The 53,228-nt window shown below is 67.9% G+C and carries 56 protein-coding genes and 1 other RNA gene (1 of these 57 running past the window's edge); 17 read left to right on the top strand and 40 right to left on the bottom strand.

Annotation, left to right across the window (positions count from 1 at the left end; all coding sequences use genetic code 11):
* The 4 genes from ftsA to AC1DQJ_RS19265 form a co-directional block, all read right to left on the bottom strand.
* A protein-coding gene (gene ftsA, locus AC1DQJ_RS19280; RefSeq protein WP_477606312.1) for a cell division protein FtsA crosses the window boundary here: on the bottom strand, nt 1-1,093 show its 5' portion. It extends 119 nt beyond the left edge of the window; only the first 1,093 of its 1,212 coding nucleotides appear in the window; its start codon is at nt 1,091-1,093; its stop codon lies off the left edge, out of view.
* Between the two features lie 139 nt (nt 1,094-1,232).
* Nucleotides 1,233-2,147 (bottom strand): cell division protein FtsQ/DivIB, encoded by a 915-nt coding sequence (locus tag AC1DQJ_RS19275; RefSeq protein WP_477606292.1) that lies wholly within the window; start codon nt 2,145-2,147, stop codon nt 1,233-1,235.
* Nucleotides 2,083-3,060, bottom strand: coding sequence for a D-alanine--D-alanine ligase (locus tag AC1DQJ_RS19270; protein WP_477606290.1), 978 nt, complete (start codon nt 3,058-3,060; stop codon nt 2,083-2,085). The genes AC1DQJ_RS19275 and AC1DQJ_RS19270 overlap by 65 nt, the downstream gene beginning before the upstream one ends.
* Complete coding sequence (locus AC1DQJ_RS19265; protein WP_477606288.1) at nt 3,057-4,433, bottom strand: M20/M25/M40 family metallo-hydrolase; 1,377 nt, start codon at nt 4,431-4,433, stop codon at nt 3,057-3,059. The genes AC1DQJ_RS19270 and AC1DQJ_RS19265 overlap by 4 nt, the downstream gene beginning before the upstream one ends.
* A 112-nt stretch (nt 4,434-4,545) precedes the next feature.
* On the opposite strand from AC1DQJ_RS19265, the gene AC1DQJ_RS19260 reads away from it, so the two are divergent.
* A complete protein-coding gene (locus tag AC1DQJ_RS19260) occupies nt 4,546-4,965 on the top strand; it encodes a PaaI family thioesterase (RefSeq protein WP_477606286.1) in 420 nt (139 codons plus the stop codon).
* Here the strand turns inward: AC1DQJ_RS19260 and AC1DQJ_RS19255 are convergent.
* Genes AC1DQJ_RS19255 through ftsW form a run of 5 tightly spaced genes read right to left on the bottom strand, consistent with a single transcriptional unit; the run spans nt 4,962 to nt 10,097 of the window.
* On the bottom strand, nt 4,962-5,534 hold the full coding sequence (locus AC1DQJ_RS19255) for a histidine phosphatase family protein (RefSeq protein ID WP_477606284.1): 573 nt from the start codon (nt 5,532-5,534) through the stop codon (nt 4,962-4,964). The genes AC1DQJ_RS19260 and AC1DQJ_RS19255 overlap by 4 nt on opposite strands.
* Nucleotides 5,501-6,400: a UDP-N-acetylmuramate dehydrogenase gene (murB, locus tag AC1DQJ_RS19250; protein ID WP_477606282.1), complete on the bottom strand. Its 900-nt coding sequence runs from the start codon at nt 6,398-6,400 to the stop codon at nt 5,501-5,503. The genes AC1DQJ_RS19255 and murB overlap by 34 nt, the downstream gene beginning before the upstream one ends.
* A complete protein-coding gene (gene murC / locus AC1DQJ_RS19245; protein ID WP_477606280.1) occupies nt 6,397-7,809 on the bottom strand; it encodes a UDP-N-acetylmuramate--L-alanine ligase in 1,413 nt (470 codons plus the stop codon). The genes murB and murC overlap by 4 nt, the downstream gene beginning before the upstream one ends.
* Nucleotides 7,806-8,903, bottom strand: a complete 1,098-nt coding sequence (gene murG, locus AC1DQJ_RS19240) for an undecaprenyldiphospho-muramoylpentapeptide beta-N-acetylglucosaminyltransferase (RefSeq protein WP_477606278.1) — start codon at nt 8,901-8,903, stop codon at nt 7,806-7,808. Before murG ends, murC begins: the two co-directional genes overlap by 4 nt.
* A 9-nt stretch (nt 8,904-8,912) precedes the next feature.
* A complete protein-coding gene (gene ftsW, locus AC1DQJ_RS19235; RefSeq protein WP_477606276.1) occupies nt 8,913-10,097 on the bottom strand; it encodes a putative lipid II flippase FtsW in 1,185 nt (394 codons plus the stop codon).
* A gap of 150 nt (nt 10,098-10,247) precedes the next feature.
* Between ftsW and AC1DQJ_RS19230 the strand changes: the two genes are divergently transcribed.
* Nucleotides 10,248-11,090: a class I SAM-dependent methyltransferase gene (locus AC1DQJ_RS19230; protein WP_477606274.1), complete on the top strand. Its 843-nt coding sequence runs from the start codon at nt 10,248-10,250 to the stop codon at nt 11,088-11,090.
* A gap of 7 nt (nt 11,091-11,097) precedes the next feature.
* On the opposite strand, the gene murD is transcribed toward AC1DQJ_RS19230, so the two are convergent.
* The 9 genes from murD to rnpB form a co-directional block, all read right to left on the bottom strand.
* Entirely contained in the window at nt 11,098-12,513 is a 1,416-nt protein-coding gene (gene murD / locus AC1DQJ_RS19225) for a UDP-N-acetylmuramoyl-L-alanine--D-glutamate ligase (protein WP_477606272.1), read from the bottom strand.
* Between the two features lie 19 nt (nt 12,514-12,532).
* Nucleotides 12,533-13,642 (bottom strand): phospho-N-acetylmuramoyl-pentapeptide-transferase, encoded by a 1,110-nt coding sequence (gene mraY / locus AC1DQJ_RS19220; protein WP_477606270.1) that lies wholly within the window; start codon nt 13,640-13,642, stop codon nt 12,533-12,535.
* Entirely contained in the window at nt 13,642-15,039 is a 1,398-nt protein-coding gene (locus AC1DQJ_RS19215; protein ID WP_477606268.1) for a UDP-N-acetylmuramoyl-tripeptide--D-alanyl-D-alanine ligase, read from the bottom strand. Before AC1DQJ_RS19215 ends, mraY begins: the two co-directional genes overlap by 1 nt.
* Nucleotides 15,032-16,486 (bottom strand): UDP-N-acetylmuramoyl-L-alanyl-D-glutamate--2,6-diaminopimelate ligase, encoded by a 1,455-nt coding sequence (locus AC1DQJ_RS19210; RefSeq protein WP_477606266.1) that lies wholly within the window; start codon nt 16,484-16,486, stop codon nt 15,032-15,034. Before AC1DQJ_RS19210 ends, AC1DQJ_RS19215 begins: the two co-directional genes overlap by 8 nt.
* On the bottom strand, nt 16,486-18,234 hold the full coding sequence (locus AC1DQJ_RS19205; RefSeq protein ID WP_477606264.1) for a peptidoglycan D,D-transpeptidase FtsI family protein: 1,749 nt from the start codon (nt 18,232-18,234) through the stop codon (nt 16,486-16,488). Before AC1DQJ_RS19205 ends, AC1DQJ_RS19210 begins: the two co-directional genes overlap by 1 nt.
* Nucleotides 18,231-18,554, bottom strand: coding sequence for a cell division protein FtsL (ftsL, locus tag AC1DQJ_RS19200; protein ID WP_477606262.1), 324 nt, complete (start codon nt 18,552-18,554; stop codon nt 18,231-18,233). Before ftsL ends, AC1DQJ_RS19205 begins: the two co-directional genes overlap by 4 nt.
* Nucleotides 18,551-19,480, bottom strand: coding sequence for a 16S rRNA (cytosine(1402)-N(4))-methyltransferase RsmH (gene rsmH, locus AC1DQJ_RS19195; RefSeq protein WP_477606260.1), 930 nt, complete (start codon nt 19,478-19,480; stop codon nt 18,551-18,553). The genes ftsL and rsmH overlap by 4 nt, the downstream gene beginning before the upstream one ends.
* A complete protein-coding gene (locus AC1DQJ_RS19190; protein WP_477606258.1) occupies nt 19,477-19,944 on the bottom strand; it encodes a division/cell wall cluster transcriptional repressor MraZ in 468 nt (155 codons plus the stop codon). Before AC1DQJ_RS19190 ends, rsmH begins: the two co-directional genes overlap by 4 nt.
* 286 nt (nt 19,945-20,230) lie before the next feature.
* An RNA gene (rnpB, locus tag AC1DQJ_RS19185) (RNase P RNA component class A) lies at nt 20,231-20,609 on the bottom strand.
* A 257-nt stretch (nt 20,610-20,866) separates the two neighbouring features.
* On the opposite strand from rnpB, the gene AC1DQJ_RS19180 reads away from it, so the two are divergent.
* Complete coding sequence (locus AC1DQJ_RS19180; protein WP_477606256.1) at nt 20,867-21,091, top strand: hypothetical protein; 225 nt, start codon at nt 20,867-20,869, stop codon at nt 21,089-21,091.
* A gap of 154 nt (nt 21,092-21,245) precedes the next feature.
* Here AC1DQJ_RS19180 and AC1DQJ_RS19175 read toward each other — a convergent pair whose 3' ends face one another.
* The 4 genes from AC1DQJ_RS19175 to AC1DQJ_RS19160 form a co-directional block, all read right to left on the bottom strand.
* Nucleotides 21,246-22,013, bottom strand: a complete 768-nt coding sequence (locus AC1DQJ_RS19175) for an SDR family oxidoreductase (RefSeq protein ID WP_477606254.1) — start codon at nt 22,011-22,013, stop codon at nt 21,246-21,248.
* 88 nt (nt 22,014-22,101) lie between these two features.
* Nucleotides 22,102-22,617: an N-acetyltransferase family protein gene (locus tag AC1DQJ_RS19170; RefSeq protein WP_477606252.1), complete on the bottom strand. Its 516-nt coding sequence runs from the start codon at nt 22,615-22,617 to the stop codon at nt 22,102-22,104.
* Nucleotides 22,614-23,339: a peptidoglycan recognition protein family protein gene (locus tag AC1DQJ_RS19165; protein ID WP_477606250.1), complete on the bottom strand. Its 726-nt coding sequence runs from the start codon at nt 23,337-23,339 to the stop codon at nt 22,614-22,616. Before AC1DQJ_RS19165 ends, AC1DQJ_RS19170 begins: the two co-directional genes overlap by 4 nt.
* Nucleotides 23,336-24,229, bottom strand: a complete 894-nt coding sequence (locus AC1DQJ_RS19160) for a DMT family transporter (RefSeq protein ID WP_477606248.1) — start codon at nt 24,227-24,229, stop codon at nt 23,336-23,338. The genes AC1DQJ_RS19165 and AC1DQJ_RS19160 overlap by 4 nt, the downstream gene beginning before the upstream one ends.
* 93 nt (nt 24,230-24,322) lie before the next feature.
* On the opposite strand from AC1DQJ_RS19160, the gene AC1DQJ_RS19155 reads away from it, so the two are divergent.
* A complete protein-coding gene (locus AC1DQJ_RS19155; protein WP_477606246.1) occupies nt 24,323-24,934 on the top strand; it encodes a glutathione S-transferase family protein in 612 nt (203 codons plus the stop codon).
* A gap of 113 nt (nt 24,935-25,047) precedes the next feature.
* Here the strand turns inward: AC1DQJ_RS19155 and AC1DQJ_RS19150 are convergent, their stop codons facing one another.
* The 4 genes from AC1DQJ_RS19150 to AC1DQJ_RS19135 form a co-directional block, all read right to left on the bottom strand.
* Nucleotides 25,048-25,641, bottom strand: a complete 594-nt coding sequence (locus AC1DQJ_RS19150; RefSeq protein ID WP_477606244.1) for a DUF3052 domain-containing protein — start codon at nt 25,639-25,641, stop codon at nt 25,048-25,050.
* Between the two features lie 33 nt (nt 25,642-25,674).
* Nucleotides 25,675-26,103, bottom strand: a complete 429-nt coding sequence (locus AC1DQJ_RS19145; protein WP_477606242.1) for a VOC family protein — start codon at nt 26,101-26,103, stop codon at nt 25,675-25,677.
* A gap of 162 nt (nt 26,104-26,265) precedes the next feature.
* Complete coding sequence (locus AC1DQJ_RS19140; protein ID WP_477606240.1) at nt 26,266-27,411, bottom strand: acyl-CoA dehydrogenase family protein; 1,146 nt, start codon at nt 27,409-27,411, stop codon at nt 26,266-26,268.
* Nucleotides 27,412-27,495: 84 nt separating this feature from the next.
* Nucleotides 27,496-28,698, bottom strand: a complete 1,203-nt coding sequence (locus tag AC1DQJ_RS19135; RefSeq protein ID WP_477606238.1) for an acyl-CoA dehydrogenase family protein — start codon at nt 28,696-28,698, stop codon at nt 27,496-27,498.
* Nucleotides 28,699-28,894: 196 nt separating this feature from the next.
* On the opposite strand from AC1DQJ_RS19135, the gene AC1DQJ_RS19130 reads away from it, so the two are divergent.
* Nucleotides 28,895-29,626, top strand: a complete 732-nt coding sequence (locus AC1DQJ_RS19130; protein ID WP_477606236.1) for an endonuclease/exonuclease/phosphatase family protein — start codon at nt 28,895-28,897, stop codon at nt 29,624-29,626.
* Here AC1DQJ_RS19130 and AC1DQJ_RS19125 read toward each other — a convergent pair.
* Both AC1DQJ_RS19125 and AC1DQJ_RS19120 read right to left on the bottom strand, forming a co-directional pair.
* Nucleotides 29,613-31,070, bottom strand: coding sequence for a phospholipase D-like domain-containing protein (locus tag AC1DQJ_RS19125; RefSeq protein ID WP_477606234.1), 1,458 nt, complete (start codon nt 31,068-31,070; stop codon nt 29,613-29,615). The genes AC1DQJ_RS19130 and AC1DQJ_RS19125 overlap by 14 nt on opposite strands.
* Nucleotides 31,071-31,215: 145 nt before the next feature.
* Nucleotides 31,216-31,533 (bottom strand): hypothetical protein, encoded by a 318-nt coding sequence (locus AC1DQJ_RS19120; protein WP_477606232.1) that lies wholly within the window; start codon nt 31,531-31,533, stop codon nt 31,216-31,218.
* A gap of 174 nt (nt 31,534-31,707) precedes the next feature.
* Between AC1DQJ_RS19120 and AC1DQJ_RS19115 the strand changes: the two genes are divergently transcribed.
* From AC1DQJ_RS19115 to AC1DQJ_RS19105, 3 genes are all read left to right on the top strand, one after another.
* A complete protein-coding gene (locus AC1DQJ_RS19115) occupies nt 31,708-32,130 on the top strand; it encodes a PaaI family thioesterase (protein WP_477606230.1) in 423 nt (140 codons plus the stop codon).
* The gene (locus AC1DQJ_RS19110) at nt 32,130-32,348 is read left to right on the top strand and encodes a DUF1289 domain-containing protein (protein ID WP_477606228.1); all 219 of its coding nucleotides are present in this window, start codon (nt 32,130-32,132) and stop codon (nt 32,346-32,348) included. Before AC1DQJ_RS19115 ends, AC1DQJ_RS19110 begins: the two co-directional genes overlap by 1 nt.
* A 132-nt stretch (nt 32,349-32,480) precedes the next feature.
* The gene (locus tag AC1DQJ_RS19105) at nt 32,481-32,981 is read left to right on the top strand and encodes a TIGR02281 family clan AA aspartic protease (protein ID WP_477606226.1); all 501 of its coding nucleotides are present in this window, start codon (nt 32,481-32,483) and stop codon (nt 32,979-32,981) included.
* Here AC1DQJ_RS19105 and dusA read toward each other — a convergent pair.
* The 3 genes from dusA to AC1DQJ_RS19090 all read right to left on the bottom strand — a co-directional run bounded on the left by dusA (nt 32,925) and on the right by AC1DQJ_RS19090 (nt 35,673).
* Nucleotides 32,925-33,968, bottom strand: coding sequence for a tRNA dihydrouridine(20/20a) synthase DusA (gene dusA / locus AC1DQJ_RS19100; protein WP_477606225.1), 1,044 nt, complete (start codon nt 33,966-33,968; stop codon nt 32,925-32,927). The two genes, AC1DQJ_RS19105 and dusA, sit on opposite strands and share 57 nt — an antisense overlap.
* Nucleotides 33,969-34,034: 66 nt before the next feature.
* Nucleotides 34,035-34,880 carry a hypothetical protein gene (locus tag AC1DQJ_RS19095; RefSeq protein WP_477606223.1) on the bottom strand — a complete coding sequence of 282 codons (846 nt, stop codon included), beginning with the start codon at nt 34,878-34,880 and terminating at the stop codon, nt 34,035-34,037.
* Nucleotides 34,881-34,893: 13 nt separating this feature from the next.
* Nucleotides 34,894-35,673, bottom strand: coding sequence for a DUF2092 domain-containing protein (locus tag AC1DQJ_RS19090; protein ID WP_477606221.1), 780 nt, complete (start codon nt 35,671-35,673; stop codon nt 34,894-34,896).
* A 267-nt stretch (nt 35,674-35,940) separates the two neighbouring features.
* On the opposite strand from AC1DQJ_RS19090, the gene AC1DQJ_RS19085 reads away from it, so the two are divergent.
* The gene (locus AC1DQJ_RS19085) at nt 35,941-37,152 is read left to right on the top strand and encodes an acyl-CoA dehydrogenase family protein (protein ID WP_477606219.1); all 1,212 of its coding nucleotides are present in this window, start codon (nt 35,941-35,943) and stop codon (nt 37,150-37,152) included.
* 60 nt (nt 37,153-37,212) lie between these two features.
* Nucleotides 37,213-38,556, top strand: a complete 1,344-nt coding sequence (locus AC1DQJ_RS19080; protein ID WP_477606217.1) for a PQQ-dependent sugar dehydrogenase — start codon at nt 37,213-37,215, stop codon at nt 38,554-38,556.
* On the opposite strand, the gene AC1DQJ_RS19075 is transcribed toward AC1DQJ_RS19080, so the two are convergent.
* Together AC1DQJ_RS19075 and AC1DQJ_RS19070 are read right to left on the bottom strand one after the other, a co-directional pair.
* Nucleotides 38,519-39,211 carry an SDR family NAD(P)-dependent oxidoreductase gene (locus tag AC1DQJ_RS19075; protein ID WP_477606215.1) on the bottom strand — a complete coding sequence of 231 codons (693 nt, stop codon included), beginning with the start codon at nt 39,209-39,211 and terminating at the stop codon, nt 38,519-38,521. The two genes, AC1DQJ_RS19080 and AC1DQJ_RS19075, sit on opposite strands and share 38 nt — an antisense overlap.
* A 16-nt stretch (nt 39,212-39,227) precedes the next feature.
* Entirely contained in the window at nt 39,228-40,400 is a 1,173-nt protein-coding gene (locus tag AC1DQJ_RS19070; protein WP_477606213.1) for an acetyl-CoA C-acetyltransferase, read from the bottom strand.
* A 99-nt stretch (nt 40,401-40,499) separates the two neighbouring features.
* Here AC1DQJ_RS19070 and AC1DQJ_RS19065 point away from each other — a divergent pair, with 99 nt between their 5' ends.
* Entirely contained in the window at nt 40,500-40,625 is a 126-nt protein-coding gene (locus AC1DQJ_RS19065) for a hypothetical protein (protein WP_477606211.1), read from the top strand.
* Nucleotides 40,626-40,662: 37 nt separating this feature from the next.
* On the opposite strand, the gene AC1DQJ_RS19060 is transcribed toward AC1DQJ_RS19065, so the two are convergent.
* The 5 genes from AC1DQJ_RS19060 to AC1DQJ_RS19040 all read right to left on the bottom strand — a co-directional run bounded on the left by AC1DQJ_RS19060 (nt 40,663) and on the right by AC1DQJ_RS19040 (nt 44,897).
* Nucleotides 40,663-41,280 carry a DJ-1/PfpI family protein gene (locus AC1DQJ_RS19060; RefSeq protein WP_477606210.1) on the bottom strand — a complete coding sequence of 206 codons (618 nt, stop codon included), beginning with the start codon at nt 41,278-41,280 and terminating at the stop codon, nt 40,663-40,665.
* A 70-nt stretch (nt 41,281-41,350) separates the two neighbouring features.
* Entirely contained in the window at nt 41,351-42,262 is a 912-nt protein-coding gene (locus AC1DQJ_RS19055; RefSeq protein WP_477606208.1) for a hypothetical protein, read from the bottom strand.
* Nucleotides 42,259-43,191, bottom strand: coding sequence for a glycosyltransferase family 2 protein (locus tag AC1DQJ_RS19050; RefSeq protein ID WP_477606206.1), 933 nt, complete (start codon nt 43,189-43,191; stop codon nt 42,259-42,261). The genes AC1DQJ_RS19055 and AC1DQJ_RS19050 overlap by 4 nt, the downstream gene beginning before the upstream one ends.
* Nucleotides 43,192-43,195: 4 nt before the next feature.
* The gene (locus AC1DQJ_RS19045; RefSeq protein ID WP_477606310.1) at nt 43,196-44,344 is read right to left on the bottom strand and encodes a GNAT family N-acetyltransferase; all 1,149 of its coding nucleotides are present in this window, start codon (nt 44,342-44,344) and stop codon (nt 43,196-43,198) included.
* Between the two features lie 55 nt (nt 44,345-44,399).
* On the bottom strand, nt 44,400-44,897 hold the full coding sequence (locus tag AC1DQJ_RS19040) for a GAF domain-containing protein (RefSeq protein ID WP_477606204.1): 498 nt from the start codon (nt 44,895-44,897) through the stop codon (nt 44,400-44,402).
* 63 nt (nt 44,898-44,960) lie between these two features.
* Here AC1DQJ_RS19040 and AC1DQJ_RS19035 point away from each other — a divergent pair, with 63 nt between their 5' ends.
* Both AC1DQJ_RS19035 and AC1DQJ_RS19030 read left to right on the top strand, forming a co-directional pair.
* Nucleotides 44,961-46,157 (top strand): M24 family metallopeptidase, encoded by a 1,197-nt coding sequence (locus AC1DQJ_RS19035; RefSeq protein WP_477606202.1) that lies wholly within the window; start codon nt 44,961-44,963, stop codon nt 46,155-46,157.
* 117 nt (nt 46,158-46,274) lie between these two features.
* Nucleotides 46,275-46,658: a DUF3597 domain-containing protein gene (locus tag AC1DQJ_RS19030; RefSeq protein WP_477606200.1), complete on the top strand. Its 384-nt coding sequence runs from the start codon at nt 46,275-46,277 to the stop codon at nt 46,656-46,658.
* A gap of 75 nt (nt 46,659-46,733) precedes the next feature.
* On the opposite strand, the gene AC1DQJ_RS19025 is transcribed toward AC1DQJ_RS19030, so the two are convergent.
* Nucleotides 46,734-46,901 (bottom strand): hypothetical protein, encoded by a 168-nt coding sequence (locus AC1DQJ_RS19025; RefSeq protein WP_477606199.1) that lies wholly within the window; start codon nt 46,899-46,901, stop codon nt 46,734-46,736.
* A gap of 335 nt (nt 46,902-47,236) precedes the next feature.
* On the opposite strand from AC1DQJ_RS19025, the gene AC1DQJ_RS19020 reads away from it, so the two are divergent.
* From AC1DQJ_RS19020 to AC1DQJ_RS19005, 4 genes are all read left to right on the top strand, one after another.
* Nucleotides 47,237-49,018, top strand: coding sequence for an FAD-dependent oxidoreductase (locus AC1DQJ_RS19020; RefSeq protein ID WP_477606197.1), 1,782 nt, complete (start codon nt 47,237-47,239; stop codon nt 49,016-49,018).
* The gene (locus tag AC1DQJ_RS19015) at nt 49,009-50,835 is read left to right on the top strand and encodes a 2-oxoacid:acceptor oxidoreductase subunit alpha (protein WP_477606195.1); all 1,827 of its coding nucleotides are present in this window, start codon (nt 49,009-49,011) and stop codon (nt 50,833-50,835) included. The genes AC1DQJ_RS19020 and AC1DQJ_RS19015 overlap by 10 nt, the downstream gene beginning before the upstream one ends.
* Entirely contained in the window at nt 50,832-51,887 is a 1,056-nt protein-coding gene (locus tag AC1DQJ_RS19010) for a 2-oxoacid:ferredoxin oxidoreductase subunit beta (RefSeq protein WP_477606193.1), read from the top strand. The genes AC1DQJ_RS19015 and AC1DQJ_RS19010 overlap by 4 nt, the downstream gene beginning before the upstream one ends.
* A 154-nt stretch (nt 51,888-52,041) precedes the next feature.
* On the top strand, nt 52,042-52,863 hold the full coding sequence (locus tag AC1DQJ_RS19005; protein ID WP_477606191.1) for an alpha/beta fold hydrolase: 822 nt from the start codon (nt 52,042-52,044) through the stop codon (nt 52,861-52,863).
* An 8-nt stretch (nt 52,864-52,871) separates the two neighbouring features.
* Here the strand turns inward: AC1DQJ_RS19005 and AC1DQJ_RS19000 are convergent.
* A partial coding sequence (locus tag AC1DQJ_RS19000) for a biotin synthase BioB (RefSeq protein WP_477606189.1) occupies nt 52,872-53,228 on the bottom strand: 357 nt, incomplete at its 5' end.

Below are 53,228 nucleotides of genomic sequence, written 5' to 3'. Positions count from 1 at the left end.
CGAAGGCGGCCCGCTGCAGGACGCCGGCGGCGGCGCAGAAGGCAGGTCCCGAAGCGGCGTCGGCCAGGTGCGGCACCCGGCGCGGACGCCCCAGGCGCACCGGGCGGTCGAACACCCGCACGGCGACTTCGCGCACGCCCGCCAGTTGGCTAGCGCCGCCGGTCAGGACCAGGCCAGCGCCAGCCTCCACCGGCGCGCCGGACGCCTTCAGGCGGTCGCGAAGCAGCTCCAGCGTTTCCTCAACGCGCGGCGCGATGATGCCCTTCAGCAGTGAGCGCGGGGCGATGACCGGACCAGCGCCGGGGTCGTCGCCGCGCGGCGGGGCCTCGATCATCTCGCGGTCTTCGTTGGCTGAGGCGATGGCCGAGCCATGCAAGGTCTTGATTCGCTCGGCGCCGGCGACCGAGGTCGACAGGCCGCGGGCGATGTCCGCGGTCACGTGGCTACCGCCGACCGGCAGGGTTTCGACGTGGATCAGGCTGCCGCCGGCGAACACCGCCGCAGAGGTCGAGCCGCCGCCCATGTCGATGCAGACCGCGCCCAGGTCCATCTCGTCCTCTTCCAGCGCAGCCAGCGCCGAGGCGAACGGAGCGGCGACGACGCCTTCGAACTGCAGGTGGGCGCGCTCGACGCAGGCGCCGAGCGTCTGGAACACGGCCTCGCTGACCGTCACAACCAGCAGCTCCACGCCCAGGGCGCGGCCGAACATGGCGCGCGGGTCCCGGATGGCGGCCTGGCCGTCGACGCTCCAGGCGACCGGCAAGATGTGGGCGGCGCGGCGTCCGGGAATCTTGATCTGACCCAGGGCCTGCTGGATGGCGCGGACCAGGTCGCCGTCGGAGATCGGACGCGCCCCCAGCGAGACGCGGCCCGAGATGCGATGGCTGGCCAGCTGGCCGCCGGCGGTGGCGACGGTTACGCCTTGGACCTGGACTCCGGCAACGTTTTCGGCCCGCTCCACCGCCTGGGCGATGGCGTCAGAGGCCTCGTCGAGATTGATGATCGCGCCACCGCGCACGCCGCGCGACTGGACGTAGCCGACCCCGGCCGCAGTTAGGGTGCGATCGCCGCGCCGCACGCCGTCCGGCTTCATGATGAAGCAGGTGACCTTGGACGCGCCCAGGTCCACGGCGGCCACCACCGGCTGGCGGCTTAGCGCGGCCTTCAGGCCCTCGCGGCTTTCCCTGCGTTCCTCAACCCGGGTCGACAAGTCGGTCAGTCCTCTTCAGTCGTTATGCGCCGTTGGCGACCAATTGGCCGGGCAGCACGCCGTCACGGGGACGCACGGCCACCACGGTCGGATCGCGCAGGTCGATCCGCTCGAAACCCAGTTCCAATATCCGAGAGCGCTGATCGAGCTGTTCGAGCTGGATGAGGGCCGCGCCCTCGTCCACCGCGGGCAGCTGCACCAGCGATCCATCCTTCATCCGCAGGTCCCAGCGGCGCCCATCGACGCGCACCAGGGCCTCGGTCCGTTCAGCCAGCCGCGGGCGGGCCGCTATCTCCGGCAGGATCGCCGCGGCGACCTCGTTAGCGCCGGCGCCGACGATCAGCGGCAGGGTCGGGAACCGTGCGGGATCGGCTTCCGGGATCACCCGGCCGGTCTCGTCGATCACCTGGCTGCGCCCGGCGGCCTGCCAGACGGCCAGTTGCTTGCGCTCGACCACCGCCAGCACCAGCGTGTCGGGCAGCAGACGCACGACGCGCGCTTCCTTCACCCAACCGACGGCCTGCACCCGCTGGCGGATCGCCTCGAGGTCCATGCCCAGCACTGGCTCGTCCTGGTAGACGCCGGCGGCGCGCAGGATGTCCGGGGTCGCCATCTCCGACGCGCCCTGGACGTGCACGGCCTTCAGCTTGAAGCCGAACCCGGCGGCCTGACCGCCGATCGCCGCGCCCATCGAAGCGCCGAGCTTTTCGCTGCGGTGGCCGGTTGCCATGGTGACGGTCAGCGCGATCGTGACCACGCCGGCCGCAGCCAGCAAGGCGTGCCAGGGCGAGAGGCCCAAGCCGCGGGCTGCTCCCAACTTGGCGGGCGCGTACGAGCCCCCCTGCTTCCTGGCGCGGGGGCGGGATTTGGAGCTAGCGGGCGTTTTGGCCCGGGGTTTCGCTTCGACTCGCGACTCCCCCCGCACTGCCGCGGGCATACGCATCCTCCGTGATCCAAAGCACTAGACGGTCGAAATCCACCCCCTTGAGCGCGGCCTGCTCGGGAACGAGCGAGGTCGGCGTCATGCCGGGCTGGGTGTTCACCTCCAGAAGGACCAGAATGTCGTTAATGTCGTCATAACGAAGATCGGACCGGGTAACTCCCCGGCAACCAAGCGCAGCATGTGCGCGCTCGGCCAGGTCGAGGGCTTTTTCGTAGGCGTGGGAAGGGATTTTGGCCGGCAGAACGTGCACCGAACCGCCGTCGGCGTACTTGGCTTCGTAGTCGTAAAATTCTGTGCGCGGTTGGATATCGGTAACGGTCAACGCCTTGCCGTCCATCACGGCGACGGCGAGTTCCTTGCCGCGGATATAGGGCTCGATCATCACCTGTTCGCCGAAGGTCCAGGCCGGCGAGGCCAGCTCCTGCGGCGGGCGGTTGGCGCCCTCACGGATGATGAACACGCCGACCGACGAGCCCTCGGCGTTCGGCTTGACCACATAGGGCGGCGCCATGACGTGATTGGCCGCCGCGACATGCCGGTTGAACAAGCCCCCGCCCGGCACGGTCACCCCCGCCGCGGCCATCACCGCCTTGGCCTTCGCCTTGTCCATCGCCAGGGCCGAGGCAAGCACCCCAGAATGGGTATACGGGACCTGCAGCGTCTCGAGGATCCCCTGGACGCAGCCGTCCTCGCCCCACTCGCCGTGCAGGGCGTTGAAGCAGACGTCCGGCTTCAGTGCGGTCAGCACTTGGGCCAGATCCCGACCGGCGTCGACGTAGCTGACCTTGGCGCCCAGTCGCTCCAGGGCCGCGCCGCATTCCTTGCCGGACGACAGACTGACCTCCCGCTCGGAGGACAGCCCGCCCATCAACAGGGCCACATGGCGTCCGGCGAGCGGAAGGTTCATTGATCGGCGCTCGCAGTCTTGCGGAAGTCGATGTCGCTGTCGGCGACGGCGTAGACGAAGGCGGTCCAGACGGCGACGTTCTGGGCCAGTTCCTTCGGGTTGATCTTGTCGAGGGTGTCGTCGGCCGAGTGGTGCAGGTCGAAGTAGCGGCTGGCGTCCTGCTGGAACTCCACGACCGGGGTCCCCAGGCGCTTGAGGCCGGACACGTCGGAGCCGCCGTCCTCGGCGGGTTCGCGCGAGACGATCGCCTTGAGCGGGGTGGCGGCGGCGGCGAAGGCCTTCATGGCCGGATGGTTGAGGCTGCCGGCAGGGAGCTTGGCGTTGAAAATCTCGCCGGCGCCCAGGTCGCTCTCGCCCGCAACGATGATGTTGGAGACTTCGTGCTTGTTGGCCTCGGCATAGGCGGCGCCCGAACCGCCCTGCTCTTCCGCTCCCCACATGACCACGCGGACAGTTCGGCGCGGGCGCTGCGGCAGGTCGGCGATCAGCTTGGCTGCGGCGGTGGTGATGCCGATGCCCGAGGCGTCGTCGATGGCGCCGGTGCCCGCGTCCCAGGAGTCTAGGTGGCCGCCGATGACGATCACCTCTTCCGGCTTCTCCCGGCCCCTGATCTCGCCGACCACGTTGTAGGCCGGGGCCTTCGCCCGATAGGTCGAGGCCATCGAAAGCTTGATGCGGATCGGCTTGCCGCGCGCGGCCATGCGCTCCAGCAATTCGGCGTCGGGAGGCGAGAGCGCGGCCATCGGGATGCCCGACAACGCCGCGCCGCCGCCATGCGGCAGACGGGTGTCGTCGGTGGAAATCGAACGCACCAGATAGGCGACCGCGCCGCGCTTGGCGGCCTCGGCCCCGCCCGAGCGGGCCCGCACCGCGCCGGCATAGCCCTTGATGTCCTGCGTGCGGCGCATGCGCTCGGTGACCACGGCGATCTTTCCCTTCAGGGCGCCAGGCGGCTGGGCGAGCATCTCGTCGAGGGTCTTGAAGAGGACGACCTCGGCCTCGATGCCGCCGGCAGGGGTGGCGGCTGAGCGGCCCAGGCCGAGGATCTGCAGCTTCTGCGGGAAAGGCGCGATGACTTCGGCGGCCTCCGCGCCGCGCAGCCAGGACTCGGTTTCGAAAGTCTCGACGCGGACGTTCTCGAACCCCAGTTCCTTGAGCTTGGCCACGCCCCAGTAGCGGGCGCGGTCCATGCCGGCTGATCCCTGCGGACGCGCGCCGACCTCGGTGGTCAGCGACTCCGTGACGTCCCAGGCGGTGGTGTCGGTCAGCGCCTTGTCGCGAAGCGCCACAGCGGTGGCTGCGAGATCGGAGGCCTCGGCCGGAGCGGAAACGATAAGCGTGGCGGCAGTGGCCGCGAGGAGAGCGATGCGCATGTCCGGCGCGTGCCTTTCGCGCAGAGTCCTGTCAAGCCGCAGCGCTGGCGCACCATGCTGCCACGACGCTGGCGCCAGCGATGGCGCACGTTGGCGAGCAAAGGAGCGCAACATGACCGTCGCCACCGCCCTCGACCGCCTTTCCGCCCCGCCCTGCGCCGAACTGCTCGGCTGGCGGGTGATTGACGCCCGTCCCGCGGACGGCTGGATCCGCATCGGCTTCCAGGCGCAGCCTGAGTTCCGGAACCCGGCCGGTGTGATCCAGGGCGGCTTCCTGGCCGCCATGCTGGACGACACGATGGGACCGGCCGTGTTCGCCCACACCGATGGGGCGCTCTACACCGCCACCATCGACATGAACGTCAGCTTCTTGGCGCCGGCCAAGGTCGGCCCGATCTTTGGCGAGGGTCAGGTCGTTCAGCTCGGCAAAAGCATTGGGTTCGTGGAGGCGCGGCTGCTCGACGAGGCGGGCGTGCTGCTGGCGAAGAGCACGGCGAGCGTCCGGCTGATCGCAGCGGAACGCGCGCTCTAGTCTCCGAGCAGGATCGGCGCTTCATCCGCCACGACCACTGCACTGCCCAGAACGAGCGCGCGCCAGAACGGCAGTGGGTCGATGTCGTACCTGCGGCTGATCCAGAGGCTGATCACCCGCCCGTGGCTGACCGCCACCAGCGCCCCCAGTGGGTGGGCGAGCAACTGCCGCTCGATGGCGGCGCTGAAGCGGTTGTAGGCCTCGTCAGCCGTCTCCTCGCCCATCACAAGGCGGGCGGGTTCGGAGAACATCCGCGCCACCGCCGCCTGGAAGGTCGCCGGATCGGTGAAGGGGCCGGAGTCGTTGAGCTGCTCGCCGATACAGGCGTCACGCCCCGCGACCAACCCGAGTTCCGAGGCAAGGATATCGGCGGTCTGCGCAGCCTTTGGTTCGAGGCTCGAGACGATGGCGGTGGGCGAGAATTCGGCCAGGCGACCGGCCAGCCGCTGAGCCTGCTCGCGGCCCTCCTGCGCCAGTTCCCAGCTCGATGGCGGCGCGCCTGGTTCCAACCGAGGCAGACCGTGCTTGACCAGGATCAGCCTGGACGGCCGATGCGCTTGATCTCCCATTCCAGCTGAATCCCGGTCTTGGCTTTGACGTCGGCGCGCACCGTCTCGCCGAGACCTTCAAGGTCGGCGGCGGTGGCCTCGCCAGTGTTGATCATGAAGTTCGAATGCAGCGGCGAGAACATCGCGCCGCCATGCAGCTTCCCTCGCCAGCCCGCCTCGTCGACCAGCTTCCAGGAGGAATGGCCGTCTGGGTTCTTGAAGGTCGAGCCGCCGGTCTTCTCGCGGATCGGCTGGGTGGTCTCGCGGCGCGAGGTGATCTCGGAGATGCGCGCGGCGACGGCGTCCGGATCGTCGGGCCGACCGCGGAAGACCGCCTCGACCCAGATGATGTCGGCCGGGGCCTGGCTGTGGCGATAGGTGTAGCCGAAGTCGGCCAGGGCGAAGTCGCGGCGACGGCCTTGGCGGTCGTAGCCCCATGCGCTGACGAGAACGTCTTTGGTTTCAGATCCATAGCAACCGGCGTTCATGGTCAGGGCGCCGCCGACTGAGCCGGGAATGCCGGCGTAGAATTCCAGCCCCGCCAGGCCGGCCTTGGCCGCGGCCTTGGCGACAGCAGAATCCAACGCCCCCGCGCCCACGGTGATCAAGTCGCCTTCGGCCCCGATCGCGGCGAACGGTCGGCCGGCCAGGCGGATGACCACGCCCTCCACGCCACCGTCGCGGATGATGACGTTGGAGCCGACGCCGAGCACCGTGACCGGCACGTTTTCGTCCAGACCTTGCAGGAACGCCGCCAGATCCTCGTGGTCGGCCGGCAGGAACAGGACCTCTGCAGCGCCGCCGACCCGGAACCAGGTGAAGGGACCCAGCGGCTCGTCCTTGAGGATGCGGCCGCGAACCGGCGCCAGGCTGTCACGCCAGCTCATTGAGCCAAGGCCTCAAGCTGTCCCGGTAAGGCATGGGCCCAAACGGTGATATCCCCCGCTCCCAGGCAGACCACCAGGTCGCCGGCCTTGGCTTCTTCGCGCACCAGACGCGCGAGGTCGGCGGCGTTCTCCAGCGGCAGGGCGCGGCGGTGGCCGAAGCGGCGCAGGCCGTCGACGAGGCCGTCGCGGTCGGCGCCGGGGATCGGGCTCTCGCCGGCGGTATAGACATCGGCGACGATCACCGTGTCGGCATCGTTGAAGCAGCCGCAGAACTCGTTGAACAGATCGTGCAAGCGCGAGTAGCGGTGTGGCTGGACGACCGCGATCACGCGGCCCTCGGTGACGGCGCGGGCAGCCTTGAGCACCGAGGCGATCTCCACCGGGTGGTGCCCATAGTCGTCGATCACCCGCACGCCGGCGGCGACCCCAGTGGTGGTGAAGCGACGCTTCACCCCGCCGAACCCTGCCAGCCCCTTGCGGATGTCCGCATCGCTGACCCCCAGCTCGCGGGCGACGGCGATGGCGGCGGTGGCGTTGAGCACATTGTGCTGGCCGGCCATTGGCAGGTGCAGGTCATCCAGCCGTGAAACCGGGCCGTCCTGGGGCGAGAAGATCACGTCGAAGCGCGAGCCGTCCGGCCCCATGCTGATCTTGTCCGCGCGGACCTCGGCCTGCGGGTTGGTCCCATAGGCGATGACCCGGCGGTTCTGGACGCGGGCGGCCATGGCCTGGACTTCCGGATGGTCGGTGCAGACCGCCGCGAAGCCGTAGAAAGGCACGTTTTCCACGAAGTCCTGGAACGCCTTCTTCACGGCTTCGAAGTCGCCGTAGTGGTCCAGGTGCTCGGGGTCGATATTGGTGACGATGGCGCAGGTGGACTTCAGCTTCAGGAACGTCCCGTCGCTTTCGTCGGCCTCGACCACCATCCAGTCGCCCTCCCCCACCTTGGCGTTGGTGCCGTAGGCGTTGATGATCCCGCCGTTGATCACCGTCGGGTCCTTGCCGCCGGCGTCCAGCAGCGCCGCGACCATCGAGGTGGTGGTGGTCTTACCGTGGGTGCCGCCGATGGCGACCGTGAACTGCAGGCGGGTCAGCTCGGCCAGCATCTCGCCGCGATGGACCAGCGGCAGGCGCTTCTCGCGCGCCGCGACCATCTCCGGATTGTCGGCCTTGATGGCGGTCGAATAGACGATCGCCGAGGCGCCTTCGACGTTCGCCGCGCCCTGGCCGATGAACACCTTGGCGCCCAGCTTCTCCAGCCGCTCGGTGTTGGCGCTGGCCTTGGCGTCGGAGCCCTGCACCGTATAGCCGATGCGCAGCATGATCTCGGCGATGCCGCTCATGCCGATGCCGCCGATGCCAATGAAGTGCACAGGGCCGAGGGCGAAGGGGACGGGGCGCTTGTTCATCTTTGGACGGCGGTTCTCTCGACCAGGTCGGCCAGGCGTTCGGCCGCATCAGGTTTGGCGATGGAGCGCGCGCCAGCGGCCATGCGCGCGAGACGATCGGGGTTAGTCAGAAGCTTGCTGAGGGCGCCGGCCATGACGTCGACCGTCAGTTGGCTCTCGCGCGCAACCTCGGCGCCGCCTGCGTCGGCCATCACCCGGGCGTTCTGGCCCTGGTCGTCGTCCAGCGCGATGGCCAGGGGGACCAGGATGGCGGGTTTGCCGGCTACCGCAAATTCGCAGACCGTGCCCGCGCCCGAGCGGCCGATCACCAGGTGAGCGTCGCGCAGGCGACTGGCCATGTCGCGGAAGAACGGCGCGATCTCCGCCTTGACCATGGCGTCGGCGTAGGTGCGGCGGGCGCTGTCCATCGACTCCTTGCGGGTCTGCTGTTGGACGCTCAGGCGATGGCGCAGGTCCTCAGGCAGTTTCTTGATCGCCTCGGGCATCAACTCGGACAGTAGGCGAGCCCCCTGGCTGCCGCCGGTGATCAGGATGCGGATCGGGCCGTCGGCGGTCGGCGGCGTATAGGGATGATCGGCCAGGGCGCGGATTTCCGGGCGCACCGGATTGCCGACGACGACGGCGTTCTCCGCCACGCGCCCCGGCGCCTTCTGGAGCACGGGGAAGGCGCAGGCGACGGCATTGACGTGGCTGGCCAGACGGCGATTAGCGCGGCCCATGACCGCGTTCTGCTCGTGCAGCAGGGTCGGCCGCCCTTGGGTGATCCCGGCCAACAGGCCGGGCACCGAGGGATAGCCGCCGAACCCGACCACCACGGCCGGGTCGATGCGGCTGAAGGCGGCGCGCGCCTGCATCACGCCGCGAACGATGGCGATGCCGGCCTGCGCCATGCTGACCGGATCGCCGCGCTTGAATGTGCGGGCCGAGAGGCCGATCCGCTCCTCGGCCGGGAAGCTGTCGGCGAAGGCGGCGGCGCGCTCGTCGGAAGCGAGCACGATGCGCCAGCCTCGAGCAATCAGGGCTTCGGCTAGGGCCTGGGCTGGAAAGAGGTGGCCGCCAGTTCCACCGGCGGCGACGACAGCGATCTTGCGCATCCGAAGGCTTTAGGCGAACGCGCCGGCCTTGGCGAGGCCCTCACCCTGGGAATAGGCGCCCGGGCGACGGCGGGTCAGCGCAAGGGCCATGCCGCAGGTCAGACAGATCGCCCACATCGACGAACCACCATAGGAAATGAACGGAAGGGTCATGCCCTTGGTCGGGATCATATTGAGGTTCACCGCCACATTGATGAAGGCCTGCTGGCCCACCAGGACGAAGAGCCCGGCCGCCGCCACCTGCTCGAAGGGATCGGTCAGTTTCATGGCGCGATAGAGGCCGCGGATGACGATGAAGCCCAAAAGCGCGATCAGGAGCAGCGAGAAGATCAGGCCGTACTCCTCGGCGCCGACCGAGTAGATGAAGTCGGTGTGCAGGTCGGGCACGTGGCGCTTCATGACCCCCTCTCCAGGGCCCCGGCCGAAGAAGCCGCCGGCGGAGATGGCTTCGGCCGCGCGGTCGACTTGGTGGGTGTCGGCGCGGTCGGGGCTGAGGAAACGGTCGACACGGCTGGCCACGTGCGGGAACAGGAAATAGGTCGAGGAGAGCCCGGTCACCGCCACGCCGCCCAGCAGCATGACCCAGGACAGCGGCACTCCGGCCATCCAGAACGCGGCCCCGAAAGCGATGGTGATCAGCACCGTCTGGCCGACGTCCGGCTGGATCAGCAGCAGACCGACCGAGAGGAAATAGAGTCCGAAGGCGATCGAGACGCCAGGGACGCCCTGCCCTTTCTGGCCTTCGGAAAACATCCAGGAGACCAGCACGATCAGGGCCGGCTTCATGAACTCCGAAGGCTGCAGGGTGAAGCCGCCGATCTGCACCCAGCGGGTCGCGCCCTTGGCCGTGTGCCCCATGAACGGCAGCACGATCATGATCGCGATGGCGACCAGATAGATGAAGAAGGCGGCGCGCCGGATACCGCGCCCATCGAGCATCGAGACGCCGACCAGGATCGCCGCGCCGGTCGCGGCGAACACGCACTGACGCACAGCGAAATGGAAGGGGTCGCCGACGTTCATCCGCGCCGCCGCCGCGGGACTGGCGGCGAAGGACATCATCACCCCGATGGCGATCAGGGCGGCCACCGCCCCTAGCATCCAGCGGTCCGTGGTCCACCACCAGATGCCTACCGGCGAGCGGTCGCTGCGGGCGAAGGCATGCGCTTGCTGGTGGCGGTGGGTGTGACTCATGGGCATCTCCGCGGGCGCATGGGCCCGTATCCTTGTGATGCGCGCGCCATGCTTAAGATACCTTAACCAAGCGCGACCCTAGACGCCCTGCAGCTTGAAATCCTGCGCGCTGCCAGGCGAGATCGGACCCACCGCACGAAAGGACCCGTCATGGCCGAACCGCACGCCGCCCCGATGGATCAGGCCGCTCATTGGAACCAGGCCGGCGGCCAAGCCTGGGTCGAGCTCCAGGGCCTGATGGACACGCTGAACAAGCCGATCGAGGACGTGCTGCTCGCGCGCGGAGATCCCGGCGTCGGCGGCAAGGTGCTGGACATCGGCTGCGGCGCGGGCGGCACCACCCTGGCCATGGCGCGACGGGTGGGCCCTCAGGGGCTGAGCCTGGGCGTCGATGTCTCGGCGCCGCTGCTTGGGCTCGCGCGTCGACGGGCCGAGGCCGAGGGGCTGGAGGCCGCCAACTTCCTGGAAGGCGACGCCGAGACCCTGGACATGGGCGCGGGCTTCGACGGCGTGATCTCCCGCTTCGGGGTGATGTTCTTTTCCGACTTCGACGCGGCGTTCGCCAACATCCGCTCCAGCCTGCGGCCCGGAGGGTCGATGGTGTTCGCATGCTGGCGCAGCCCGCAGGACAATCCGCTGGCCAGCCTGCCGATGGACGCCGTCTCTCACCTGCTGCCGCCGACGCCGAAGGGCGACCCGCTGGCGCCGGGTCGCTTCGCCTTCGCAGACCCTCTGCGGATACGCGGGATCCTTGAGCGCTCCGGCTGGCGAGACATCGTCATTGAGGCGCTGGACGCGCCTACGCCAATCGCGTTGGCCGACCTGGCGACCTTGAGCCTGAAGATGGGGCCTGTCGCAGCTGCGCTTCGGCAGCAGGACCAGGCGACGTCGGCCAGGGTGCAGGAGACGGTTCACGCCGCCCTCGCGCCGCATGCCGAAAATGGGATCGTGCCGATGACCGCCGCCTGCTGGCTGGTGACGGCGCTGGCTTGAGCGGGGCCTAAGCCCGCGCGCCCTTGGCGGCTGGGCGCGCGAGAGCCATGACCGCTTCGCGGAACGCCTCGCCGCGGGCCTCGAAGTCGGCGAACTGGTCGAACGACGCGCAAGCCGGCGAGAGCAGCACCACAGCGTCCTGGCCGGTGGCGGCGGCGTCGGCATAGGCGGCGGCCACCGCCGCATCCAGGGTCCCGCACTGGGCGAGCTTGGCCTTGTCCTTGAGGACCGCGGCGAACTCCTGCTGGGCCTCGCCGATCAGATAGGCCTTCTCGATCCGGCCGAAGAGGTCGGTCAGGCTGTCGATGCCACCGGCCTTCGGCTGGCCGCCGGCGATCCAGTAGAACTTCGGATAGCTGGACATCGCCTGGCGCGCGGCGTCGGCGTTGGTCGCCTTGCTGTCGTTGACGAAGCGGACCTTGCCGACCGCGCCGACGGTTTCCATCCGGTGCGCCAGGCCCGGGAAGCTCATCAGGCCGTCGGCCGCCTCCTGCGAGGTCAGGCCAAGGCCGCGCACGGCCGAATAGCCGGCGGCTGCGTTCTGCCAATTGTGACGCCCGGGCAGCGAGCGAGCGCGGAGCAGATCAACGACCTCCACCGCGCGCTCGCCGGTGGCGTCGTAGAGCAGGCCCTGCAGGGCATAGACCCCACGGCCCATCGCCTTCGACGCCGAGATCGGCACGATGGTCCGGCGGTTGGCGGCGGTGATCTCCGTACAGATGCGTTGACCCCAGGGATCGTCGACGCCGATTACGGCGGTGTCTCCCTTGCCCTGGTTGAGCAGGATCCGGCGCTTGGCGGCGACATAGCCCTCCATGCCGCCGTGGCGATCCAGGTGATCGGGCGAGATGTTCAGCAGCACCGAGACGTCGGGCTTGAGGCTGGAGGTCAGGTCCAACTGGTAGGACGACAGCTCCAGCACGTAGACCGCGCCGCCGTGCATGTCCTCCAGCCCCAGTACGCCCTGGCCGATATTGCCGCCGACGCGGGTGTCGCGGCCGGCGGCGGCGCAGATGTGGCCGATCAGGGCGGTGGTGGTCGACTTGCCGTTGGTGCCGGTGATGGCGACGATCTTCGGGCGCTTGTGCTCGGGCGCAGCATTGACCGTGCGGGCAAAGAGCTCGATGTCGCCGAGAATCTCGACGCCGGCCGCATGCGCCATCTCCACCGTCCAGTGCGGCCTGGGATGGGTCAGCGGCACGCCCGGCGAGAGCATCAGGGCGGAGAACTGCGACCAGTCTGCGGTGGAGAGGTCCAACAGCTCGAGGCCCTCGGCCTGCGCAATCGCGCGGCTCTCGGCCTTCTCGTCCCAGACCACGACCTTGGCCCCGCCGAGCACGAGGGCGCGCGCGGCCGTCAGCCCTGTGCGGGCCAGGCCAAACACGGCGACCGTCCTGCCTTCGAAGCCGCGGACCGGGATCATGAGACCTGCCCTGCCCTCCCTATCGCAGCTTCAAGGTCGCGAGGCCCAGCAGGGCCAGCATGACCGCGATGATCCAGAAGCGGATCACCACCGTGCTCTCGGACCAGCCGAGTTTCTCGAAGTGATGGTGGATCGGGGCCATGCGGAACACCCGCTTGCCGGTCAGCTTGAACGAAGCGACCTGGATCATCACCGAGAGCGTCTCCATGACGAAGAGGCCGCCGATGATGCCGAGCACGATCTCATGCTTGGTGGCCACGGCCACCGCGCCAATGCCGCCGCCGAGCGCCAGCGAACCGGTATCGCCCATGAAGATCTTGGCCGGCGGAGCGTTGTACCAGAGGAAGCCGAGGCCCGCGCCGATCATGGCCCCGCAATAGATGGCCACCTCGCCCACGCCGGGCACGAAGTGCAGCTGCAGGTACTGGGCGAAGACGTAGTTGCCGACCAGGTATGCGATGAAGCCGAAGGCGGCCGCGGCGATCATCACCGGCACGGTGGCCAGGCCGTCGAGGCCGTCGGTGAAGTTCACGGCGTTGGCCGCGCCGACGATAATGAAGGCGCCGAACGCCAGGTAGAACCAGCCGAGGGGCAGCAAGGCCTGCTTGAAGATCGGGAAGGCCACCGAGGTCGCCAGTTCCGGCGCCTCCGGCGGACTGGTCCCGAAGACGACGATCAGGGCGACCGCGGCCAAGGCGATGGCGAACTCCATCGCCAGGCGGATCTTGCCCGAGACCCCGGCCGTCGATTGCTTGGTGACCTTGGCGTAGTCGTCGGTGAAGCCGAGCACGCCGTAGCCGGCGGTGACCAGCACAACGGCCCAGACGTAGACGTTGCTCAAATCGGACCACAGCAGCGTGCCGATCAGCAGGCCCGCCAGGATCATCACTCCGCCCATGGTCGGCGTGCCAGCCTTCTCGACCACGTGACGCTCGATGCCATCGGCGCGGATCGGCTGGCCCTTGCCCTGCTTGGCCTGCATCCAGCGGATGAAGCGCGAGCCCATGGCGACCACGACCAGCTGCGCCGTGAAGAGCGCCAAGCCGGTGCGGAATGTCTGGTATTTCAACAGGTTCAGGAACGGCACGTAGCCGTCCGCGGCAAGCTGTTGATACAGCCAGTAGAGCATCAGCCCATCTCCCCCGAACGCACATCGAGGGCGCTCAGCGCAGCAGCCACCGCGCCGGCTCTCGAGCCGTTCGACCCTTTCACCATCACCAGATCGCCCGGCTCTACGGCCGCGCTGATCAGCGGCGCGAGCTCGGTCGCACTAACCGCGTAGCCGCCCCGTCGAGTCGGCGGAAGGGCGTCCCAGAGGGATTTCATCAGAGGGCCGGCGCAGAACACCAGGTCGACTCCGGCCGCTTCCAGCGGCGGGGCCAGGCCCGCATGGAAGTCCGGCCCCTCGGCGCCCAGTTCCAACATATCGGTTAGCGCGACAATCCGCCGCCCACTCGCCTTGCGTGCACCCAGGGTGGCGAAGGCCGCGCCCATAGAGATCGGATTGGCGTTGTAGCTCTCGTCGATCAGGGTGAAGACGCCGCCGGCCAGCGTGACGACCTTCTCGGCGCCGCGGCCCGCCAGCGGCTGGAAAGCGCCCAGGGCCGCAATGCTGTCCTCAAGGCTGACGTCCAGCGCCTCCAGCATCAGCAGGACGGCCATGCTGTTGGGGCCCCAGTGGAAGCCGGTCTGCAGGATGGGGAAGTCCAGCGCCTTGCCGTGCATGCGCGCCTTGATGATGGCGCGGCCAGGTTCCGGCGCGAAGTCTACCAGCTGAGCGTCGCAGGCCTGGCCCGCGCCGAAGCTGCGCACCGTGGCGCCGGCCTTGTGGGCCTCCTCGCTCAGCAGGGCGAACCACTTGTTGTCGGCGTTCAGCACCGCCACGCCGCCCGACTCTATTCCAGCGAATATCTCAGCCTTGGCGCGGGCGACGCCCTCCTCCCCGTCCGGGAAATTCTCGACGTGGACTGGACCGACCGTAGTGATCGCCACCGCGTGAGGGCGCACGAAACGCGACAGCGGGACGATCTCATCAGCGTGGTTCATGCCGATCTCGAAGATCGCGCGCTCGGTGTCGCGCGGCATCCGCGCCAGGGTGAGCGGCACGCCGATGTGGTTGTTGTAGCTTTTGATCGAGGAGTGGGCCTTGCCGGCCCGCTCCAGCCCTGAGCGGATCGCCTGGGTGACGCTGGTCTTGCCCACCGAGCCGGTGACCGCGCCGCGGCGGGTTTGGGGCGCGCGCTCGCGCGCCGCTTCCCCAAGCATCTCCAAAGCGCTGAGCGTGTCGGCGACCTGGATGCTCGAGCCGTCCACGGGCTTGGAGCTGAGCGAGCCGGCCGCCCCGGCGGCCAGGGCCTGAGGCACGAACTCATGCCCGTCGCGGACGCCGGCCAGGGCGACGAACAGATCGGCGGGCTCGATGCTGCGGGTGTCGATGGAGACGCCGTTCACTCCGAACGGGGCGCCGGACAGCGCGCCGCCAGTCGCCGCGGCGATCTCGTCAGAAGTCCACAGCGGCTTAGACATGAGCGCCCTCCAGCGCCGCGGCCACTTCGGCCACGTCGTCGAAGGGATGAACGGTTGAACCGACGATTTGGCCCTGCTCGTGCCCCTTGCCGGCCACGACCAGCACGTCGCCTTCGCCAAGCAGGCCGACGCCGGTCACGATCGCGGCCCGGCGATCGCCGATCTCGCGCGCGCCGGGCACGGCGGCGAGGATTTGGGCGCGGATCGAGCTGGGGTCTTCGCTGCGCGGGTTGTCGTCGGTGACGATGGCGATGTCGGCGAACTGCGCCGCCGCCTGGCCCATCAGCGGCCGCTTGGTGTTGTCGCGGTCGCCGCCGGCGCCGAACACGACGATCAGCTTGCCGGTCACGTGCGGGCGCAGCGACTTCAGCACCGTCTCCAGGCCGTCAGGGGTATGGGCGTAGTCGACATAGGCCTCGCCGCCCTTGCGGCCGGTCCCGATGCGCTGCAGGCGGCCGGGCGCGCCCTCCAGGGTCTCCAGTGCGGCCATCACGTCGGCGGGCCGCTCGCCCGCGGCGATGCACAGGCCCGCGGCGACCAGAACGTTGGAAGCCTGGAACGCGCCGGCCAGCGGCAGGCGCACGTCATAGGTCACCCCGTCCGCCTCGACCGTCAGACGCTGGCCTTCCGGGGTTGGGGTCCGCTCGACCAGGCGGAGGCCCTGGCCCGCCTCGCCGACCGACAGGATGCTCTGGCCGGAAGCGACGGCGGCGGCGGCGAAGGCGCCATAGGCGTCGGAGTCGGCGTTCAGCACCGCGATCTTGTCGCGCGGCAGCAGCTCTTCGAACAGCCGCAGCTTGGCCTCGCGGTAGGCCTCCATGGTGTGGTGGTAGTCCAGGTGGTCCTGGGTCAGGTTCAGGAAGCCGGCGGCGGTGAGCGCCGCGCCGTCGAGCCGGCGCTGGTCGATGCCGTGCGAGGAGGCCTCCATCGCCAGGTGGGTCACGCCCAGGGCGGCCAGCTCGGACATCAGCCGCGCGACGTCGGCGGCGTCCGGCGTGGTCAGGCCCGGCGGGGTCAGCTGTTCGTCGAGCCCAGGGCCGGTGGCGCGAACGCCCAGCGTACCCATGCTGGCGGCCTTGCGGCCCGCGCGGTTGAAGATCTGGCGGCAAAAGGCTGCGACCGAGGTCTTTCCGTTGGTGCCTGTGACGGCGACGACGACCGGCGGCTGCGCGCCCCAGAAGGCCTTGGCGGCCAGGGCGTAGACGCGACGCGGATCGGGGGTGACGATCACCGGGACGCCGAGCCCCGGCATGTCCTCGGCGGCGATCACCGCAACGGCGCCGGCCGCCACGGCCTTGGCGGCGAACTCCTTGCCGTCGACCTTGGAGCCGGGAAGCGCGGCGAACAGGAAACCCGGGCCGACCTTGCGGCTGTCGGCGGTGACGCCCTCGACGACCGGGTCGGTCGCGAAGCTGCGGTGAACCAGGCTGGAAAGCGGCGCGGCCATCAGTGACCGTCCGCGAGCGGCGGGGCCGGCGTATCGCCGATCACCTGGATCATCTCCGGCCGGCGCTGGACGTTCAGGAACGGGGCGATGCGATCGATCACGCGGCCTGCGGCAGGCGCAGCCACCCAGCCGCCAGTCGAGAAGCCGTAGGTCTTGGCCGTGCCATGCGGCTCGTCCATCAGGATCAGCACGAAGTAGCGCGGCTCCTCGACGGGGCCCGAGGTCGGGAATACCGCGGCGAAGGACGAGACCTGCTTCTCAGTGGAGTAGCCGCGGACGGCGGGGTCGTACTTCTCGCCGGTGCCGGTCTTGCCGCCGACGCTGAGGCCCGGCGCATTGGCCGACTTGCCGCTGCCGCCGATGACGTTGGCACGCATGATCTGCAGCATCTGCAGCGAGGTCTGCTCGGACACCACGCGCTCGCCTTGCGGCTTGTGGCCGGGCTCCAGCTTCTTGATGGTCAGCGGCACCAGATAGCCGCCGTTCAGCAGCGCGCCCATCGCGCTGGTCACGGCCAGCGGGCTGACGTTCATGCCGTGGCCGAACGAGGTGGAAGCCACGGCGTCCATGTCCCACTTGCGCGGGGTCAGCGGGCGGGCCGATTCCATCAGTTCGACGCGGGCCGGCTTGGTCAGGCCGAGCGCGGCGAAGTACTTGCTCAGCCGCTCGCCGCCGATGCTCTCGGCCAGCCGGGCGGTGCCGATGTTCGAGGAGTGCTGGAAGACCTCGACAAGGGTCAGGATCTTCTTGGCCGCGTGGTAGTCCTTGATGGTCCGGTAGCCGAGCTGGAAGGGCTCGCGGGCGTCGAAGGTCGAGGACGGATTGGCGACGCCGGTGTCCAGGCCGATGGCCACGGTGAAGGCCTTGAACGTCGAGCCCATCTCGTAGATCGAGGCCGCCGCGCGGTTCAGCTTCTGATCGTCAGTGGCCTTGGCGACCTGGTTCGGGTCGAAGGTCGGATAGCTGGCCATCCCAATGATTTCGCCAGTGTGGACGTTGGTCACGATGCCCACCGCGCCGCGCGGCTGGAACTCCGCGGCGGCCTTGTAGAGCTCGTCCTCCAGGGCCGCCTGAACGCGCAGGTCGATGGACAACGGCACGGCGACCTTGCCGGCCGCGCCGTTGCGGATGTTGTCGTTCAGGGCGCGCTCGGCCCCGGCCAGGCCGATGCCGCCAGTGTCGGCGTAGCCGATCAGGTGGGCGGCGGTGTGGCCCAGCGGATAGACCCGGCGCTCTTCGGGCTCGAAGGTGACGCCCGGCAGGCCCAGGGCGTGGATGCGGGCTCGCTCCTCAGGGGTCAGGCCGGCGGCCACGAAGCCGCGGCGCTCGCCCGACAGGGCGCGTTCCAGGCGCTGGCGATTAAGGCCCGGAAGCGCCGTGCGCAGCACGCGGCGGGTCTCTTCGGTGTCCCAGATCTCGCGCGGATCGACATAGAGGCCGTAGTGCAGCAGGTCGGCGGCCAGCATGGCGCCGTTGCGGTCGACGAGGTCGGCGCGCGCCGCGCCAACGGGACCGGCGAGCACGCCGCCGCGGCCGGCGTCGGAGAACATCGCCGCGCGGGTCGCGCCGATCGCGAGCACCAGGAAGGCGCTGGCGAACAGGGCCATCACGAAGAAGATGCGGATGCGGGTGTCGTCTTCGGCCTTGCCGGCCGCCTTGGCGCGCTCGAAGGCGTGCTCAAGCCCCCAGACCTTGGCCTTCAGCCAGCGCCAACCCAACTGGTCGAATGACGGATGAGCGAGGCTCACGGCTTCTGGCTCCCGATGGCGATCTCGCCGAGCTTGTCGATCGTGGTCTCGTGCTTGGCTTCGATCGGAGCCATGCCGAGGTGCGCAGTGGAGAGCGCCTCGATGCGGGCCGGCTGCTCGAGATGCGCGACCTCGGCCTGAAGCAGACGAATGCGGGCCTTCTCGGCGTCGATCTGCTTCTCGACCGTGGCGATCTCGGCGCGCTCGCGCCCGGCCATGGTCTTGGCGAGGTAGACGGAGAGGATGACGGCGATCAGGACGCCGAGGGCGACCACGTCGACCAGTCGGAAGCCCCGAATCTTGCGGTTAAGCAGGCTCATGCCGCCTCCTTCCACACCGGCGCGGAGGTGCGAACCCCGACGCGCAGCTTGGCCGACCTCGCGCGCGGATTGGACGCAGTCTCTTCGTCGCTCGGCGCACGCGCGCCGTTGAACAGCAGCTGAAAGCTCGGGGGGGCGCCGGCCTCGACTGGGGGCAGGTGGCGCGAACCGCCGGGGGTCTTGCCCGCCCGCTCGGTGAAGAACGCCTTGGCGATCCGGTCCTCGAGCGAATGGAAGGTCACGACCGCCAGGCGGCCGCCGACGTTCAGTACGCGCTCGGCCGCGCGCAGGCCGGCCTCAAGCTCGCTCAGCTCCTCATTGACCGCGATGCGCAGGCCTTGGAACGAGCGGGTGGCGGGATGCACCTTGGCGCCGCGGCGGCCGCCCAGGGCGCGCTCGATCACCTCGGCGAGGTCGAGGGTGCGGGTGAACGGCTGCTCGGCCCGGCGCCGGACGATGAACGAGGCCACCCGGCGCGACTGCCGCTCCTCGCCATAGACGTAGAAGATGCGCGCCAGCTCGGCCTGCTCGGCGGTGTTGACGATGTCGGCGGCGGTCGGACCATCGGCGCCCATGCGCATGTCCAGCGGCCCGTCGCGCATGAAGGAGAAGCCGCGCTCGGCCTGATCGAGCTGCATGGACGAAACGCCGAGATCCAGGGCCACGCCATCGACGCTCCCTTCGCCCAGTCGCTCCGCCATCTCCGAGAAGCGCGCGTCGATCAGCTGGAAGTTCTCGCCCAGGCCTTCCGCGAAGCGGCGGGCGCTGGGATCGCGGTCGAAGGCCACGACCCGAGCGCCGGTGGCCAGGAAGCCGCGCGAATAGCCGCCAGCGCCGAAGGTGCCGTCGACGATCAGCTTGCCCGGCCCGGGCTCCAGCGCCTCGATCACTTCGCCGAGCAGGACTGACGTGTGCGGCGCGCTCACTGGGCCGCCCCCAGGCGCGCGGCGCGCTGCTGGGCGCGCAGCTCGGCGAGGCCGGCGCGGGCAAGTTCGCGCTGGGCGGCGCGATGGGCCTGGAACGCCTCGCGCTCCCAGATCTGGAAACGGTCGCCCAGGCCGACCAGCACGACCCAGTCGCTGAGGCCGAACTGGTCGCAGAGCTGCTCGGGCAAGGTGATGCGGCCGGCGGTGTCGAAGCTCATCTTGGCCTGACCGCCGAGCACTGAAAGCTCGATGGCCGAGCGGACCGGGTCGCCGAACGGCAGCTCTTCGATCAGCGCCATGTAGCGGTCGAACAGGGCCTTGCCGCCACCCTCGACGCAGTCGGCCTCGATGGAGGGAAAGCAGACGATGCCGTCGAACGGCCCCGCCAGGAGCGCGCGGAATTCCAGCGGCACGACGATGCGCCGCTTGGCGTCCACTTGTTTCTCGAAGGTCGAGAGAAACATACCGCCGCTGCCCCAGCCTCGCGGCCCTTCTAAGCCGCCAATCCAACCCGTTTCCGAACCGGACGAGCGCCCCGATCAGACGCCCCGCCCATGCTCAACGGATGCTGATTGGGTTAACATGGGATCAATTGGGATACAATGACTCCAGAACGCAATTTCCGGGTTTCTCAAAGGTGTTTGGCGGTTGTGCCAGAATGGTCCACAGCTGATCCACAGAACATACCGAGAACTTGTTAAGTATAACTTTTGCGACCGCTGCAGACGGCGCTTTCTCTGTGGGGAACGAGGGACCAGACGGCCTATAAGCCGGGTTCTGTGCCGCCCGCGAACGGGCGCGACGATCATTCCTCTGGACCGCCCATTGCTGGACGGTTCTCGCGACCTACCCGGACGCCTCAGGCCTATGACGGCCCTACCCCCAAGGGGGCGCGGAATCCCTATTCGGTCTTGCTCCTGGCGGGGCTTGCCATGCCGTTCCTGTCGCCAGGCCCGCGGTGGGCTCTTACCCCACCCTTTCACCCTTACCTCGATCGAAACCGAGGCGGTCTGCTCTCTGTGGCGCTATCCCTGGGGTCGCCCCCGGCGGGCGTTACCCGCCGCCATGTCATAGTGGAGCCCGGACTTTCCTCGACTGCCGAAGCAGCCGCGATCGCCCGGCCGTCTGGTCCGCGCGGAACCTGACGTCCCGACCGCCCGCGGTCAAGCGCCCCGCTCGAGCACTTCCATCCCAATTGGTCCCATTGGCCGCAGCCGGCCGGCGTCTTGCAGTCCAGTGCGGCCGGGCCTAGCCTCTACTCAACCGTCCAGAAGAGGATGCTCAAGTGTGTGCTGTGATCGATTGAGGCCGTGAGAACGCCAGGCTGAAGCCTGACCTTCCCGCCGCGCCGTTCAGCGCGGACGTTTCCTGTCGAATGGACACATCATGCCGAAATCAAAAGAACCGCGCGCGTCGGCGCACCACGTAGACTCCACTCACGAGCCGACCGCCGCCGAACGCGCCCGCGCGATCATCGAGCGGCAGCTCGCGCTCAAGCAACATGGGCCGCAGGGCCTGGACGGCGGCAAGCCTGGCGGGGTGCATAAGCCCGGCAAGGGCGGCTGGTCGCCCGCTCCGATCCGCCCCGGCGGACGCGGGCGGCGGGGTTAGTAGGTACGAGGGCAGATCCTCCCCCCCTGAGGGGGAGGTGGATCGCCGCGACCGCGGCGAGACGGAGGGGGACCGCTCTCAAGGCAGAGAGTCAAAGTCCCCCTAAGTCAGCCTGTCGGCTGCCAGCTCCCTCAGTGGAGGAGCAACTCGTGCGTCAGAACTCCGCCGAGCCGCCGTCGCAGGGCACCACCGTGCCGGTGGTGTAGGCGCTGGCGCGGCTGGCCAGGAAGATGGCGACGCCGGCGATGTCCTCGGGCGTGCCGATCCGGCCGCGCGGGTTAGCCTTGGCGATCGCGTCGCCGGCGCGGGCCAGGGTAGCGGCCATCATGTGGCTCTGGAATGGGCCGGGCGCGATGGCGTTGACCAGGATGTGCTCGGGGGCGAGGCGCTTGGCCAGGTGGCGAGTCAGCATGATGCAGCCGGCCTTCGAGGTCGAATAGGCGTAGGTCTCCAGGGCCGGCGGCTCGATGCCGTTGACCGAGGCGATGTTGATCACCCGGCTGGGATTCTCGTGAGTGGCGGCCGCGCGCAGCTGCGGCAGCAGCTTCTGGGTCAGGAAGAAGATCGACTTGACGTTAAGGTCGACAGTCTTGTCCCAGCCGTCTTCCGGATACTCGTCGATCGGCGCGCCCCAGGTGGCGCCGGCGTTGTTGACCAGAATGTCCAGCTTGCTCTCGCGCTCGGCCAGGGCCGCGGCCAGGCCGGTGATGCCGTCCATGTTCGACAGGTCGAAGGGCAGCGAGATGCAGGTCCCGTACTTCGAAAGCTCTTCGGCCAGGCCGTCGCAGACATTGGCCGTGCGCGAGGAGATGTAGACCTTGGCGCCGTTCTCGACATAGCCGCGGGCGATCATCTCGCCGATCCCGCGGCTGCCGCCGGTGACCAGGGCGACCTTGCCTTCAACGCTGAACAGATTGCGCATCAAAAACGTCCTTCATTTTCGAAATATGGGTATGGCGAAAGGCGGAAAAATTCGTGGCCCGCACTGCTGACCGGCGTCGCATCCGCCGTCAAGCCGGCGCCAGCAGCATTCCCATGGCGATATCGTCTTCCAGCCGTCCGTCCGGCATTCGCACCCGCTGGGCGAAGCGCCCCTCGATGACGAAGCCGAGCCGCTCGTAGAGGCGGATGGCGTCGATGTTGCCCTCGCGGGCCATCAGTTCGATGCGCGTGACCTGGGGCGAGAGCTCCCGCGCCGCCTCGAACAGCCCGGCGAACAGGGCGCGGCCGACGCCCCTGCCTTGCTGGGCCGGATCGACCGCGATGGTCAGGTCCGAGAGCACATGGGCGAACTGGTCCGGGCCGATGCGCCCGGCGTGGATTTCGCCCGCCAGCGCGCCGTCAATCCAGGCGCCCAACGAGACGCCGCCCTGACGCGCCTTGGTCAGGAAGCCCTGCGCATAGGCCAGGTCCATTTCGTCCGGGCGCCTGGCTAGGCCGCCAGGACCGGCGGCTGCGACCTGGTAGAGCGCCAGCACCGCTGGCGCGTCCTCTGGCCGCGTGGGGCGGATGACGATGTCGCTCACGTCCCCGACGCCGCCCGCAGCAGGCCGATCAGCCGCGCGCGGGTCATGCCGTCGGCGATCCCGTCGATCTTCTCCTGGCGCCAGTGACGCTGGAAGGCCTGCACGATGGTCGCCGTCTCGGCGTCGAACTTGCCCGAGGGCGCACAGTCGTAGCCGAGACGGGTGAGCCCCGCCTGCAGCGCGAACACGCCCGCGCCCTCCTCACCCTGCTTCAGCGGCAGGCCCGGTGCGGCGTCGGGCTCGACCCATAGGCCGTGGCCAGCCGCCGCCAGTTCCTTCCAGGGAAACAACTCGCCCGGATCGATCTTGCGGTCGGGGGCGATGTCCGAATGGCCGATGATCCTGCCGTCCTCGACCTGCCAACGGCTGCGGATGTCGGTCAAAAGGGCGATCACCGCGTCGACCTGCGCCTTGGGGAAGTGGCGGTATCCGAACTCATGGCCCGGATTGACGATCTCGATGCCGATGGACCGGCCATTGATGTCGGTCTCGCCTTTCCAGAACGACACCCCGGCGTGCCACGCCCGGCGCTCCTCCGGCACCAGACGGAACACGCGGCCATCCTCCTCGACCAGATAGTGCGACGAGACCTTGGCCTCGGCGTCGCACAGGCGGGCCAGCGCCTCCTCGCCGGTCTGCATGCCGGTATAGTGCAGGACGATGATGTCCGGCGGCGACGTACGCTCGTTGAAGTTCGGCGAGACCGCCTCGATGAAATTCATCTGACCCGGCCTCGCAGGTTGAGCAGCAGCAACATGATCTGGTTGGGCCTCATGGCGATGATCAGGACGCCCGCCAGGGCCACCGCTGCGCCAAACGCCATGCGGGGGCCGAAGGGATCGTGGGTGATGAGCACACCCAGGCCGATGGTGGCCAGGGGCGTCATCAGGGTCAAAGGCGAGATCAGGTTGGCCTCATAGCGCTGGATCAGCCAGTAGTAGGCTGTGTGGCCGAACACCGAGACGATCAGGGCCGAGAACAGCACCGCCGCCCAGAACGGCCAACCGATCGCCCATACCGTCTGCGCCGCGCCGGGCTCGAGCACTGCCGATAACACCGTCAGCACCAGGCAGGAGACCAGCCCCACCCAGGCCTGGAACCGCAGCGGCTTGACCCCGCCCATCTGCTTCATCAGCACCGAGCCCAGCGAGCCGAGCACCACCGAGGCCACCACATAGAGCAGGCCCGCGGACACCGACACGCCGTGCGGATCCCACATGACCGCCAACGCCCCGACCAGGGTCAGGCAGATGCCGAACAGCCGCCGTGGGCTCAGCCGCTCGCCCAGCAGCAGGAACGAGAAGAAGGTCGTGGTCGGCACCATCAACTGGCTGACGATGGCCACCGACGAGGGGCTGGCGGTCTGCAAGGCGATGAACACGAAGGCGAATGAGCCGGCCCCCATCGACACCGCCACCAGCAACAGCCGCCAGAGCGGGCGCGGCGCGGGCCGCAGCCATGGGAACACGGCGATGGCCACGATGGCGAAGCGGACAGCCGCATAGAACAGCGGCGGGGCGTGCAGAAAGGCCACCACGTACTTCGAGACGATGTTGTTTGCAGCCCAAAGCAGACAGACCAGGGTCAGCAATGCGAAGTCGCGTAGAGCCATTCTCTGGGTTAGGCTTGGTTCGTCGCGCTTTGGCAAGCCCCCGATCGCCAGGCGCCGTGCAAACGACTCTGACGGATCGACCTGGGGGTGTTCATGCTCACGCTATACGGATCGGCGCGGTCGCGCGCTGCTCGCTCGCTGGTGGCCCTTGAGGAACTGGGCCTCGTCTACCGGCATGAGCCGCTGAACCCGCGGGCAGACCCGGCTGATCGAGAAACCCTGGACGCCCTCAATCCAAACAGCCACGTCCCGGTGCTCGATGACGACGGGCTGATCGTCTGGGAGTCGATGGCGATCAACCTCTACCTCGGCGACAAGTACGGCGGGCAGCTGTGGCCGCAGACGCCGGCCGGCCGTTCGCGCGTCTACCAGTGGAGCCTGTGGTCGCAGACCGAGATCGACCGCCAGGACTGGAACCGCGCACGACGGCTGGGCGAGGAAGAACAGGTCCAGGCCGACCGCCAGAACCTGATCCGCGCGCTCGGCGTCCTCGACCCCGTCCTGGCCAAGCGGCCCTACCTGCTCGGAGAGGCCTTCTCAATGGCCGACGTCAACGTCGCCACCACCTTGAGCCAGCCGAACGAGTTGGGCCTGATCGGCTGGCAGAAGGTCAATGCCGGGGCCGCCGGCCTGCCGCATCTGGCCGACTGGCTGAGGCGATGCACGGCGCGCCCGTCCTATGATGCGATCCGCCGGGCTCCTTAGCGCGCCCAATACCTGGAGTGCTTGCCTGACGCGCCAGACCTACGCCCAGGGCGACTACCGCCTGTGGTCGACGGAGAGCTTCCGGGCCGAGTTGGCGGCCGAGCACGCACGGCTCAGGGCCGTTTTCGCGTAAAGCGCAGGGCGGTCAGGGTCGGCGAGAAGCCGACCACCTTGTTGTCGACCAGGCCGAACGACTTGGCCGCCGCCATCACCTCGACGTCCTTGACGGAGGCGGCCTTGCCCTTGCGCGAGACCACCCACAGCGCGCCCTTCTCGGCCAACGCCGGCACGAGCTCGCCGATCCGGGCCAGTTCGGCGGCGTTGTCGGCGGCGTAGAACAGGATGTCGAGATCGGTGAGATCGCTGACCAGCGCTGCATCGCGCGCCGCCAGTTCGCCGGCCAGGTCCTCGTCGGCGACCTCGAGCACCGCGACCCGCATGCCCGACTTCACGCCCAGCTTGTCGAGCCGTCCCTTCGGATTGAGGATTGCGTCGGCCCAGCTTGCGGCAGCCTTCTCGCCCAGCGCAAAGCGCGAGCCGTCAGCCAGCACCAGATCGCCGCCTTCGACCTGCAGGCCCTTCAGCGCCTCGGCGTCGTAGGCGGCGCGGCGGGCGCCGCGGAACAGCAGCCGCGGCGCCTCGTACTGCAGTCGGCCCTCGTCCGGGCCGTCGGCGAAGCTGGCCGTGACGGTCGCATCCTTGCCCATTGGTCGATCATAGGAACGATGCGGCCGGTCGGGCTAGGCCGTTGCGACGGACGCCTCTGCCTGCGCGGCCATCGCCGCTTCGTCCATGTACATCAGCTCCCAGACGTGACCGTCGATGTCCTGGAAGCTACAGCCGTACATCGGGCCCATGTCCAGGATCGGCTTCCAGGGCTTGCCGCCGGCCGCGAGCGCCTTGGCCAGGGTGTCGTCGACTTCGGCGCGGCTGCCGGCGGAGAGGCAGGTCAGCACCTCGGTGGCCCTGCTGGCGTCGCTGATCTCGCCGTTGATGAAGTCCTTGAAGCGATCATGCTCAAGCAGCATGGCGAAGATGTTCTCCTCGATGACCATGCAGGTGGTGTTCTCGTTCGAGAACTGTTCGTTGAACGTGAAGCCGAGCGCGCCGAAAAACTTGCGCGAGGCTTCCACGCTCTTCACCGGCAGGTTCACAAAGATCATTCGCATAGGGCGTCTCCCTCGGGGGTTGGTGACCTAAGGACGGTCGATCGGACCTCGTTCCGACACCCTATGCGAGTTTTTCGAAGCCCGGAGCTCAAGCGTTTCCCGCAAACGAAAACGGCGCCCCGGAGGCCGGAGCGCCGTTTGCGTTCAGGATTTCGGTCGGACCTACGCCGCCTTGCCGAGGCTCAAGGACTCGTAGCGGGCTAGGTGGTGATCGGTGGAACCGAAGGCGCTCTCGATCATGGTGGCGCGCTTGAAGTAGTGGCCGATGGCCATTTCGTCGGTCATGCCCATGCCGCCGTGCAGCTGGATGGCGTTCTGGCCGATGAATTTGGCGGCCTTGCCGATCTGCACCTTGGCCGCCGAAGCGCCCTTGGCCCGCTCGATGTCGCTGTCCGCCAGCTTGATGTCGGCCATGTAGGTCATCGAGATCGATTGCTCGAGGTTGATGAACATGTCGACCATCCGGTGCTGCAGCACCTGGAACTGGCTGATCGGCTGACCGAACTGCTTGCGCTGCTTGGTATACTCCAGCGTGCCGTCATGCAGCTTGCGGAACACGCCGCAGGCCTCTGCGCAGGTGGCGACGATGGCTTCGTCGATCACCTTCTCGACCAGCGGATGGGCCGCGCCCTCGGCGCCAATCAGCGCGTCGGCGCCCACGGAGACATTCTCGAAGGTGACTTCCGAGGCGCGGAAGCCATCGACGGTCGGGTAGTCGCGCGTCGAGACGCCCTTGGCGTTCTTCGGCACGATGAACACCGAGACGCCGTCAGCGTCGCGTTGGCCCCCGCCTGTGCGGGCGGTGACGATTAGGTGGGTAGCGTAGGGAGCGCCGATCACCACGGCCTTGTGGCCGTTGATGACGTAGCCGGCGCCGTCCTTCTTGGCGGTGGTCTTCAGGTCCTGCCAGGTGTAGCGGGCCTGCGGCTCGGCATAGGCGAAGGCGATGATCGTCTCGCCGCCGATGATGCCGCCGATCAGGTCGGCCGCACCGGCGTAGTTCGAGTGCTTCAGGAAGCCGCCGCCGATCACCACGGTGCCGAGATATGGCTCGACCACCAGGGCTTTGCCCAGCTCTTCCATGATGACCATGTTCTCGGTCGAGCCGCCGCCCAGGCCGCCGAGATCCTCGGCGAACGGCGCGCCCAGGATTCCCAGCTCTTCAGCGAAGGCCTTCCAGACGTTCGGGCGCCAGCCCGGCTCAGCCTTCAGGGCGTCGCGGCGCTGCTCGAAGCTGTAGTGGTCGGCCAGATAGCTCGCGACCGTGTCGCGCAGCATCGACTGTTCTTCGGTGAAGCTGAAATCCATCTGGTTTCCTCGTGCATCACCCCGCCCAGGCCGTGCCGGCCTCGGGCGGGAAATAGAGTTGTTTCGACTTGGGACGATCGGCGACTAGAGGCCCAGCACCATCTTGGCGATGATGTTGCGCTGGATCTCGTTCGAGCCGCCGTAGATCGAGGTCTTGCGGCCGTTGAAGTAGGCGCCCGCCAGGCCTTCGGCGTAGTCGGGGCCGATATTGGTGTTGTGGCCCAGGTCGCGCAGATACGGCGCGCCATAGTGGCCGACAGCCTCCAGGGCCAGTTCGGTCAGGCGCTGCTGGATCTCGGTGCCCTTGATCTTGAGGATCGAGGACTCTGTACCCGGTCCCTTGCCGCTGCTCTCGCCGGCCAGGGTGCGCAGCTCGGTGAACTCCAGCGCCGTCAGATCGATCTCGAGTTCGGCGACTTTGCGGCGGAAGAACGGGTCGGCCAGCAGCGGGCCGCCGGCGTCGGAACGCTCGGTGGCGGCGATCTCTCGCACCCGCTCCAGGCCGCGCTTGGAACGCGCGACGCCGGCGATGCCGGAACGCTCATGGGCCAGCAGCGCCTTGGCGCAGGTCCAGCCTTGGTTCTCATGGAAAATGCGGTTCTCGACCGGGACTTTCACGTTGTCGAGGAAGACGTCGTTGACCTCGTGGCCGCCTTCCAGGGTGGTGATGCGACGGACCTCGATGCCCGGAGTCTTCATGTCGATCAGCAGGAAGGAGATGCCGGCCTGCGGCTTGGCGTCGGGATCGGTGCGGACCAGGAAGAAGCCCCAGTCGGCGTGCTGGCCCAGCGTCGTCCACGTCTTCTGGCCGTTGACGATGTAGTATTCCTTGCCGTCGTCACCGGTGATGCGCTCAGCCTTGGTCTTCAGCGAGGCGAGGTCGGAGCCGGCGCCCGGCTCCGAATAGCCCTGGCACCACCAGACAACGCCGTCGCGGATGCCCGGCAGGAACTTCTCTTTCTGCTCCTGGGTGCCGAAGGTGTAGATCACCGGCGCCAGCATGGAGACGCCGAACGGCAGGATGCCCAGGCTGTCGGCACGGGCCTGTTCTTCCGACCAGATGTACTTCTGGGTGGGGGTCCAGTTGGTGCCGCCGAACTCGGCCGGCCACGACGGCGTCGCCCAGCCCTTCTTGGCCAGGATGCGGTGCCAGGAGAGGTAGTCTTCCTTGCCCAGTTCTTCGCCGCGGCTCTGCTTTTCGCGCAGTTCCTTGGGATAGTTCTGGGCGATGAAGGCGCGGGCCTCCTCGCGGAAGGCGACGTCTTCAGGCGAAAAATCGAGGTCCATGAGGGGCTCCCTGGCGCGAGCATTTACAGCGTATTTCGTTGGGGCCGGACCATACGCAAAGCGAATGACGATGTGAAGATGACGTTTACGTGCGCGTAAGTTCAATTTCGCAGGGCCCTGACGCGCTGAACCTTCGCCTTGCAATAGGCGTTCGAGCCGTTGCGTCCGGACAATGGGGCGTGCATCGCTGATCCCCATGCCCCGCATCCTCACCTACAACGTCCATCGCTGCGTCGGCACGGACCGCCGTCTCGACGTCGGCCGAGTCGCAGAGGTAATCGCCCAGCTGCAGCCGGACATCGTCGCCTTGCAGGAGTTGGATGTTGGCCGCGCGCGGACCGGCGGCGTCGATCAGGCCCACCAGATCGCCCGGCGCCTGAAGATGGCCTTCCATTTCCACCCGGCCCTGCGGGTCGAGGAGGAGCTCTACGGGGACGCGATCCTGACCACTTATCCCGAGCGGATGATCCAGACCGGCCCCCTGCCCGGCTATGCGCCGATCCCCCGGCTGGAGCCACGTGGCGCAGTGTGGATTTCGGCGGAGGTCGAGGGCAAGCCGGTCCAGATCATCAACACCCACCTTGGTCTGGTGCCGCGCGAGCAGCAGATCCAGGCCGCGTGGCTCGCGGGACCGTCGTGGCTGGAGCACCCGATGCGCAAGGGCGCGACCATTCTGCTCGGCGACTTCAACGCCACTGGGGCGTCGGTGGTCTACCGGACCCTGGCCGCCAAGTTGGACGGGGCGCGCCGGCTGTCGCCGCGCCGGACGCCGACTTCTACGTTTCCCTCGGCCCTCCCGGTCCTGCGCATCGACCACATCTTCGTCAGCCCTGAGATCAAGGTGGAGAACGTGTTCGCCCCATTCGACCCGCTGACCCGGGTGGCCTCGGACCACCTGCCCCTGGTGATGGATTTCAGCGTGGCATGAACCGCGTCTGTAGCGGGTTGTCGTTGTAGAGCAGGTCGCGCCGCCGGGTCGCCCGCCAGGAGTCGACCACGCTGTAGGGGTCGCCCAGATGATAGGTCGCGATGATCTCGCCCAGCGGCGTCTGCTTCATCGGCAGGATCGGCGAGAGGCGACCCTCGCGGTTCAGGGCGTCGATCGCCGCGATGGTGCCTCCGCGCTCGGCCCGCGCCTTGGCGACCGCGTCGCCGGTGTGGCCGAGAAAATGCCCGATCAGCCGGTCGCGGAACGCGCCGATGACCATTTCCTCCGCCTCGCCGCTGGCCTGAACCCCCAGCTCGACCTCGGTGTCGAAGCCGCCTGAGCGGTTGTTCAGGTTGGCCGAGCCGACCCGCGCCAACTGCTCGTCGATGACCGTCACCTTGGAGTGGACGATGATCTTGGTGCCCGCCGGCGTAGTCGGATACCAGGCGCGGAAGCGTCCGAAGATGTCGGCGCTGCGCAGCCGCCAGAGCATGTTGGAGCGTGCGCGGTCCATGGTCAGCTGGTCGAACCAGCTAGGGCTCTGCCCGGTGGAGATCAGCACCACCTCGGGGCCGTCGGGCTCGGCCAGACGCTTGGCCAGGGCCGAAGCGTAGAGCGGCGACGCGAAATACTGGTTCTCGAGATAGATGGTCGAGCGAGCCGCCAGGATGGACTCGATGGTCAGCTGGCGGATTTCCGTGACGGCCGGGCGATCGTCCCAGTCGGGCTCGGTCCGCTGGATGGAAAGGTCGACGTCCTGCAAGGCGGCGGGGATGTGGTCGGGCCAGGGATCTTCGGAACTGGGCGGCGGCACAGGCAGCGCCTCGCCGGTCGCACGGCGCCAGCGTTCCCGCGCCAAGTCCCCCAGGGAGGCGGCCGCCTCCCCGTCCATCATCATCATCACCTCATGACGCGGGGCATGATGCTGCTGGTCGGGCATGATCCGCCGCGGATCGTGCTCCAGGTGGCCAGCTGTATCCCAGCGGTCGACGCTGATGTCGCCGCCGCCGCAGAACGCCACCTTGTCGTCCACCACCAGGACCTTCTGATGATGGCAGGCGCCGAACGGCACGTGATCGTCCAGCCAGAACTTCACGCCGGTATTGTGGAACCACTTGCGAGCCTTGTGCGGGAAGAACTGCTGGCTGGCCGCGATGGGCAGAGCCGATTTCCAGATCAACAGTCGAATGTCGAGTTCCGGCCGCGCCCGGGCCAGGGCCACCAGGATCCGACCCACCTCGTCCGGATCAGCTGGTCCGTCGAACCCGTCGGGAAACAGCCGCGCCCGCGGGTCGAAGCCCCAGCCGAGCAGCAGAATTGAGTGACGCGCCTTGCGAAGCGCCTCGAAGACAGCGGTGAAATAGGCCTCGGTGTCGACCAGGAAGGCCGCCCGCCCGGCGCGGGCCTTTCGCCAGCAGGTCTCGCCGGGTCTCAACAAGTCCATCGCCGGCTCGAATCCCACAGCAGCACCCACCGCTCACAAAGCCTACAGCCAAGGCTGGTTCCCTCCGAGCATACGCGCAAAACAAAAGAGCGCCCGGTGGGAACGGGCGCTCCAAGTCGGTTCTGGGACAGACTACGGGCTTGAACTAACCCTTGTAAGCTTGGCAGGGACCGGTGAGCTCGGCGGTCAATCGCGCCTTGCGCTCGGCGCTGTCGGTCTTGGCCTCGCGCTTTGCGCGGTCGTACTCAGCCTTGCCGCGGTCGGCGACAAACGTGGTGCGGCTGCGCTTTTCGGTCTTGATGAAAGCGTCCATGGCGGCGGTGTCCACCGTCGTCAGGCCGGAATCGGCCAGGCCGCGGCAGCGGCTCGCCTTCAGGTATTCTACGTCGCTGACGGCAGCTGCAGCAGATCCGGCCGCGGCCAGCAAACCAGCAGCCGTGAAGGCGATGGCGATCAGTTTCATGGCGTTACTCCCTCCAATTCAATGAGGGGAAATTGGTCTACAGCCGGGATGTACTCAAATGAATTTCCGGACACATTTAGTATTCATGGATTAAATTAAAGTCATGATACATGTTCGTTACTTTAAAATCATAAATTCCTTGTAATGTTGGCCAGCCGCCGCAAAGCTTTGGCTATGGCACTCTCGATCAAACTGAACGCCGCCGCCGTCAACGCACTCCTACGGGGCGCCTTCCCGGACGGCTCGGACGAATTCTTCCCACGTGTCGCCGAAGTGGCGCCTGGTCGGGTGACGGTGATCCGACCCTATCACGACAGCATGCTGCGCCCTGGCCGGCTGATCTCCGGACCGACCCTGATGGGGCTGGCGGATACCGCCGCCTACGCCCTGGTGTTGTCGCATGTCGGCGAAGAGCTGATGGCGGTCACCAGTTCGCTGGTGATGAACTTCCTGCGCGGCGCCCAACCGGGAGAGATCCACGCCGAGGCGCAGATGCTGCGGCTCGGACGCCGTACCGCCGTCTGCGACGTTCGGCTCTGGACTGAAGCGCCCGACCGGCTGGCGGCCCAGGCCACTGTGACCTACGCTATCCCCTGATGACCGACACGCCCCCGCGCCCGCCCGCTCCAATCAAGACCCCCTGCATCAAGGTCTGCGTCGTCGACGGCGAGAGCGGTCTCTGCCTGGGTTGCTATCGTCGGCTGAACGAGGTCGCAGGCTGGGCGAAGCTGAGCGAGGCCGAGCGTGACGCGATCATGGCAGAACTGCCGGACCGCAGGGGCCAGATCCGCCCCGAAAAGTTGGCGATGTTTTAACCTTAACTCGTTGCCATTGTTAGGGTTTCGGCAAGTTTCGATTCACGGCTTGCAAACCTGACCTCGCTTAGTCTCCGCCCCGGACGCGGCCGAGAACGGCCAATCTGTGTGCCGAAGCGGCGAGGTGAAGAGATGCTCAAATTGGCGGTGATGGCGCTCCTGGGCGCCGTGTCGGCGGTGGGCGCAGCCGAAACCCTCGACTCCGTGATCCAGCCGCAGCCCCAACTGCGGGCGGCCGTGGCGATCGCTCCGCAGACCTCGACCGGTCAGGCGGCCTCCATCGCCAAGGGCGGCGACGGCCACTATTGGGCCGAGGCCGACGTCAACGGCGCGCGGGTCCGCTTCCTGGTCGACACCGGCGCCAGCGCCGTGGCCCTGACCCCGTCGGACGCGCGCCGCCTGGGCATCGCGACCGAGAAACTGGTCTACAGCTACAAAGTGGTCACCGCTTCGGGCCAGACACGGGCCGCACCCGTGACCCTGGGCCGCGTCTCGGTAGCCGGCGCGGCGATGAACGACGTCGAGGCGCTGGTGATCGAGGACGGGCTGGAAAGCTCGCTGCTCGGTATGACCTATCTAGGCCGCCTCGCCAGCTTCGAGGCCACCCGCACTTCGCTGATCCTGCGCCCGTAGATCCCGAGCCCGAACCACTTCGGCCAGGGCGGCGTCGATGACCTCGAGGCCGGCGCCGGACTTCACACCCTCCACGGTCAGGACCCGCCGCCAGGCGCGCGCGCCCGGCAATCCGTGGAACAGTCCCAGCATGTGCCGGGTCATCGCGGCCAGGTGCGCGCCACCAGCCAGTTGCGCCGTCACATAGCCGCGGTAGCGCTCGACGGCCTCGAAGGCGTCTATGTCCTCGCCCTGCCCGAACACCCGGCGGTCGACCTCGCCCAGGATGGCGGGGGTGTGATAGGCGGCGCGGCCCAACATCACCCCGTCCACAGCGTCCAGGTGCTTCTCGGTCTCATCCAGCGAGGCGATGCCGCCGTTGATGACGATCGTCAGATCAGGCCGCTCGCGCTTCAGCCGGTGCACCAGCGGATAGTCTAGCGGCGGCACGTCGCGGTTTTCCTTCGGCGACAGCCCCTTGAGCCAAGCCTTGCGGGCATGGACCACGAAACTGCGCACCCCGGCCTCAGCGCAGAGATCGACCAGCCGGAAGAGGCTCTCCTCGGGTTCCTGGTCGTCCACGCCGATGCGGCACTTGACCGTCACAGGCACATTCACCGCCGCGCCCATCTCCGCCATGCACTCGGCGACCAGCTCGGGCTCACGCATCAGGCATGCGCCGAAGCGGCCGCTTTGCACGCGATCGGACGGGCAGCCGACGTTCAGATTGATCTCGTCATAGCCCTCGGCCTCGCCGATTCGGGCGGCGGCTACCAGGTCGGCCGGCTCGGAGCCGCCGAGCTGCAGCGCCACTGGGTGCTCGACCTGGTCATAGGCCAGCAGCCGTTCGCGATCGCCATGCAGCACGGCGCCGGTGGTCAGCATCTCGGTATACAGCAGCGCGCGCGACGACAGGGTCCTATGCAGGACCCTGCAGTGCCGGTCGGTCCAGTCCATCATCGGGGCGACGGACAGCCTGTGGGATGGAAGGGGCGCGTTCGTAGGCATGTGTCGCGCGCTATTACGCTAGCCGGCGATGATTTTCGCCACCTTTTGCGTCGCAGTGCGCGGCCGCTAGCTCCCGGGTGGCGGCGGCGGCGGCGGCGGCGGCTGTCCCTGCGCCGGATCGGGCACCGTCACATAGACCACGGTGTCCCCCTCATAGCGGGGCTCGTAATACATGCCGCCGCAGGAATAATAGGACCCGTAGTAAGGCGAACAGGCCGGCGGCAGCGCATAGTACATCGATCCGTAGATGGCCGCCGAGGTGACCGCCGCGGCTGCGCCGAAGGCGAGGCCGGCGCCGACCGGATAGTCGTCCCAGCCGCCCCAGCCCCAATCGTTGTCGCCGTCGATGTTGATGTCGTTGCCGACGTTGATGTTGCCGCTGTTGATGCGGTTGTCGCCGCTGTTGATGCGGTTGTCGCCCCGGGTCCCGTCGCCCCGGTTTCCGACGCCTTGGCCCGCGTTCGGACGGTTGCCTGCATAGGCGCCCTGGCCGCCAGCGGGCCGGTTTCCAGCATAGGCGCCCTGCCCCGCAGCGGGACGATTGGCTGCGTTGGCGCCTTGCCCCGCGGCTGGACGGTTGCCCGCATAGGCGCCTTGGCCGCCGGCGGGCCGGCTTCCGGCGTAGGCGCCCTGGCCGGCGCTGGGACGAGACGCCGAGGCGTTTCGGCCGGCGCTGCCGCTATAGCTCGACCGGCCCGACATGGAGCTGCTCCGCCCCCCGGAGCTATATGAGCGGCCGCCGCCGCCCATCGAGCCGCGGCTCATCGACGATCCACGACTCATGCTCGACATGCCGCCGCCGCGGACGCCGCCGCCGCCGCGCCCGCGGGCATAGCTGTCGAACGCCGCCATGCAGACGATAGAGATGATCGCGGCCCCGAGGGTCGCACGGTAAAGGGGCGCTTTTGACATGATCGCGGCCTCCTCAGCGCGCCGCCATCAGCCGGATCGGCTTGGCGTCGCTTGCGGGCGTGAATGCAAAGTCTTGCTGGGTGAGTTGCGGGTTCTCGACCCAGTTCAGTCGCGCGGTATAGGTCGGACCGGCGGGGTCCGTGCGGTCGATGATCACCAGTTTCTTGGGAAGCGGCTTGTCGCCCTTCTGAATCCAGACCTGCCAGTCCATGTCCTTTTCGCGGAAGGCGTAGTGCTCCGTGGCGACGCCGTCGATGGTCGCTGGGCCGACCACGAAGCCGGAGATCAGCTTGTCTTCCCGTGTCTTGTCGCCGTTCCATTGGAAGAGATCTTCCAGCGGCAACGTGATTCCGAACTTGTCGTAGACTGCGTCCAGGGTTGCGGCGTTCGTGGCGGGCGCGTCGACCGTGGCGTAGTACTTGAGCTCCGGCGCGTAGATCGTGAATTTCTTGCCGTCGTAGATGAACGACCGGTTCTTGATGTCGCTCTTGAGGTCGATGACGAACCCATTGGGACGCCGGACCTTGTAGTTGGTGACGCCGTCGAGTTGTAGGCGCTGACCATCGACGGTCACGACATCCAGGGTCGTGTTGGCCGTGAGCCCGAAGGTCTTCAGCGTATCGAGATAAGCCCCCATGCGCTTGAGCGCCTTCAGAGCGTCCTCCTCGACCTCCGTGGCATGCGGCGGCACCGGCGCGGCGGTCGCCGGCGCGGGCTTCTGCTGCGCCAGCGCGATCTCAGCGCCGCCCAGCAAAAGCACTATGGAACTCGCGACGACGGGCAGCATCCGCATGTCTTGACCCTCTCAGTCCCCCTGGACGTCGAGAGGAAAGGCCGCAGCCTCCTTCGACAGCAGTGGCATTATCCGCCTGGGGCCCTGCGCGAGCCATTGGTAGAAACCCTAGTCTGGAGGGCGAGAGCGGGCCGCGCCTGCGGTTCTGAGTTCACGGCGGGGTGGTCCGCGCCTCCGGCTTGCCGCCACGTGATCTTGCCGTCCCTGACAGGCCGCCTATGACTACCGAAACGCTCAATGCGTACGTGCTTCGAGAGGCGAGATAAAATGGCGGACACCACAGGCGACCTTGAGCTGGAGGCCTTCCGCGCCGAAGCTCGCGACTGGCTCGAAGCCAACTTCCCCGCCTCGCTGCGCGGCAAGCCCGGCATCGCCGGCGCGCTGATGGACGGCCTTCAGGCCGAAGGCGACCTGCTGGCCTGGAAACAGGCGATGGGCGCCAAGGGCTGGGGCGTTCCGACCTGGCCGACGGGTTACGGCGGCGGCGGACTCTCGCCGCAGCAGGCCCGGGTGCTGCAGCAGGAGATGGGCCGCATCGGCGCGTTCAACCCGCTGACCTTTGGGATGGGCGTGACCATGATCGGCCCGACCATCCTCGACTACGGCACCGAGGAGCAGAAGCGCCAGCATCTGCCGCCGATCGCCCGCGGCGACATTCGCTGGTGCGTCGGCTACTCCGAGCCCAACGCCGGCTCCGACCTCGCGTCGCTGCAGATGAAGTGCGAGGACGCGGGCGACCACTACGTGATTACGGGCCAGAAGACGTGGACCTCCGGCGCTCAGTATTCCGACTGGTGCGGGGCCCTGGTGCGCACCGACCCGACCGCCAAGAAGCATGACGGCATCAGCTTCATCCTGATCAACATGCGCCAGTCGGCCATCGAGACCCGGCCGATCGCCCTGATCGCCGGCGCCTCGCCGTTCTGCGAGACCTTCTTCACCGAGGCCCGCGCTGAGAAGGACGGTCTGCTCGGCGCGCTCAATGTCGGCTGGACGGTCGGCAAGCGGCTGCTGCAGCACGAGCGCGCCAGCCAGACCGGCGGCGCTACCGGCCCCAAGCCGACTCCGCTGCAGGAGGTCGCCAAGCGCTATGTCGAGCTGGACGCCGACGGCCGCATCGCCGACCGCGACCTGCGCACCCGGCTGACCAAGCACCTGATGGACGCCAAGGTCCACGGCCTGACCCTGGCGCGGATCGCCGCGGAGTCGAAGAACGGCTCGGGCGCCAACACCACCGCATCGATCCTCAAGAACTCGGCCACCAAGGTCTCCCAGACCCGGGCCGAACTGACCCTGGAGATCATGGGCCACCAGGGGCTCGGCTGGCAGGGCGACGCCTTCCGCCCCGAGGAGATCGAGACCGTCCGCGGCTGGCTGTCGGGCAAGGCGATGTCGATCTACGGCGGCTCGGTCGAGGTGCAGAACAACATCATCTCCAAGCGGATCCTCGGCCTGCCGGACACCACCAATTCGGCCTGACGGCGGCGCTACGTCCAAACTGCCCGCTTGCGCGTTGAACGAGCGTCCAGGAGATCGACCATGGCCTTACGCCCGATCGGCAGCGCACTGGCCGTCCTGATGCTGGCGGCCTGCAGCCAGGGTTCGTCCGAGCCGTTCGCAGGCTTCGGCGCCAACCCCGAACTGCCCGGCCCGAAGACCAGCCTGATCCCGACGCTCAACGCCAGGCAGGCGGTCGGCTGGTCCAGCGGCGGCGCGCCGACCGCGCCGGCCGGGTTCACCGTCACCCGCTTCGCCGAGGGCCTATCCCATCCGCGCTGGCTGCTGGTGCTGCCCAACGGCGACGTGCTGGTCTCGGAAGCCTCGTCGGAGGCCAAGCCCGCTAAGGGCATCCAGGGCTGGATCGCCAACAACCTGCAGTCCAAGGCCGGGGCGGCGATGAAGAGCCCCAATCGCATCACCCTGCTGCGCGACGCCGACGGCGACGGCAAGGCCGAGGTCCAGACCACCTTCGCCGAAGGACTTCAGCGGCCCTTCGGCATGGCCCTGACCGGCGGCAAGCTCTATGTCGCCAACGACGACGCCGTGGTCGCCTTTCCGTACACCGACGGCCAGGTGCAGGTGACCGGCGTCGGTGAAAAGGTGTTCGACCTTCCCGGCGGCCCTATCAACCACCACTGGACCAAGAACGTCGTGGCGAGCCCGGATGGATCGAAGCTGTTCGTCACCGTCGGCTCCAATTCGAACATCGCCGAGAACGGCATCGAGAACGAGGCCAACCGCGCCGCGGTGCTGGTCTATCCCCTGCCCGGCGGCCCGGCGCGGGTGTTCGCCTCGGGCCTGCGCAATCCGAACGGCCTGGATTTCGAGCCGACCACCGGCACGCCGTGGACCGCGGTCAACGAGCGCGACATGCTCGGCGACGACCTTGTGCCCGACTACATGACCAGCCTGCAGGACGGCGGCTTCTACGGTTGGCCCTACAGCTATTTCGGCCAGCACGTCGACGAGCGGGTCAAGCCGGAGCGCCCCGATCTGGTGGCCAGCGCCATCGTCCCCGACTACGCCCTGGGCGCGCACACCGCCTCGCTGGGGCTGACCTTCTATCGCGGCGATCTGTTCCCGACCCGCTACCAGGGCGGGGCGTTCGTCGGCCAGCACGGCTCCTGGAACCGGCGTCCGCCCAGCGGCTATCGCGTCGTCTTCGTGCCGTTCAAGGGCGGCAAGCCCGATGGCAAGCCGGAGGCGTTCCTCTCCGGCTTCCTGGATGGCAAGGACCAGGCGCAGGGCCGACCGGTCGGCGTCGCCATCGACAAGACCGGGGCTCTGCTGGTGGCCGACGACGTCGGCAAGATCATCTGGCGCGTGGCGCCCAGCTCAGGCGCGGTCAGACCCGCCCCGTCACCGGCAGCAGCGCCCCGGTAACGGCTCTTGCCTCTTCCGAGGCGAGAAACAGCATGACGGAGGCCAGATCGGCCGGCGCGACCCAGGCCGAGAAGTCGGCCTTGGGCATGTCAGCGCGGTTGGTCTCGGTGTCCAGGATCGAGGGCAGCACGGCGTTGACGGTCACCCCGTCAGCCTTGAGCTCCTCGGCCAGGGCTTCGGTCAGCTTGTGCACGCCGGCCTTGGAGGCGGCGTAGGCGCCCATGCCAGCGGCGGCCTTCAGCGCGCCGTTGGCCCCGACATTTACGATCCGGCCGGCGGCGCTGCGTTTCAGGTGGGGGATCGCCGCGCGGCTGGCGTTGGTCGCGGTCAGCACGTTCATGCGGAACAGCGCGTGCCAGGTCTCCCAGGACCCGGCCTCCAGTGTCTCCCAGCGAAAGCCGCCAGCGACGTTGATCAGGGCGTCGAGACCGCCGAAGCGGTCGGCGACGGCGTCAATGGCCGCGCCCGCAGCCACGGCGTCGGTCAGGTCGACATTGCCCTGGAAGAAAGCGCCCGCGCCGATCTCGCTCGCGATCGCGGCGCTCGGCGCGAAGTCGATCAGCGCGACCTGCGCGCCTGACGCGGCGGCGGCTCGCGCCACCGCCGTTCCCAAGACCCCGGACGCACCTGTGATTGCGAAGATGCGTCCGGCCATGGGTAGTCCTTACTGTCTAGAGTCGCTCGACGATGGTGACGTTCGCCATACCACCGCCTTCGCACATCGTCTGCAGACCGTAGCGGCCGCCACGTTGCTCAAGCGCGTTGAGCAGGGTCGCCATCAGCTTGGTGCCCGAAGCGCCGAGCGGGTGGCCCAGCGCAATGGCGCCGCCGTTGACGTTGAGCTTGGCGGCATCGACGTTCAGGGACTTCATGAAGGCCACCGGCACCGAGCCGAAAGCTTCGTTGACTTCGAACAGGTCGATGTCGTCGACGGTCATGCCGGCCCGCTTCAGCGCGCGTTCGGTGGCCGGCAGCGGGGCTTCCAGCATGATCACCGGGTCATGGCCCAGCAGCGACAGATGGTGGATGCGGGCCAGCGGCTTCACGCCCAGTTCCTTCAGGCCCTTTTCCGAGACGACCATCACGGCGGAGGCGCCGTCGCAGATCTGGCTGGACGAGGCGGCGGTCAGGCGGCCGCCTTCCTGCAGCAGCTTCACGCCCTTGATGCCGTCGAGGCTGGCGTCGAAGCGGATGCCTTCATCGACGGTGTGCAGGGACTTATTGCCCTCGGCGTCGACGATCTCGACCCCGACGATCTCGTTCTTGAAGTGGCCGGCCTGGGTCGCGGCGATGGCGCGCTGGTGCGACTGGTAGCTGTACTCGTCGATCTCTTCCTTGGTCAGGCCGTACTTGGCGGCGACCATCTCGGCGCCGGCGAACTGGCTGAACTGGATGTTCGGATAACGCTCCTTCATCCGCGGGCTCATGTAGTTGCCGAAACCGTTCTGGGCGGGCAGCGCCGCCGAAAGGCCCATGGGCACGCGGGTCATGCTCTCCACGCCCGCCGCGATCACCACGTCCATGGTGCCGCTCATCACCGCCTGTGCGGCGAACTGCAGGGCTTGCTGGGACGAGCCGCACTGGCGGTCGACGCTGGTGGCCGGCACGCTTTCCGGCAGCTTCGAAGCCAGCACCGCGTTGCGGGCGACGTTGATCGCCTGTTCGCCGACCTGACCAACGCAGCCCATCACCACGTCCTCGACCAGTGCCGGGTCGGCTCCGGTGCGCGCGATAATGTCATTGAGCACGACGGCGCCCAGATCGACCGGATGCCAGTCCTTCAGCTTGCCGCCCTTCTTCCCGCCGGCGGTGCGCGTCGCCGCAACGATATAGGCTTCGCCCATAGTCTCGCTCCCGATAAATGCGCGCCCTCCGCGCGTCGGGGACTCATGTAGGAGCGCGACGCGACGTAAGCCAATGGGGTTTACGTGCACGTGAAGGGCATGGCGCGCAGCTCCGCCGGCGCGGCGCACGAGGACGACGGCCTAGTGCGGGCCGGCGTGCTCGCAATCGAGTTCCGCCACTGGACTATTCAGATGGGCAGTCTAGCGCCAACGCCGCAACGCTAGCGGTCCGTCCGGTCCGTCATCGCCGCCGCTTAGACGATCACGCGGCCAATGCGCCTCCGCTCAGGAACGGGCGCACGATGCCTACCGCCCGCTCGACATAGGCGTCCTTCTCGCCGACCGGAGCGACGTAGTGCATTGTCTCTTCCGCATCCCGAAGGCTGCCAAGCCGCGCGATCATCCAGGTCGCCAGGTACTGCGAGGCCAGGCAGCCGCCCGCGGTCGCGACGTTTCCATGGGCGACGAACGGCGTCTCAAGAACCTCGACTCCGGCCTCGATGACCCAGGGCTTGGTGGTCAGGTCGGTGCAGGCCGGGAGGCAGCCGATCAGGCCCAGCTTGGCGAGCAGCAGCGTGCCGGAGCATTGGGCGCCGACGAGCTGGCGCGCGGGATCAAGCTGGATCCGCGACAGCATCGCGGCGTCCGCGGCGATATCCCGGGTCTTGATCCCGCTGCCGATCAGAACGGCGTCGGCCTCGGCCGCGAACTCCAGCGAGCGCTGACGCTGCACCGTCACCCCGTTCATCGAGGTGACCTCAGGGGTCGGCGAGGTGATGTGAGCGGCCCAGCCCTTGGCCTTCATCCGGTTGAGGATGGCTGCGGCGATGAACGAATCCAGTTCGTTGAAGCCGTCGAAGGTGAGAACTGCGATTTGCACAAGGAGGCTCCGAGGCGACAGGCGCGCTAAAGCTCCCTAGCAACTTCGCGAACCGAAGAGAACGTCCTGCCTAGGCCGGCAGCAGCGTTCCTGGCCGGCTGACGTCCAGCTTGAAGGTCACCGGAAGCTCACGCTCGTGCGGGGCCTGGAGCTTCAGCGACTTGGCGGCGCGGGCGACGGCGACCTTGCCAAGGCCGACGGCTGAGAAGCCGTCCTGCACTCTCGGCCGAGCGCCCAGCCGCCGGCGCAGCACGCCGTTGGCGTAGATGACGTTGGCCCGCATCAGCGCCGCGGGCGTCATGAATTCGATCGACAGCGAGACGTTCAGCATCGGGCCGTTCTCGATCCGGTGCGGCGCGTTCTGGCTCCAGGTGACCATAGTCCCGGGGGTGAGGTCGAAGGCCTGCGCCCCTGCATCCCAGGCCGGATCGAAGGTGAACTGCTCGGCGGTCTCCTTCAGGACGATCCGCTCCAGCACCTCCTGGCCGACATAGGGGGCAGCGACCGGATAGACCCAGACCTTCTTCTGGCCGCGCAGCTGCCAGAGCGACACCAGCGGCACGTCGAGGTGGTAGAACACCTGGGCGTTGGCCGAGGAGATCAGCATGCCGACGTCGTGCTTCAGCGTCCTGGCGCCGGTCATCTGCTCCTTCTCGGCGAAGATCTCGCCCGCCAGCGCGGCGTAGTCCGGCAGATAGCGGTTGGTCGCACGCAGGTTCAGCCAGATGCGGCCGGCCTGGGCCGCCTCCAGCAGCTTCGAGCCGCTCAGGGTCCCGGCCGAGCCTTTGCGCCAGGTGGTCCAGGCGACGGGGTCCTCGCCCATGGTGAAGACGCCCAGCTTGTCGCGCGGATAGCGGTCGAGCAGTTCCTCTAGCCCAGCGTCGCCGAACATCGGCCGTTCGTGCAGGCCGTGCTGGAAGACCAGGTTCTGTTTGGTGAAGGCGCGGGCCTTCTCCGGCGTCCAGTCGCCGATGATGCTCATGCCCCTGCCCTCAGCCCATAGAAGTGGATCTTGAACGGCCCCCACCACAGGGTCTTGCCCAGGCCGCGCGCGGCCCGGTCGAGGGTGAAGGCGAAGTCCGGCGCGCGGATCAGCCATTTCAAGCCGGCGAACGCGCCGAAGACCGCCGCCTGGACCAGGCCCTGCGCCATCCAGCGAGCGACGCCGATTCCGTCGGGCGGGCTGGCCGCGGCGCAGGCGGCTGAAGGCCCCTGGCCATAGGCGAAGGCGCGCGGGATGGTGTAGCGCAGCGTCAGGCGCGACGGGACCGGATCTTCCCAGACCCAGGCGGCAGGCTCCCAGGCGAAGATCGCCCCGGCGCGCTGCATCTGGCCAAACAGCAGATCATCCTCGCCCCCGATGTGGTTGCGGATCGCCGAAAAGGGCTGCCGTGGATCGGGCATCGCGGCGCGGCGGATCAGACTGTCACCGCAGCCGTAATAATGATCCAGAACCCCGGATGCGTTCGGTCCGACGCGGGAGAAGAAGCGCTCGAGATAGCTGCGATGCCGGCGAACGCCCTCCGGCGCCCGGCCACGGACCGGACCAAACACTACATCGGCCCGGTAGCGCAGCTGCGCGGCCAACAGGGCAGCGAGCCAGCCCTCGGGCGCCTCTTCGTCATCGTCGAGGAAGGCGATAAACTCTCCGCCGGCCCTATGCAGCGCCGCGTTGCGGGCGTTGGCGACGCCGGGCTCTGGCTCGTGCACGTAGATAACCGGGAACGGGGCCTCCGCGGCCAGCGCCTCGATCGTGGGCTTGGCCGACGGCGTCTGGTCGTTGTCGACCACGACCAGCTCCAGCTCGGCGAACGCCACGCCTCTCTGTTCGAAGATCGAGCGCACGGCCGTGGTCAGGCCTGCGAGACGGCGCTGGGTCGGGATCACCAAGCTGACGCGCGGCGTCGTCATTGGCTTAGGCCGCCTCGGTCCCGGACGCCGCGCCTGGTCGCAGGGCGCGCGCGGCGATGGCGCCGGCCAGTCCCTTGGCGCGTCCGGCCAGGGAGAGCTCGCTGGTGGCGATGATATCGAGCCGCCGGCGCAGGCGGCCGAGCGGTCCTGCGCCATTGGCGCCGGCCAGGAGCCAGGCCTTCTCCGAAGCGACGGCCGCTCGGCCACGCGGCCCGGACGCGGCCATCGTCCCCTCGCCGATCATCCGGCTGGAGAAGGCGTAGGGCCGCTTGTAGTGGTCGTGGCCCGGTCCGAGGTCATAGACCTTCAAACCCAACCCAGGCATCGCCGCGATCGCCCGCAGCAGGAAGAGCTGGCCCGGCGACCAGGCCGCCATGGCCGGATCGGTCGAGGCGATCCAGGGATGGTAGACGTCGCCGACCCGCACGCCGATGTGGCCGGCCAGCAGGTGATCGCCGACATAGAGGTTGATCATCAACCCCTGGAACGGCCCCTCGCGCATATCGAGGAACGAGGCCAGCAGGTCACGGGTCCACGTGGGAGCGAGAAAATCGTGCGCGCCGGTGCGGGCCAGCTGCTCGCGCTTCCAGCCCAACAGCTGGTTGAAGGCGTCGCGGTCGAAATCCGGCGCGCGCAGGGTCAGGGGCCCGACCTCGCGGTCGAGCTTGCCGTCCAGCCGGCGGTAGTTCTTGAAGCGCTTGGGGCTCGCCGCGCGCACCTGCTCCAGATAGGCGTCCGCAGAGCGCTCAAGCTCGATCACATGCGCCTGATGCACGCCCGAGATCGCCGATGCGAAGTCGCTGTACGGATCGACGAGGCCGGTGAAACGGAAGGCCGCGAGTCCGAACTCGGCCAGGTCCTGCTGGATGTCCAGCGGCCGGTCGGCGACCAGGCCGTGATAGTCCGACAGCGGCGCGCCGATCGGCCGGGCCATGCCGCCGGGCCGATGGTGGTAGGCGAAAAAGCCCACGCCCCGCTCGCCCTCGCGCCAGATAGCGACGCGCGCATCGGGGCGCACGGCCCCGACCGCACGCGCGAAGTCCGGCCCAAGCAGCGGGCTGCGGAACTCAGGGCGGGAAGCGCAGAGCTCCCGCCAGGCGACGATATCGGCGTCGGTAAGCTCGGCCGGGTGGTGGACTTCCAGACGTAACATCGACTTCACGGTAGCGCTTCCCAGTTAGGGAAAAGTGCATTCCGCGCTGCAAGCGTCAGGCCGCGAAGGTGTCCTTGAGGATCCTCTCCAGCCACGCGGCGTCGACCTCGTCGAACGCCGCCGGCTCGGTGGAGTCGACATCGAGGACCGCGATCAACTGACCCTCTGGACCGAAGACCGGCACGACGACCTCGCTAGCCGACCGGCTGTCGCAGGCGATGTGGCCAGGGAAGGCGTGGACGTCGGGGACCAGCTGGGTATTGCCGCTGGCGGCGGCCGCGCCGCAGACGCCGCGCCCGTAGGCGATGCGCAGGCAGCCGAGCGTGCCCTGGTAGGGACCGACCACCAGCTCGCGCTCCTTGTCCGGATCGACGACATAGAAACCGGTCCAGAAGAAACTGTCGAAGCTGGCCGCCAGCATCGAGGCGACGGTGGCCATGCGGGCGGTGAGGTTCGGCTCGCCCTCCAGCACGGCGGCGATTTCCTCGGCGACGGCGGCATAGCGCTCGGTCTTGGCGGCGGGCAGGGTCAGATCGTTGAAGGCTTCAGCCATGCGCGGCTATATACGGACACCCCTCGCCGGCCGCCAGCCGGCCAGTTCCCAGCGGAGAGATTTATGAGCAACGGCATCGGCGGTTCGACGGCGCAAGCAGAACTGGCGCAGCTGAAGCCATGGCCGAACGCGGCGCCGGCGATCAGCCCTGCGGAGCGGAAGGCGCGCCTTGCCCGCGCCCGCGAACTGATGGCGCAGATCGGCGCCGAGGCGCTGATCATCGGGGCCGGCGCCAGCCTGCGCTACTTCGCCGGCGTGCCCTGGGGCGCCACCGAGCGGCTGGTGGCCATGGTGCTGCCCCGCGCAGGCAAGCCGATCATGATCTGCCCGCGCTTCGAACTCGGCTCTCTGGAGGCCTCGCTGGGCATCGACGCTGAGCTGATGCTCTGGGAGGAGCACGAGAGCCCCTACGCCCTCACCGCCCGCGCCCTCGGAACCGCGCAGTCGCTGGTCATCGACCCCGCCCTGCCCTTTTTCGTCTTCAACGGCATCGCCAAGGCGGCCCCGGGGGTGAAGCTGCTCGACGGCGCGCCGGTGGTCGACGGCTGTCGAATGATCAAGTCGCCCGCCGAGCTGGCGCTGATGTCCCAAGCCAAGGCGATGACCCTGGAGGTGCATCGCCGCGCCGCCGCCATCCTCGCGCCTGGGATCACCACGGGCGCGGTCAAGCGGTTCATCGACCAGGCTCATCGGGCGCTGGGCGCGGACAACGGGTCGAGCTTCTGCGCGGTGCAGTTCGGCCAGGCCAGCGCCTATCCTCACGGCCTGCCCGGCGAGCAGGCGCTGGAGGACGGTCAGATCGTGCTGATCGACACCGGTTGCCAGGTCCAGGGCTACAACTCCGACATCACCCGCACCTACGTCTTCGGCGAGGCTTCGTCCGAACAACGTCGAGTCTGGGAACTGGAGAAGAGGGCCCAGGCGGCCGCCTTCGCCGCGGTGAAGCCCGGGGTGCCCTGCGAGGAGATCGACGCGGTCGCGCGCGCGGTGCTGGCCGCCGCCGGCCTCAGCCCCGACTACGAGCTTCCCGGCCTGCCGCATCGCACAGGCCATGGCATCGGCCTGTCGATCCACGAGGCTCCCTACCTGGTGCGCGGCGACAAGACCCCGCTCGCGCCCGGCATGTGCTTTTCCAACGAGCCGATGATCGTCATTCCCGACACGTTCGGTGTGCGGCTGGAGGATCACTTCCATGTCACGGCGGATGGCGCGGCTTGGTTCACGCCGCCGCAGCCCAGCCTGGAGAAGCCGTTCGGCTGACGCCGTCCATGTCGATTGAATGAAGACGCCTCAGCGTGGATGTAAACGATCCGCCGGGCCGGAACCACACTCCCAAGCTGCGCCTTCTAGGCATGCCAGACATCAGGGAGACGGCGCATGGGCATCTTCAGCTCGATCATGGACAAGATTTTTCACAAGAAGAAGCCGGCCGCCGCGCCCGCAGCTCCCGCCGCCGCGCCGGCCGCTGCCCCGGTCGCCGCCGCGCCACCGCCCCCTCCTGAGCCTGTAGACGTCGAGGCGGTGCTGACCGAAGTGGCCACGCTGAAAGGCGGCGGCGGCAACTGGCGCACGTCGATCGTCGACCTGCTGAAGATGCTCGACCTGGATGCCAGCCTCGAGGCCCGCAAGGAACTGGCGACCGAGCTCGGGGTCGCGGCCGGGCCGCATGGCAGCGCCGAGCAGAACATCGCCCTGATCAAGGCGGTCTGGGTGGCGTTGGAAAAGAATGGCGGCGTGGTTCCGGCCAGCCTGCGCGACTAGGGACGCTCCGCACACAAAGAACGCGCCGGCCTTGCGGTCGGCGCGTTTCTGCGATCTTCGGCTGGAAACCTGACGCTAGAGCGCGCGGGCCAGACGCAGGTTCTCGGCGTGTTCGGCCTGGGCCCGGCGCGCATTGATCTCAAACGACTGCGCGTCGAGCGCGGCGTCAGCATCTTCGATCATCGCCTCGACGGCTTCGGTTGCGTCAAACGGGGACGGTACTTCGAACAGTTCGTTCGGCATCGGGCGCCTCCTTGGCCAGCGGTTGCAATATTAAGCAAAGCTTAACATCGGCGGCGCCGCTGTCTGCCTCGATTTTATGAAATTCGCTTGGAATCACGCGGTGTTGACCGCCTCGCCTGGCCTTCTGCGGCAGGGCTTTCGATCGCCGCGGCAGGATGTCTCCTAATGACCGCACCCCGCGCCGAGATGTCATTTTGGGCAAGAAATGTATTGGCTGACCGTCCGATAGGGTCCTACCATCCACTGGAACGCTGCGTCGCGGTAAGGCGAGTCTGCTTTCACTGACCCTCGTCTTTTCCACCGCGAGAGAATGGCGTCGTGGGAAGGAAGCGATTGTGCAGCGCACCAGTACCGAGGGGCCTGACTACTTTCACAGAGTCGTCGATTGCCAGTGGGCCTGCCCAGCTCACACGCCTGTGCCCGAATATATCCGACTGATCGCCGAAGGCCGATATTCGGACGCCTACATGGTCAACTGGAAGTCCAACGTCTTTCCGGGGATCCTCGGAAGGACCTGCGACCGGCCATGTGAGCCCGCCTGCCGCCGTGGCCGGGTCGAGGACGAGCCGGTCGCCATCTGTCGCCTCAAGCGCGTCGCGGCCGACAACAAGGAAGACATCACGGGCCGGCTGCCCGTGCCGGTCGCGGTCTCCAACGGCAAACGCATCGCCCTGGTCGGCGCGGGCCCCGCCTCACTCACCGTCGCGCGCGACCTCGCTCCCCTGGGCTACGAGCTCACCCTATTCGACGGGGAGGCCAAGTCCGGCGGCATGATCCGCAGCCAGATCCCCCGCTTCCGGCTTCCCGAAGAAGTCATCGACGAGGAGGTCGGCTACATCACCGGCCTCGGCATGGAGCTCCGCCTCGGCCAGCGTGTGGATAGCCTCAAGGCCCTGCTGACTGAGGGCTACGACGCGATCTTCGTCGGCTCGGGCGCGCCGCGCGGCCGCGACCTAGATCTGCCCGGCCGCCAGGAGGCGGCCGCGAACATCCACATCGGCATCGACTGGCTGTCCAACGTCTCGTTCGGCCACATCGAGAAGATCGGCCGCCGGGTCATCGTGCTGGGCGGCGGCAATACCGCCATGGACTGCTGCCGTACTTCGCGCCGACTTGGCGGCGAGGACGTCAAGGTCATCGTCCGCTCGGGTTTCGAGGAGATGAAGGCCAGTCCCTGGGAAAAGGAAGACGCGATCCATGAGGACATTCCGATCCTCAACTTCCTGGTCCCCAAGGAATTCACCCACGAGAACGGCAAGCTGACCGGGGTTATCTTCGAGAGGGTCCGCCCTGAGTACGACGACAAGGGCCGCCGCCGGCTGGTCCCATCCGGCGAGCCGGACGAGCACTATGCTTGCGACGACGTGCTGGTCGCCGTCGGCCAGGAAAACGCCTTTCCCTGGATCGAGCGCGACATCGGGATCGAGTTCGACGAGTGGGGCATGCCCAAGGTCGATCCCCTGACCTTCGGCTCCACCGCGGCCAACGTCTTCTTCGGCGGCGACGCCGCCTTCGGCCCGAAGAACATCATCTGGGCGGTGGCCCACGGCCACGACGCGGCGATCTCGATCGACAAATTCTGCAAGGGCGAGGATCTGACCGCCCGGCCGCCGCCCGGCTTCTCGATGGCCAGCCAGAAGATGGGCATCCACGAGTGGAGCTACGACAACGACCCGGCCAACGACACGCGCTATCGCGTGCCGTTGCTTGACAAGGACAAGGCGCTGAAGAACGTGCGCCTCGAGGTCGAGCTCGGCTTCGACCGCGAGACCGCGTACCGCGAGACCCAGCGGTGCCTGAACTGCGACGTACAGACCGTATTCGCCGAGTCGGCCTGCATCGAGTGCGACGCCTGCGTCGACATCTGCCCGGTCGACTGCATCACCTTCACCGAGAACGGCGAGGAAGACGACCTGCGCGGTCGGCTGAAGGCGCCGGCGGTCAACCACGAACAAGCCCTGTTGGTCTCGGGCGACCTGCCGACCGGGCGGGTGATGGTGAAGGACGAAGACGTCTGCCTGCACTGCGGCCTGTGCGCCGAGCGCTGTCCCACCGGGGCCTGGGACATGCAGAAGTTCCTGTTGGAAATGACCCACGCGGGGGGATCATGCCGCTAGAGACCGTCAACGATTTCGTCGTCAAATTCGCCAACGTAAACGGATCGGGGTCGGCGAGCGCCAATGGCATGTTCGCCAAGTCGATCCTGCGAATGGGCGTGCCGGTGGCGGCGCGCAACATCTTCCCCTCGAACATCCAGGGACTGCCGACCTGGTTCGAGGTGCGGATCACCGAGGCCGGCCATCTGGGCCGTCGCGGCGGGGTCGACCTGATGGTGGCGATGAACCCGCAGACCTGGGACCGCGATGTGGCCGAGATCGAGCCCGGCGGCTACCTGTTCTACGACTCCACCAAGCCGCTGCCCGCCTCCAAGTTCCGCGACGACATCACCATCGTCGGGGTGCCGCTCACGGCCATGTGCAACGAGGCCTACCAGCTCCCCCGCGAGCGCCAGCTGTTCAAGAACATCATCTATGTGGGCGCCTTGGCCGCGCTGCTGGACATCGAGATCGGGGTTATCGAGCAGCTGCTGGCCGAGCAGTTCGCGGGCAAGGAGCGGCTGGTGGCCGCCAATGTCGCCGCCTTGCACATGGGTCGAGACTACGTAGTCCAAAACCTCAAGCCGCTGCGACTGCGGGTCCGGCGCGCCGATCAGGTCGGTGATCGGATCTATGTGGAGGGCAACGCCGCCGCCGCGCTGGGCGCGGTCTATGGCGGAGCCAGCGTCTGCGCCTGGTATCCGATCACGCCCTCGACCTCCCTGGCCGAGGCCTTCACCAGCTATTGCGAGGAACTGCGGATCGAGCCCGACACCGGCAAGGCCCGCTACGCCATCGTCCAGGCCGAGGACGAGATCGCTTCGATCGGCATCGTGGTCGGGGCCGGCTGGAATGGCGCGCGCGCCTTCACCGCCACCTCCGGGCCAGGCGTCTCGCTGATGACCGAGTTCATCGGCCTGTCCTACTTCGCCGAGATTCCGGCGGTGATCTTCGACGTCCAGCGCGGCGGCCCGTCGACGGGCATGCCGACGCGGACACAGCAGGCCGATCTGCTGGCCGCGGCCTATGCCGGCCATGGCGACACCAAACACCCGTTGCTGCTGCCGGCCGATCCCGGCGAATGCTTCGAGATGGGCGCCCTGGCCTTCGATCTGGCCGACCGCCTGCAGACCACAGTCTTCGTCATGCTCGACCTCGACATCGGCATGAACGAGTGGCTGACAAAGCCCTTCGAATGGGACGACAGCCGTAAGCTCGATCGCGGCAAGGTGCTGACCCACGACGATCTTGAGGCCGGCGTTGAGTTCGGCCGCTACCTGGAGGTCGACGGCGACGGCATCCCCTATCGGACCTATCCCGGCTCGCACCCCAGCCGCGGCGGCTATTTCACTCGCGGCACCTCGCGCAATCCCTACGCCCGCTATAGCGAGGAAGGCGCGGTCTATGTCGGCAACATGGAGCGCTTGCTGCGCAAGTTCGACACCGCGCGCAATCTGGTCCCCGCGCCGCTCCGCCGAGCCGCCAACCGCACCACCCGCGATGGGGTGATCTATTTCGGCTCCTCGACTCCGGCGGTGCACGAAGCGCTGGGCGCGCTAGAACGCAACGGCCTGCACCTCGACGCGCTGAGGGTCCGCGGCTTCCCGTTCGCCGACGACGTGTTCACCTTCATCACCGAGCACGACAGGGTGTTCGTCATCGAGCAGAATCGCGACGGCCAATTACGCACGCTGCTGATCAACGAGGGCGACATCGATCCCTCGCGACTGACCGCGGTGCTGCACTACGACGGCACGCCGATCACCGCCCGCTTCATCGCCAGCGCCGTGCAGCGCCTGATGGCCGACCGCCGGCCGATCCCAGAGGCCGCCGAATGACTTACATCACCAAGCCGCAGCTTCATCATCCGCAATTGAAGCCCAACGCGCTCGGCTTCACCCGGCGCGACTACGAGGGCTCGGTATCGACGCTCTGCGCAGGCTGCGGCCATGACTCGATCTCGGCGGCGATCATCCAGGCCTGCTACGAGCTGGACCTGCCGCCGCACCGGATCGCCAAGCTGTCGGGCATCGGCTGCTCTTCGAAGACGCCGGACTACTTCCTTGGCAACTCGCACGGCTTCAACACCGTCCACGGGCGGATGCCCTCGGTGCTGACCGGCGCGAACATGGCTAACCGAGACCTGATCTATCTGGGGGTTTCCGGCGACGGCGACAGCGCCTCGATTGGGCTGGGCCAGTTCGCCCATTCGATCCGGCGCGGCGTCAACATGCTCTACATCGTCGAGAACAACGGCGTGTACGGCCTGACCAAGGGCCAATTCTCGGCCACCTCCGACAAGGGCTCCAAGTCCAAGAAGGGCGTCATCAACCACGACGCCGGCATCGACCTGGTCAGCCTCGCCCTGCAGATGGGCGCGACCTTCGTGGCCCGCTCGTTTTCCGGAGACAAGACCCAGCTGACCCCGCTGATCAAGGCCGCGCTGAGTCACAAGGGTCCCGCCTTCATCGACTGCATCAGCCCCTGCGTGCAGTTCAACAACCACGCTGGCTCGACCAAGTCCTACGACTATGTGCGCGAGCACAACGAGGCGGTGAACCGGATGGACTTCGTCCCCTACCGGGAAACCATAACCGTCGAGTACGGCCCCGGCGAGACCGTGCCGGTTGCTCAGCACGACGGCTCGATCCTGCATCTGCACAAGTTGGCCGAGCACTACGATCCGTCCGATCGGGTCGGCGCCCTGGCCTATCTGCAGTCCCGGCAGGCGCTGGGCGAGATCGTCACCGGCCTCCTGTTCCTCGACCCTGAGGCCCGCGACCTGCATGAGAACCTCGGCACGGTAGACGCGCCGCTCAACACACTGAGCGAACGTGAGCTGACGCCGGGAGCCGCGGCCCTCGCCAAACTGAACGCCGCCCTGCGCTAAAACGCGTCATCGGCGGCGATCGCCGTCGCTCGGCGGTCATCGAGCTTTGTCAGGTTGTTAGCCGGCCGCAGAACCGAACGGCCGCGCCGCGCGCTTTTGCTGGCTAGCGCCGCACGCCGGCGGCTCGCCCGAACCAACCCGAGGACTCAAATCGATGCCGACGATCACCACCAAGGACGGGACCAACATCTTCTACAAGGATTGGGGAAAGGGACAGCCGGTGCTGTTCTCCCACGGCTGGCCGCTTAGCAGCGACGCCTGGGACGGCCAGATGCAGTTCATCGGCTCGCACGGGTATCGCGTAATCGCCCACGATCGCCGTAGCCATGGCCGTTCGGACCAGACCTGGGACGGCAACCACATGGACCAGTACGCCGACGACCTGGCCGAACTGATCGAGAAGCTGGACTTGAAAGACCTGGTCATGGTCGGCCACTCCACAGGCGGCGGCGAGGTCACCCACTATCTCGGCCGGCACGGGACCAAGCGCGTCGCCAAGGTGGTGCTGCTCGGCGCGGTGCCACCGGTGATGCTGAAGTCCACCGCCAATCCAGAAGGCACGCCGATCGAGGCCTTCGACGGCATTCGCAAGGGCGTCTTCGACGACCGCAGCCAGTTCTACAAGGACCTCACCATACCGTTCTACGGCTACAATCGGCCCGGCGCGAAGATCTCCGAAGGCGTGCGCGAGAGCTTCTGGCTGCAGGGCATGATGGGCGGCATCAAGGGGCAGTACGACTGCATCCACGAGTTCTCCGAGGTCGACTACACCGAGGACCTCAAGAAGATCGACAAGCCGACCTTCATCGCGCATGGCGAGGACGACCAGATAGTGCCGATCGCCGCGGCCGGCCTGAAGTCGGCGAAGATCGTCCCCGGCGCCAAGCTGAAGGTCTATCCCGGCGCCCCGCACGGCCTGGCCACGACCCATCAGGACGAGTTCAACGCCGACCTGCTGGCCTTCATCAAGGAATAGGCGGTGGCCTAGGCGGCCGCTTCGATCGCGCCCGCCATGGTCATGGGCCGCAGGCCGAGGTCGGCCATCAGGGCGGCGTCGGTGTCCTTGTCCGGGTTGGCGGTGGTCAGCAGCTTGCCGCCGATGAACATCGAGTTGGCGCCGGACAGGAAGCACAGCGCCTGCAGTTCGCGGCTCATGTGCTCGCGGCCGGCCGACAGCCGCACCACGGTCTTCGGGCAGAGGATGCGGGCCACGGCGATCATCCGCACGAACTCCAGCGGGTCGACCGCCTCGGAGTCGCCCAGCGGGGTGCCGGGGATCGGCATCAGATCGTTGATCGGCAGGCTGTCGGGATGGGCCGGCAAGGTGGCCAGGGCGTGCAG

The sequence above is a fragment of the Phenylobacterium sp. P4_E10 genome (assembly GCF_056401675.1).
This window is presented reverse-complemented; position numbering and strand designations above follow the sequence as displayed.

What these genes read in the sequence shown, in the direction of transcription:
- AC1DQJ_RS19070 (WP_477606213.1), bottom strand. Translation starts at nt 40,400, where the DNA reads ATGGGCGAAGCCTATATCGTTGCGGCGACGCGCACCGCCGGCGGGAAG.
- murD (WP_477606272.1), bottom strand. Translation starts at nt 12,513, where the DNA reads ATGATCCCGGTCCGCGGCTTCGAAGGCAGGACGGTCGCCGTGTTTGGC.
- AC1DQJ_RS19025 (WP_477606199.1), bottom strand. Translation starts at nt 46,901, where the DNA reads ATGCCGAACGAACTGTTCGAAGTACCGTCCCCGTTTGACGCAACCGAA.
- AC1DQJ_RS19035 (WP_477606202.1), top strand. Translation starts at nt 44,961, where the DNA reads ATGAGCAACGGCATCGGCGGTTCGACGGCGCAAGCAGAACTGGCGCAG.
- murC (WP_477606280.1), bottom strand. Translation starts at nt 7,809, where the DNA reads ATGAACAAGCGCCCCGTCCCCTTCGCCCTCGGCCCTGTGCACTTCATT.
- AC1DQJ_RS19175 (WP_477606254.1), bottom strand. Translation starts at nt 22,013, where the DNA reads ATGCGCAATCTGTTCAGCGTTGAAGGCAAGGTCGCCCTGGTCACCGGC.
- AC1DQJ_RS19055 (WP_477606208.1), bottom strand. Translation starts at nt 42,262, where the DNA reads ATGAGCATCATCGGCGACTGGACGCCGGAGAAGGCCCGCGCCTTCACC.
- dusA (WP_477606225.1), bottom strand. Translation starts at nt 33,968, where the DNA reads ATGCCTACGAACGCGCCCCTTCCATCCCACAGGCTGTCCGTCGCCCCG.
- AC1DQJ_RS19110 (WP_477606228.1), top strand. Translation starts at nt 32,130, where the DNA reads ATGACCGACACGCCCCCGCGCCCGCCCGCTCCAATCAAGACCCCCTGC.
- AC1DQJ_RS19270 (WP_477606290.1), bottom strand. Translation starts at nt 3,060, where the DNA reads ATGAACCTTCCGCTCGCCGGACGCCATGTGGCCCTGTTGATGGGCGGG.
- AC1DQJ_RS19180 (WP_477606256.1), top strand. Translation starts at nt 20,867, where the DNA reads ATGCCGAAATCAAAAGAACCGCGCGCGTCGGCGCACCACGTAGACTCC.
- AC1DQJ_RS19015 (WP_477606195.1), top strand. Translation starts at nt 49,009, where the DNA reads ATGCCGCTAGAGACCGTCAACGATTTCGTCGTCAAATTCGCCAACGTA.
- AC1DQJ_RS19260 (WP_477606286.1), top strand. Translation starts at nt 4,546, where the DNA reads ATGACCGTCGCCACCGCCCTCGACCGCCTTTCCGCCCCGCCCTGCGCC.
- AC1DQJ_RS19165 (WP_477606250.1), bottom strand. Translation starts at nt 23,339, where the DNA reads ATGAATTTCATCGAGGCGGTCTCGCCGAACTTCAACGAGCGTACGTCG.
- AC1DQJ_RS19135 (WP_477606238.1), bottom strand. Translation starts at nt 28,698, where the DNA reads ATGGACCTCGATTTTTCGCCTGAAGACGTCGCCTTCCGCGAGGAGGCC.
- AC1DQJ_RS19275 (WP_477606292.1), bottom strand. Translation starts at nt 2,147, where the DNA reads ATGCCCGCGGCAGTGCGGGGGGAGTCGCGAGTCGAAGCGAAACCCCGG.
- AC1DQJ_RS19065 (WP_477606211.1), top strand. Translation starts at nt 40,500, where the DNA reads ATGGCGCGCAGCTCCGCCGGCGCGGCGCACGAGGACGACGGCCTAGTG.
- AC1DQJ_RS19145 (WP_477606242.1), bottom strand. Translation starts at nt 26,103, where the DNA reads ATGCGAATGATCTTTGTGAACCTGCCGGTGAAGAGCGTGGAAGCCTCG.
- AC1DQJ_RS19120 (WP_477606232.1), bottom strand. Translation starts at nt 31,533, where the DNA reads ATGAAACTGATCGCCATCGCCTTCACGGCTGCTGGTTTGCTGGCCGCG.
- AC1DQJ_RS19075 (WP_477606215.1), bottom strand. Translation starts at nt 39,211, where the DNA reads ATGGCCGGACGCATCTTCGCAATCACAGGTGCGTCCGGGGTCTTGGGA.
- AC1DQJ_RS19265 (WP_477606288.1), bottom strand. Translation starts at nt 4,433, where the DNA reads ATGCGCATCGCTCTCCTCGCGGCCACTGCCGCCACGCTTATCGTTTCC.
- murG (WP_477606278.1), bottom strand. Translation starts at nt 8,903, where the DNA reads ATGCGCAAGATCGCTGTCGTCGCCGCCGGTGGAACTGGCGGCCACCTC.
- AC1DQJ_RS19085 (WP_477606219.1), top strand. Translation starts at nt 35,941, where the DNA reads ATGGCGGACACCACAGGCGACCTTGAGCTGGAGGCCTTCCGCGCCGAA.
- ftsL (WP_477606262.1), bottom strand. Translation starts at nt 18,554, where the DNA reads ATGAGCCTGCTTAACCGCAAGATTCGGGGCTTCCGACTGGTCGACGTG.
- AC1DQJ_RS19105 (WP_477606226.1), top strand. Translation starts at nt 32,481, where the DNA reads ATGCTCAAATTGGCGGTGATGGCGCTCCTGGGCGCCGTGTCGGCGGTG.
- AC1DQJ_RS19210 (WP_477606266.1), bottom strand. Translation starts at nt 16,486, where the DNA reads ATGGCCGCGCCGCTTTCCAGCCTGGTTCACCGCAGCTTCGCGACCGAC.
- AC1DQJ_RS19150 (WP_477606244.1), bottom strand. Translation starts at nt 25,641, where the DNA reads ATGGGCAAGGATGCGACCGTCACGGCCAGCTTCGCCGACGGCCCGGAC.
- AC1DQJ_RS19095 (WP_477606223.1), bottom strand. Translation starts at nt 34,880, where the DNA reads ATGTCAAAAGCGCCCCTTTACCGTGCGACCCTCGGGGCCGCGATCATC.
- AC1DQJ_RS19005 (WP_477606191.1), top strand. Translation starts at nt 52,042, where the DNA reads ATGCCGACGATCACCACCAAGGACGGGACCAACATCTTCTACAAGGAT.
- AC1DQJ_RS19040 (WP_477606204.1), bottom strand. Translation starts at nt 44,897, where the DNA reads ATGGCTGAAGCCTTCAACGATCTGACCCTGCCCGCCGCCAAGACCGAG.
- AC1DQJ_RS19230 (WP_477606274.1), top strand. Translation starts at nt 10,248, where the DNA reads ATGGCCGAACCGCACGCCGCCCCGATGGATCAGGCCGCTCATTGGAAC.
- AC1DQJ_RS19130 (WP_477606236.1), top strand. Translation starts at nt 28,895, where the DNA reads ATGCCCCGCATCCTCACCTACAACGTCCATCGCTGCGTCGGCACGGAC.
- murB (WP_477606282.1), bottom strand. Translation starts at nt 6,400, where the DNA reads ATGAGCTGGCGTGACAGCCTGGCGCCGGTTCGCGGCCGCATCCTCAAG.
- AC1DQJ_RS19045 (WP_477606310.1), bottom strand. Translation starts at nt 44,344, where the DNA reads ATGTTACGTCTGGAAGTCCACCACCCGGCCGAGCTTACCGACGCCGAT.
- AC1DQJ_RS19125 (WP_477606234.1), bottom strand. Translation starts at nt 31,070, where the DNA reads ATGGACTTGTTGAGACCCGGCGAGACCTGCTGGCGAAAGGCCCGCGCC.
- AC1DQJ_RS19010 (WP_477606193.1), top strand. Translation starts at nt 50,832, where the DNA reads ATGACTTACATCACCAAGCCGCAGCTTCATCATCCGCAATTGAAGCCC.
- AC1DQJ_RS19115 (WP_477606230.1), top strand. Translation starts at nt 31,708, where the DNA reads ATGGCACTCTCGATCAAACTGAACGCCGCCGCCGTCAACGCACTCCTA.
- AC1DQJ_RS19160 (WP_477606248.1), bottom strand. Translation starts at nt 24,229, where the DNA reads ATGGCTCTACGCGACTTCGCATTGCTGACCCTGGTCTGTCTGCTTTGG.
- AC1DQJ_RS19050 (WP_477606206.1), bottom strand. Translation starts at nt 43,191, where the DNA reads ATGACGACGCCGCGCGTCAGCTTGGTGATCCCGACCCAGCGCCGTCTC.
- ftsW (WP_477606276.1), bottom strand. Translation starts at nt 10,097, where the DNA reads ATGAGTCACACCCACCGCCACCAGCAAGCGCATGCCTTCGCCCGCAGC.
- mraY (WP_477606270.1), bottom strand. Translation starts at nt 13,642, where the DNA reads ATGCTCTACTGGCTGTATCAACAGCTTGCCGCGGACGGCTACGTGCCG.
- AC1DQJ_RS19080 (WP_477606217.1), top strand. Translation starts at nt 37,213, where the DNA reads ATGGCCTTACGCCCGATCGGCAGCGCACTGGCCGTCCTGATGCTGGCG.
- AC1DQJ_RS19190 (WP_477606258.1), bottom strand. Translation starts at nt 19,944, where the DNA reads ATGTTTCTCTCGACCTTCGAGAAACAAGTGGACGCCAAGCGGCGCATC.
- AC1DQJ_RS19155 (WP_477606246.1), top strand. Translation starts at nt 24,323, where the DNA reads ATGCTCACGCTATACGGATCGGCGCGGTCGCGCGCTGCTCGCTCGCTG.
- AC1DQJ_RS19090 (WP_477606221.1), bottom strand. Translation starts at nt 35,673, where the DNA reads ATGCGGATGCTGCCCGTCGTCGCGAGTTCCATAGTGCTTTTGCTGGGC.
- AC1DQJ_RS19030 (WP_477606200.1), top strand. Translation starts at nt 46,275, where the DNA reads ATGGGCATCTTCAGCTCGATCATGGACAAGATTTTTCACAAGAAGAAG.
- AC1DQJ_RS19140 (WP_477606240.1), bottom strand. Translation starts at nt 27,411, where the DNA reads ATGGATTTCAGCTTCACCGAAGAACAGTCGATGCTGCGCGACACGGTC.
- AC1DQJ_RS19255 (WP_477606284.1), bottom strand. Translation starts at nt 5,534, where the DNA reads ATGGGAGATCAAGCGCATCGGCCGTCCAGGCTGATCCTGGTCAAGCAC.
- AC1DQJ_RS19215 (WP_477606268.1), bottom strand. Translation starts at nt 15,039, where the DNA reads ATGTCTAAGCCGCTGTGGACTTCTGACGAGATCGCCGCGGCGACTGGC.